This window comes from Sphaerisporangium flaviroseum, from assembly GCF_039537005.1.
GTDB classification, from domain to species: domain Bacteria; phylum Actinomycetota; class Actinomycetes; order Streptosporangiales; family Streptosporangiaceae; genus Sphaerisporangium; species Sphaerisporangium flaviroseum.
The window spans coordinates 1-56,468 of sequence record NZ_BAAAZR010000043.1; the positions used below are offsets into that span (position 1 = coordinate 1).

At 68.5% G+C, this 56,468-nt stretch carries 52 protein-coding genes and 1 pseudogene (1 of these 53 running past the window's edge); 24 read left to right on the forward strand and 29 right to left on the reverse strand.

The genetic code is table 11. The features are described 5' to 3' along the window. From ABD810_RS34855 to ABD810_RS34865, 3 genes and pseudogenes are all read right to left on the reverse strand, one after another. Positions 1–218 (reverse strand): annotated as a pseudogene (locus tag ABD810_RS34855) (trypsin-like serine peptidase); the annotation flags it as partial. A 552-nt stretch (positions 219–770) separates the two neighbouring features. After that, positions 771–1,988 carry a trypsin-like serine peptidase gene (locus ABD810_RS34860; protein ID WP_344950897.1) on the reverse strand — a complete coding sequence of 406 codons (1,218 nt, stop codon included), beginning with the start codon at positions 1,986–1,988 and terminating at the stop codon, positions 771–773. Positions 1,989–2,183: 195 nt separating this feature from the next. Then, positions 2,184–3,689, reverse strand: a complete 1,506-nt coding sequence (locus ABD810_RS34865) for a trypsin-like serine peptidase (protein WP_344950902.1) — start codon at positions 3,687–3,689, stop codon at positions 2,184–2,186. Between the two features lie 224 nt (positions 3,690–3,913). Here ABD810_RS34865 and ABD810_RS34870 point away from each other — a divergent pair, with 224 nt between their 5' ends. After that, a complete protein-coding gene (locus ABD810_RS34870) occupies positions 3,914–4,633 on the forward strand; it encodes an SSI family serine proteinase inhibitor (RefSeq protein WP_344950905.1) in 720 nt (239 codons plus the stop codon). 135 nt (positions 4,634–4,768) lie between these two features. On the opposite strand, the gene ABD810_RS34875 is transcribed toward ABD810_RS34870, so the two are convergent. Further along, complete coding sequence (locus ABD810_RS34875) at positions 4,769–4,969, reverse strand: hypothetical protein (RefSeq protein ID WP_344950909.1); 201 nt, start codon at positions 4,967–4,969, stop codon at positions 4,769–4,771. A gap of 227 nt (positions 4,970–5,196) precedes the next feature. Here ABD810_RS34875 and ABD810_RS34880 point away from each other — a divergent pair, with 227 nt between their 5' ends. Next, a complete protein-coding gene (locus tag ABD810_RS34880) occupies positions 5,197–5,445 on the forward strand; it encodes a hypothetical protein (RefSeq protein ID WP_344950912.1) in 249 nt (82 codons plus the stop codon). 157 nt (positions 5,446–5,602) lie between these two features. Here ABD810_RS34880 and nfi read toward each other — a convergent pair whose 3' ends face one another. The 3 genes from nfi to ABD810_RS34895 all read right to left on the reverse strand — a co-directional run bounded on the left by nfi (position 5,603) and on the right by ABD810_RS34895 (position 7,120). Then, positions 5,603–6,280 (reverse strand): deoxyribonuclease V, encoded by a 678-nt coding sequence (gene nfi, locus ABD810_RS34885; protein WP_344950915.1) that lies wholly within the window; start codon positions 6,278–6,280, stop codon positions 5,603–5,605. A gap of 60 nt (positions 6,281–6,340) precedes the next feature. After that, positions 6,341–6,559: a hypothetical protein gene (locus ABD810_RS34890; RefSeq protein WP_344950918.1), complete on the reverse strand. Its 219-nt coding sequence runs from the start codon at positions 6,557–6,559 to the stop codon at positions 6,341–6,343. 150 nt (positions 6,560–6,709) lie between these two features. Further along, a complete protein-coding gene (locus ABD810_RS34895) occupies positions 6,710–7,120 on the reverse strand; it encodes a DUF2000 family protein (protein ID WP_344950921.1) in 411 nt (136 codons plus the stop codon). Positions 7,121–7,259: 139 nt separating this feature from the next. On the opposite strand from ABD810_RS34895, the gene ABD810_RS34900 reads away from it, so the two are divergent. Beyond that, positions 7,260–8,129: an AraC family transcriptional regulator gene (locus ABD810_RS34900; RefSeq protein ID WP_344950924.1), complete on the forward strand. Its 870-nt coding sequence runs from the start codon at positions 7,260–7,262 to the stop codon at positions 8,127–8,129. Between the two features lie 164 nt (positions 8,130–8,293). Here the strand turns inward: ABD810_RS34900 and ABD810_RS34905 are convergent, their stop codons facing one another. Continuing rightward, the gene (locus tag ABD810_RS34905; protein ID WP_344950927.1) at positions 8,294–9,133 is read right to left on the reverse strand and encodes a L,D-transpeptidase; all 840 of its coding nucleotides are present in this window, start codon (positions 9,131–9,133) and stop codon (positions 8,294–8,296) included. A 408-nt stretch (positions 9,134–9,541) separates the two neighbouring features. Next, positions 9,542–10,450, reverse strand: a complete 909-nt coding sequence (locus tag ABD810_RS34910) for an Ig-like domain-containing protein (protein WP_344950930.1) — start codon at positions 10,448–10,450, stop codon at positions 9,542–9,544. 622 nt (positions 10,451–11,072) lie between these two features. On the opposite strand from ABD810_RS34910, the gene ABD810_RS34915 reads away from it, so the two are divergent. Continuing rightward, on the forward strand, positions 11,073–12,035 hold the full coding sequence (locus ABD810_RS34915; protein WP_344950933.1) for a zinc-binding dehydrogenase: 963 nt from the start codon (positions 11,073–11,075) through the stop codon (positions 12,033–12,035). Positions 12,036–12,196: 161 nt separating this feature from the next. Continuing rightward, positions 12,197–13,087, forward strand: coding sequence for an oxygenase MpaB family protein (locus ABD810_RS34920; protein ID WP_344950936.1), 891 nt, complete (start codon positions 12,197–12,199; stop codon positions 13,085–13,087). Positions 13,088–13,391: 304 nt separating this feature from the next. Here the strand turns inward: ABD810_RS34920 and ABD810_RS34925 are convergent, their stop codons facing one another. From ABD810_RS34925 to ABD810_RS34950, 6 genes are all read right to left on the reverse strand, one after another. Then, positions 13,392–14,147, reverse strand: a complete 756-nt coding sequence (locus tag ABD810_RS34925) for a PadR family transcriptional regulator (protein WP_344950939.1) — start codon at positions 14,145–14,147, stop codon at positions 13,392–13,394. Then, on the reverse strand, positions 14,144–14,938 hold the full coding sequence (locus ABD810_RS34930; protein WP_344950943.1) for a DUF4097 family beta strand repeat-containing protein: 795 nt from the start codon (positions 14,936–14,938) through the stop codon (positions 14,144–14,146). The genes ABD810_RS34925 and ABD810_RS34930 overlap by 4 nt, the downstream gene beginning before the upstream one ends. A 138-nt stretch (positions 14,939–15,076) precedes the next feature. Next, a complete protein-coding gene (locus ABD810_RS34935; protein ID WP_344950947.1) occupies positions 15,077–15,253 on the reverse strand; it encodes a DUF6104 family protein in 177 nt (58 codons plus the stop codon). A 101-nt stretch (positions 15,254–15,354) separates the two neighbouring features. Then, positions 15,355–19,056 carry a multifunctional oxoglutarate decarboxylase/oxoglutarate dehydrogenase thiamine pyrophosphate-binding subunit/dihydrolipoyllysine-residue succinyltransferase subunit gene (locus ABD810_RS34940; RefSeq protein ID WP_344950949.1) on the reverse strand — a complete coding sequence of 1,234 codons (3,702 nt, stop codon included), beginning with the start codon at positions 19,054–19,056 and terminating at the stop codon, positions 15,355–15,357. Positions 19,057–19,307: 251 nt separating this feature from the next. Then, entirely contained in the window at positions 19,308–19,976 is a 669-nt protein-coding gene (locus ABD810_RS34945) for a B3/B4 domain-containing protein (RefSeq protein WP_344950953.1), read from the reverse strand. 84 nt (positions 19,977–20,060) lie between these two features. Continuing rightward, positions 20,061–22,685 carry a glycoside hydrolase family 9 protein gene (locus ABD810_RS34950; protein ID WP_344950956.1) on the reverse strand — a complete coding sequence of 875 codons (2,625 nt, stop codon included), beginning with the start codon at positions 22,683–22,685 and terminating at the stop codon, positions 20,061–20,063. A gap of 262 nt (positions 22,686–22,947) precedes the next feature. On the opposite strand from ABD810_RS34950, the gene ABD810_RS34955 reads away from it, so the two are divergent. Continuing rightward, a complete protein-coding gene (locus tag ABD810_RS34955) occupies positions 22,948–23,526 on the forward strand; it encodes an ArsR/SmtB family transcription factor (RefSeq protein WP_344950959.1) in 579 nt (192 codons plus the stop codon). Between the two features lie 83 nt (positions 23,527–23,609). Here ABD810_RS34955 and ABD810_RS34960 read toward each other — a convergent pair whose 3' ends face one another. Continuing rightward, positions 23,610–23,897 (reverse strand): hypothetical protein, encoded by a 288-nt coding sequence (locus ABD810_RS34960; RefSeq protein ID WP_344951698.1) that lies wholly within the window; start codon positions 23,895–23,897, stop codon positions 23,610–23,612. Here ABD810_RS34960 and ABD810_RS34965 point away from each other — a divergent pair. The 5 genes from ABD810_RS34965 to ABD810_RS34985 all read left to right on the forward strand — a co-directional run bounded on the left by ABD810_RS34965 (position 23,865) and on the right by ABD810_RS34985 (position 28,331). Further along, positions 23,865–25,139, forward strand: coding sequence for an MFS transporter (locus tag ABD810_RS34965; RefSeq protein ID WP_344951655.1), 1,275 nt, complete (start codon positions 23,865–23,867; stop codon positions 25,137–25,139). The genes ABD810_RS34960 and ABD810_RS34965 overlap by 33 nt on opposite strands. 58 nt (positions 25,140–25,197) lie before the next feature. After that, on the forward strand, positions 25,198–26,340 hold the full coding sequence (locus tag ABD810_RS34970) for an MBL fold metallo-hydrolase (RefSeq protein ID WP_344950962.1): 1,143 nt from the start codon (positions 25,198–25,200) through the stop codon (positions 26,338–26,340). Positions 26,341–26,559: 219 nt separating this feature from the next. After that, complete coding sequence (locus tag ABD810_RS34975; protein WP_344950965.1) at positions 26,560–27,075, forward strand: NADPH-dependent FMN reductase; 516 nt, start codon at positions 26,560–26,562, stop codon at positions 27,073–27,075. Continuing rightward, entirely contained in the window at positions 27,072–27,578 is a 507-nt protein-coding gene (locus ABD810_RS34980) for a flavin reductase family protein (RefSeq protein WP_344950968.1), read from the forward strand. The genes ABD810_RS34975 and ABD810_RS34980 overlap by 4 nt, the downstream gene beginning before the upstream one ends. Positions 27,579–27,758: 180 nt before the next feature. After that, positions 27,759–28,331: a DUF305 domain-containing protein gene (locus tag ABD810_RS34985; protein ID WP_344950971.1), complete on the forward strand. Its 573-nt coding sequence runs from the start codon at positions 27,759–27,761 to the stop codon at positions 28,329–28,331. Positions 28,332–28,349: 18 nt separating this feature from the next. On the opposite strand, the gene ABD810_RS34990 is transcribed toward ABD810_RS34985, so the two are convergent. Continuing rightward, positions 28,350–29,408: an NAD(P)H-dependent amine dehydrogenase family protein gene (locus ABD810_RS34990; protein ID WP_344950974.1), complete on the reverse strand. Its 1,059-nt coding sequence runs from the start codon at positions 29,406–29,408 to the stop codon at positions 28,350–28,352. Positions 29,409–29,624: 216 nt separating this feature from the next. Between ABD810_RS34990 and ABD810_RS34995 the strand changes: the two genes are divergently transcribed. Beyond that, positions 29,625–30,521 carry an SDR family oxidoreductase gene (locus tag ABD810_RS34995; protein WP_344950977.1) on the forward strand — a complete coding sequence of 299 codons (897 nt, stop codon included), beginning with the start codon at positions 29,625–29,627 and terminating at the stop codon, positions 30,519–30,521. A 93-nt stretch (positions 30,522–30,614) separates the two neighbouring features. Here ABD810_RS34995 and ABD810_RS35000 read toward each other — a convergent pair whose 3' ends face one another. Then, a complete protein-coding gene (locus ABD810_RS35000; protein ID WP_344950980.1) occupies positions 30,615–31,814 on the reverse strand; it encodes an ROK family transcriptional regulator in 1,200 nt (399 codons plus the stop codon). Positions 31,815–32,138: 324 nt separating this feature from the next. On the opposite strand from ABD810_RS35000, the gene ABD810_RS35005 reads away from it, so the two are divergent. The 9 genes from ABD810_RS35005 (at position 32,139) to ABD810_RS35045 (ending at position 43,080) form a co-directional block, all read left to right on the forward strand. Continuing rightward, entirely contained in the window at positions 32,139–33,311 is a 1,173-nt protein-coding gene (locus tag ABD810_RS35005; RefSeq protein ID WP_344951658.1) for an ROK family protein, read from the forward strand. 165 nt (positions 33,312–33,476) lie between these two features. Beyond that, positions 33,477–34,985, forward strand: coding sequence for a sugar ABC transporter ATP-binding protein (locus tag ABD810_RS35010; RefSeq protein WP_344950984.1), 1,509 nt, complete (start codon positions 33,477–33,479; stop codon positions 34,983–34,985). Continuing rightward, complete coding sequence (locus ABD810_RS35015) at positions 34,982–36,043, forward strand: ABC transporter permease (RefSeq protein WP_344950987.1); 1,062 nt, start codon at positions 34,982–34,984, stop codon at positions 36,041–36,043. The genes ABD810_RS35010 and ABD810_RS35015 overlap by 4 nt, the downstream gene beginning before the upstream one ends. A gap of 161 nt (positions 36,044–36,204) precedes the next feature. Beyond that, complete coding sequence (locus tag ABD810_RS35020) at positions 36,205–37,263, forward strand: ABC transporter substrate-binding protein (protein WP_344950991.1); 1,059 nt, start codon at positions 36,205–36,207, stop codon at positions 37,261–37,263. A 15-nt stretch (positions 37,264–37,278) separates the two neighbouring features. After that, positions 37,279–38,463: a Gfo/Idh/MocA family protein gene (locus tag ABD810_RS35025; RefSeq protein ID WP_344950995.1), complete on the forward strand. Its 1,185-nt coding sequence runs from the start codon at positions 37,279–37,281 to the stop codon at positions 38,461–38,463. Between the two features lie 90 nt (positions 38,464–38,553). Further along, complete coding sequence (locus tag ABD810_RS35030) at positions 38,554–39,561, forward strand: sugar phosphate isomerase/epimerase family protein (protein WP_344950998.1); 1,008 nt, start codon at positions 38,554–38,556, stop codon at positions 39,559–39,561. A 593-nt stretch (positions 39,562–40,154) separates the two neighbouring features. Then, positions 40,155–40,460 carry a class I SAM-dependent methyltransferase gene (locus ABD810_RS35035; RefSeq protein WP_344951001.1) on the forward strand — a complete coding sequence of 102 codons (306 nt, stop codon included), beginning with the start codon at positions 40,155–40,157 and terminating at the stop codon, positions 40,458–40,460. Between the two features lie 681 nt (positions 40,461–41,141). Next, positions 41,142–41,735 (forward strand): PadR family transcriptional regulator, encoded by a 594-nt coding sequence (locus ABD810_RS35040; RefSeq protein ID WP_344951004.1) that lies wholly within the window; start codon positions 41,142–41,144, stop codon positions 41,733–41,735. Next, positions 41,716–43,080 (forward strand): FAD-dependent oxidoreductase, encoded by a 1,365-nt coding sequence (locus ABD810_RS35045; protein WP_344951006.1) that lies wholly within the window; start codon positions 41,716–41,718, stop codon positions 43,078–43,080. Before ABD810_RS35040 ends, ABD810_RS35045 begins: the two co-directional genes overlap by 20 nt. Positions 43,081–43,149: 69 nt before the next feature. Here the strand turns inward: ABD810_RS35045 and ABD810_RS35050 are convergent, their stop codons facing one another. Genes ABD810_RS35050 through ABD810_RS35060 form a run of 3 tightly spaced genes read right to left on the reverse strand, consistent with a single transcriptional unit; the run spans position 43,150 to position 44,942 of the window. Further along, complete coding sequence (locus ABD810_RS35050) at positions 43,150–44,235, reverse strand: Zn-dependent alcohol dehydrogenase (RefSeq protein ID WP_344951008.1); 1,086 nt, start codon at positions 44,233–44,235, stop codon at positions 43,150–43,152. 23 nt (positions 44,236–44,258) lie between these two features. Beyond that, positions 44,259–44,453, reverse strand: a complete 195-nt coding sequence (locus tag ABD810_RS35055) for a ferredoxin (protein WP_344951011.1) — start codon at positions 44,451–44,453, stop codon at positions 44,259–44,261. 36 nt (positions 44,454–44,489) lie between these two features. Next, on the reverse strand, positions 44,490–44,942 hold the full coding sequence (locus ABD810_RS35060; RefSeq protein ID WP_344951014.1) for a pyridoxamine 5'-phosphate oxidase family protein: 453 nt from the start codon (positions 44,940–44,942) through the stop codon (positions 44,490–44,492). 174 nt (positions 44,943–45,116) lie between these two features. On the opposite strand from ABD810_RS35060, the gene ABD810_RS35065 reads away from it, so the two are divergent. After that, entirely contained in the window at positions 45,117–45,764 is a 648-nt protein-coding gene (locus ABD810_RS35065) for a class I SAM-dependent methyltransferase (protein WP_344951017.1), read from the forward strand. A 136-nt stretch (positions 45,765–45,900) separates the two neighbouring features. Here ABD810_RS35065 and ABD810_RS35070 read toward each other — a convergent pair whose 3' ends face one another. From ABD810_RS35070 to ABD810_RS35085, 4 genes are all read right to left on the reverse strand, one after another. Continuing rightward, complete coding sequence (locus tag ABD810_RS35070) at positions 45,901–47,049, reverse strand: serine hydrolase domain-containing protein (RefSeq protein ID WP_344951020.1); 1,149 nt, start codon at positions 47,047–47,049, stop codon at positions 45,901–45,903. Positions 47,050–47,362: 313 nt separating this feature from the next. Continuing rightward, on the reverse strand, positions 47,363–48,454 hold the full coding sequence (locus ABD810_RS35075; RefSeq protein WP_344951022.1) for a prenyltransferase/squalene oxidase repeat-containing protein: 1,092 nt from the start codon (positions 48,452–48,454) through the stop codon (positions 47,363–47,365). Then, positions 48,451–49,164 (reverse strand): class I SAM-dependent methyltransferase, encoded by a 714-nt coding sequence (locus ABD810_RS35080; protein ID WP_344951025.1) that lies wholly within the window; start codon positions 49,162–49,164, stop codon positions 48,451–48,453. Before ABD810_RS35080 ends, ABD810_RS35075 begins: the two co-directional genes overlap by 4 nt. Next, a complete protein-coding gene (locus tag ABD810_RS35085) occupies positions 49,165–50,403 on the reverse strand; it encodes a glycosyltransferase family 4 protein (RefSeq protein ID WP_344951661.1) in 1,239 nt (412 codons plus the stop codon). A gap of 393 nt (positions 50,404–50,796) precedes the next feature. Here ABD810_RS35085 and ABD810_RS35090 point away from each other — a divergent pair, with 393 nt between their 5' ends. Continuing rightward, positions 50,797–51,825 (forward strand): GDP-mannose 4,6-dehydratase, encoded by a 1,029-nt coding sequence (locus ABD810_RS35090; RefSeq protein WP_344951029.1) that lies wholly within the window; start codon positions 50,797–50,799, stop codon positions 51,823–51,825. 33 nt (positions 51,826–51,858) lie between these two features. Here the strand turns inward: ABD810_RS35090 and ABD810_RS35095 are convergent, their stop codons facing one another. From ABD810_RS35095 to ABD810_RS35110, 4 genes are all read right to left on the reverse strand, one after another. After that, entirely contained in the window at positions 51,859–53,769 is a 1,911-nt protein-coding gene (locus ABD810_RS35095; RefSeq protein WP_344951031.1) for a multicopper oxidase family protein, read from the reverse strand. Next, positions 53,766–54,206: a DUF6220 domain-containing protein gene (locus tag ABD810_RS35100; protein ID WP_344951034.1), complete on the reverse strand. Its 441-nt coding sequence runs from the start codon at positions 54,204–54,206 to the stop codon at positions 53,766–53,768. The genes ABD810_RS35095 and ABD810_RS35100 overlap by 4 nt, the downstream gene beginning before the upstream one ends. A gap of 81 nt (positions 54,207–54,287) precedes the next feature. Beyond that, positions 54,288–54,518, reverse strand: a complete 231-nt coding sequence (locus ABD810_RS41180; protein WP_425567010.1) for an SAM-dependent methyltransferase — start codon at positions 54,516–54,518, stop codon at positions 54,288–54,290. Positions 54,519–54,525: 7 nt separating this feature from the next. After that, the gene (locus tag ABD810_RS35110) at positions 54,526–55,728 is read right to left on the reverse strand and encodes a cytochrome P450 (RefSeq protein ID WP_344951037.1); all 1,203 of its coding nucleotides are present in this window, start codon (positions 55,726–55,728) and stop codon (positions 54,526–54,528) included. Between the two features lie 280 nt (positions 55,729–56,008). Here ABD810_RS35110 and ABD810_RS35115 point away from each other — a divergent pair, with 280 nt between their 5' ends. Further along, a protein-coding gene (locus ABD810_RS35115; protein ID WP_344951040.1) for a fumarylacetoacetate hydrolase family protein crosses the window boundary here: on the forward strand, positions 56,009–56,468 show its 5' portion. It continues 407 nt past the right edge of the window; 460 of the gene's 867 nt are visible here — the first part of the coding sequence; it begins with the start codon at positions 56,009–56,011; the stop codon falls past the right edge of the window.

The following is a 56,468-nucleotide window of genomic DNA, read 5'->3' on the forward strand; positions in this document are numbered from 1 at the left end:
TCGCTGGTGGCCTGAGTGGCAGCCTTCAGCGCAGCGCCACCGTTGGCGGTCCAGAAGTTGCTGACCTTCTGCGCGCTGGACGCCGAGGAGAGGGAGACGACCTTCTTGGTGGGGGCGGTCGTCGCGCTGGCCGAGGTGACCAGGGTGGCGCCGATCATGCTCGTGGCGGCAATGGCGCCACCGATCGGGAGGGCGAGACGCTTAACTCGGGTGTTCAAGGAAACTCCTGGGCCTGTCGTGGAACGCATCTTGCGCCCCATGCGTCAGTAAAGGGATAACCAGGAAGATACAGACAAGATCTTGCTAGCGGTAACTCGTTCCAACGGGTTTTTCGCCGCCGAGAGTCACGTGATCTTCCTGTGATCACCCAGCCGGTGGACATCTGTCGTCAAGAGCCGCGAACCACGTGCCATCGCCGCAGATCAGGGCACCTGTGTGAATAATGGGACCGATGTGATGCCAGTCAACTCCACAAGCGCGAGGCTGGTGCCCATGTGACGCAGATCACATGGAACCGATGGAGCCGATCCGGGGTCTAGGTACGTCTAACGGCTCCGCAGGATCCTCGAACCAGACAAAACGCCCAAGGTGTTGGTGCGGTTCGACATGGAACGGGCCAGGTTTCGGAGAAGCCTTCGCGGGACCGAACCAAATCTGAAGGGTTGCCGTCGCGACACACCGCGACCAGCAGGCCCCACACCCTCACAACGCCAGAGGACCCGGCAGTTGCCGGGTCCTCTGGCGTTGTGAGGGTCTCGCTCGAAAGCCGGTCAGTCGGTCTTCTGTCGGGCGGCGTAGGAGTACACGAGGTAGGTCGCCGTGTCGAAGTACGGAGAGGACACACCGTCGTAGCGGCCGTCGCCGTTCAGGTCCCACGTCAGGCTGTTGACGCCGTTCAGGTACCCGATGCGCCGGGTGCTGCTGTACTTGATCACCCACGGGCCGCCGCTGGCTCCTGCGGTGAACCCGCATCCCCTGAACAGCACACCCTTGTCGAGCTCCCACTTCTGCGTGGAGATCTTCTTGGTGTTCTTCGTCAGGCACGACTCCATGGTCTGCCCGGTGAACGGCCGGCTCCCGTTGGGATGCGGACCGGCGGGATAGCCGAACGCGTACGCCGCGACGGTGAACCCCCTGTTCCAGGCGAAGCCCTGCCCGCCGACCTGGCTCTCGAGCCGTCCCATGTCGACTCTCTTGTACAGCGGCTGGCCCTTGGCGTCCTTCTTGACGTTGCCGTTCGCGTCGTTGTCCTGAACCCATTGGTAGCCGTGGTGGACGGTGACGAAGGCGTAGTCGTAGTCGAAGTCGCCGGTAGCCGCGTAGGTGTCGTTGAGATGCAGCGTGTGCCCTACGTAAATGCCGAACGGCGTCTCGCCGTTGCCGACGTAGGAGGGTATGAACACCCAGTTCTCGACGGGCTTGCCGCTCTTGACGTCGTAGGCGCAGTGGGCGGCGGTGGCGACGACGTTCCCGTACTTGGAGTGCACGGACGAGGCCGAGCACCAGTATTCGGTGGTGCCATTGCGGAAGAAGACCTTCCCCACCGTTGGGGGGAGCTTGGGGTTCCTCAGCTTCAAGGCCGTGGACGCCTTCGGCGGGGCCGAACCCGAAAGGGCGGTCGTATTGCTGGCGGGTGTGGAGGTCGTACGGCCCGCCGCGGCGGCGGCGGGGGTGACGGCGGCGGTCGTGGCGCTCGGGGTCGTGCCACTCGCACTACCGGTGCCGTTCGTGCCGTTCGTGCCGGAGTTGGAAGCCGCTGTCTTGGGTGCGTAGCTGCTGGCGTGCTTCAGCCGGTCTGGTGTCCACCAGTCGACCACCTTCCGCAGGTCCGCGTCGCTCTGAGCCAGTGGAACCGAGGTGATGCCGGCGGGAGCCGTCCGGCTCGACGCCAGCGCCTGTACTGGTGCCGGGCCCGCGGAGAGAATCACACTCGCGGTCGCGAGGGCGCCGCAGAATGTGAGCGCGATCCGCTTCGCTCGGGGTGGCATTTCGTACCTTCCACAGATCAGAAGAGTGCAGACAACGGTGAAGGGCGATTTTCCCAGATCATCCGGCAATAGGCACCGTAGTTGGCTGACCTGGGTTCACTTCGTTATCGGACGTGTGATCGGGGACGGGTGCGCAAGTAGGCCGGTAGGGGGGCCGGATACAGGGCCGGCCCCCCTACTTTGCCGTGACTCGCGTCAGCTCGTCGTAAGCTTCCCGGTCCACAGGTTGGCGGCGTACTTGTAGATGCCGTAGGTGTCGCTGTTGAAGTACGGCGTGGTGATGCGGTCGTAACGGCCGTTGCCGTCGGTGTCGAGAGTCAGGCTCACGACGCCGTTGACGTAGCCGGTCCGCTTGCTGCTCTTGTACTGCAGCAGCCATGGGCCGCCGGTGGCGCCGGGCGTGAACGCGCACTTGATGGCCAGCTGCTCTTCGGCCTTGTACTTGGCGACGGCCGGAGCGGCACCCGCCTGGCCGTAGCACCACTTCATCGTCTCGCCGGTGTAGACCTTGTCGCCGTCGAGGTGCGCGGAGGTCGGGTAGCCGAAGCTGAAGAACTTCGACTTCGTGCTCCGGTTCCAGGTGAAGCCCTGGCCGCCCACGTTGTCACCAAGCCGGCCCGCGTCCACGAACGTCTTGATGTGGAACACGGTCTTGTAGTACTTGACCGTGGTGGTCTTCTTCACCCAGTACTTCACGAAGTAGTGGGTGATGGTGTACGCCGAGTCGACGATCTTCTTGTAGCCGGGGCCGGTGTACTTGTTGTACGTGACCTCGTCGACGATCTCCGTGGCGGTCTTGCCGGGCGCCTTGGCGTAGTTCACCTTGGAGTTGGCCGCGGGAGCCTTGTCGTACTCGTCCTTGGTGACCTCCTTGACGACCCGCTGGCCGCCGGCGGTGCCCCACGGCAGGACGGTCTCGGTGCCAGTGGTCTTCGACCAGGCGTCGGCGGTCTCGCCGCCCTTCTCGTCGACCTTCTTCTGGTACTCGTCCTTGGTGATCTCTTCGTCCTTGGCCCACTTCGGACCCTTGTAGGCGTCGAAGGTGGCCTTGTCGACGATCTTCTCGCCGGTCTGCTTGACGCCGTTGAAGACGTTGACGAAGGCGTAGTCGTAGTCGTAGTCCTCGTAGACCTTGAAGTCGTCGTGGAGGTTGACCTTCGAGCCGACGTAGATACCCCACGGCGCCTTGCCCTGGTAGTAGCCGGGGATGAAGACGAAGTTGTCGACGTAGACGTTCTTGTCGGTGTCGTAGACGCAGTGGGCGGCCGTGGCGACCAGGTTGCGGTACTTCGACTGGATCGAGGTGCCGGAGCACCAGTAAGGCTTGCCCTCGACCTGGAAGAACACCTTGCCCACGTTGGTGGGGAGGTTGACGTTCTTGGAGGTGCCGGCGGTCTTGCCTCCGGCGCCGGTCGGGGCGACCGTTCCGGCCTTGCCGTCGGCGGAGGCCTTACTGGTGCTCGCCCGCAGCTTGCCGGAGAGCGAGGAGTCCTCGAGGTAGCTCTTCGCGGACTTCAGCTTGCTGGGCGTCCAGGACCCCGCGATGGCCTTCGCGTCGGTCCCGTTGGCCAGCGAGCCCGACTTCACAGGAGCCGGTTTGGCCTGCGCGCTGGCGGAGGTGCTGAGGGTCGCGCCCATCATGCTGGAGGCGACGATGGCGCCACCCAGAGGGAGGAGGAGGCGCTTTGCTCGGGTGTTCATTGAACTCCTTCTTTGTCATGGGATGCCCGGGAAGGTCCCATGCGTACGTAAAGAGACAACGAAGACCGTACTCCGGCGATCTTGACCAGTGGGCCACAAACCGGACAAATCTGGATGTCCGTTACCGGCTTGTTATGAAACCGGCGGAACCGGAGAGATAACTGGTGCGTCGAATCTCGCTCATCGATCAGGCCTCGGCGGGGTCTCGATCGAGGGTTCGGCGCATGATCGACGATCGCCACGCGGAAGGACGACGACCGCTCAACGTCATGCGACATCGGGGGATCCACATGCGACGTCTCACCAAGGGCCTCACCTACGCGACCCTGTTCCCGGCCACAGCGGCGGCCCTCCTGCTGACCACGGCGGCCACCTGGCCAACGGCACCCACGAACACGGCGGCCGCGACCTCGGCAGGCGCGTCCACGGGTACGACGGCGCCCTCGATCGGGGCGGTCACGGGTACGACGGCACCCTGGATCGGGGTGGTCACGGGTACGACGGCACCCTCGATCGGGGCGGGCGCGTACGGTGTGGCCGCCATCCCCCGTCCCCTTCCTGGAGGACCGGGCGCCCACTCCGTCTCCTGGACCCCGCAGGACCGCGCCGTCTCCTCGGCTCCGGCCAAGCCGGTGAGCCGTGTACTGCTGCTGACGGTCGCACGCGGCGAGTCGCCCACGCCGACGGACCGGGTCGCCTTCCTGGAGTGCCCCGCAACCGGAGGCACGCACCCGAAGGCGGCTGAGGCCTGCAAGCAGCTCGAACGCGTCTCGGCGAACCTCAACGACCTGAACGTGTCCCCGGACACCAGGTGCACCAAGGAGTACGACCCGGTGACGGTTTACGGTGCCGGCCTGTGGGACACCAGTCGCCTCTCGTACGAACGAACCTTCGGCAACCGCTGCGAACTCCGCGCCACCACCGGAGCCGTCTTCGACTTCTGACCACCACATCCGGCGGCCATTGCCCGCTGACGGGTTACACGGTCGGCCCCCGTCCGCACGTCTGCCTAAACGCTGGCACCCATGAGATTGGCGTAACGATCATCGGCCGCTAATGCAACGGTCCCATATGCAACTTCAGGCTACGCTGGGAAGGATCGTGAATGCGTCACCCCACAGCGGCTTCAGCGGCCTGAAGTGCCGCTGGTCCAGAGTCAGCACACGGGTGGTGCGGTACCTCGCGGCGAGGAGGGCGACGGACACGTCCGTCAAGCTCAGCGAAAGATCAAAGTACTGCTCCGTGACGGCGACGCAACGCTCCACGTCGTCATTGGTCATCGGCACCAACTCGTACGCTCCTGCGGCGACGTCACGCAGGAAGTCGCACTCCCGGTGGACCCCCAAACGGGTGAGAAGCAGGTAGTCGAGCTAGCGAGCACGAACGGCGACAGCAGGAAAGGGCCGGGATCCGCCTCGATGGCTCGCCTGGCCGGTTCATGCTGTCGTTGGTCTGCGTCTATGGCGGCCATAGGCCACTGGTGTCAAGGACGATCATCTGGGAGCCTGTGCGCCCCGAATCCCTCAGCAAGAACCTCGTCGAGGCGTTCGGCCAGAGTCGGATCACCGCTGTGGAAAAGTGGGAGCCGGGGGCGCTGCCGTTCGAGGAGCTGTGGAGCATCGTCCTGGAGCGATCTTTCGATGGCACTCCGCATGCACTCTTCGTCGGAAACGTGATGTCGCCGAGCGGCCTCTCTGACGCGCCGCTGGAGATGTTCGGTCAGGTGCAGGCTCACCTCGTCCCCCCTCCACGTTAACCAATGCCGGACCGTAGCTCGATGACCACTCAACGTAGAGTAGCGTTCACGGACTGCTCAGGGTGTCTGCATTTCAGGAAGGGCTCTGCCGACCGCCGCGTCAGCATCGAGTTGCGACGATCCTGGCTCGTCCAAGCTCGACGGCCAGCAGTCAGGGTCAGGTCACGGTCCCTGCTCTGAGGACGTGTCGTGAGGCTTGGTCTGCCAGGCGGATGGGTTGAGGGATGCGGTATTTCGGGGTGCTGTGTACGACGATGTCGCAGGCGGTGTCGAGGCTGATTTTGTGGCCGATGGACACGAAGACGGGCTTGACGTTGTCGGCCGTTCGTAGCGCGCGTCCGATGACCTTCCCGGCGTCCATCAGGGGTGACCAGCTTCCCTGCGGTCCGTCCGGCTCCTCGTAGTGGCCGATCATGGCCTGTTTCGCGACCCCGATGGTAGGGATGCCGGTGATGACCCCGATATGGCATGCGAGACCGAACCGGCGAGGATGGGCGATTCCGTGGCCATCGCAGAGGAGGACATCGGGTAGTGGGTCGACGTTCTCGAGTGCGGCGAGCAATGGAGGCGCTTCGCGGAAAGAGAACAAGCCAGGGACGTAGCCGAACTTGGGCGTGTCCTCGTATGTCGTCACCTGTTCGACGTTCAGCGTGCCCATGTCGAGGACGACCACGGCCGCGGAGAGCCTGGAACCGTCTTTGCTGTAGGAGACGTCAAGGCCTCCCAGGCGCCGGACATCTTCGATGCTCGGTCCGGTATGCGTGACCAGCGTGCGAAGTCTCTCTTGAAGGGCCAACGCTTCTTCTACGGAGGTAGGCCAAGGTTCTTGGAGCACGGGTCAGCCTGTCTCCTAGAGATAGGACATCAGAGGGGTTAATGAAGGCCCGGACCTTCCTCATCTGATCTCACGAACGAGAGTGACCTGAATTCTGCCAGGGAGCCGGCAGTCGTTTCGCACGAAGACCGCGCTTGCCAGCAGCGCGCCGAGCACGATGACACCCACGCCGGCGATGTCGATCGCCTTGCCCGCCGTTTCGACGATGGATACGAATGCCACGAGCGCCTCCTCCGTATCCGGCGCCTGGCCGCCGGGCTCGTCGGCGGGCCGCCGCACGTGGGCGCGCCGTTCTCGGCGCGGAGGAGAAGTCTTCCAGGCTGAGCGCCCGTGAAACCCCGGCTCCTGAAGGGCGGGCTGACCCGCGTTCGTAAGGCGGGCTTACCCGCGTTCGTACACGAGACGGTGGCTGTGGCGGGGCGGTGCTGTTCAGGGGTGTAGTGGGAGGCCCTTGAGGGTTTTGTCGATGGCGTTTCTGGGGCCGTACACGGCTAGACCGACCAGGGGCAGTTCGTCGGCGAGTACGGCTTGGACGGCGGCGCGGTTGTCGTCGTCGTGGCCGGTCTTGAACATCTCCTCGATGTAGACGGCTGTGGGGAGGCCTCGGCTCAGGGCTCGTGTGTGGGTACGGATGAGCCCTTCGGCGTCGGCGGAGTAGATGAGCACCGGCTGGCGGAACATGGCGAGGTAGGTGTTGCCGGATTTGTCGGCGTACGGCTGGCCGATGACCTCTTCGGCTTCTCCCGCTATGGCGCTCGCCAGGAACGCGGTCACGTTGAGCTTCTGCCAGACGGCCAGGTCCTCCCGGACGACGATGCCGATCTTCGTGTCGAAACGCATGTGTGCAGCTTGGCGAGGTGCGGTCTGGTGTGTCTTGTACGGCGGTGCGGGGGGAACGCCGGAGGCTGGAACTGGGGAGGGGGAGCGGACGCTGGAGTGCGGAAGCCGGGGAGGGAAGAGCGGGGAGAGAATGGCGGGTATGGCTGGGGACTGGTCGCGGTACTGGCGTTCGGCTGATCGGCCGTTGGAGGCGATGCACGCGCACTTCGAGCGGCACGTCTATCACCGGCACAGTCACGAGACGTACTCCTTCGGCTTCACGGAGGAAGGGGCACAGAGCTTCACCTGCCGGGGGGCGGCTTATACGAGCGCGGCGGGCATGGTGATGGTCTTCAATCCCGACGATCCCCATGACGGGCACGCGACGGACGAACAGGGTTTCACCTATCGCATGGTGCACATCGGTCCGGAGTTGGTGGCGGATGTGCTGGCGGAGGCGGCCGGGCGGAAGGTCGGGTTGCCGCTGTTCGCCGAGCCCGTGATCGCTGAGCCGAAGCTGGCCCGAGGGCTTCTTACCCTGCATGAGGCCCTGCTCGGAGGAGCGACCTCGCTGCGCCGGGACGAGTTGCTCGACAGTGTGGTGGTGGCCATGGCGCGGCGTGCGAGCGTACGGGTGCCTGAGCTGGGATGGTCGCCTGAGATGGTGGCGCGGGGACCTGCTTTCGACGCGAGTCCGGGACGCTCGAACGTCGAGACGGCGCGGGTCGTGCGAGAGATGTTGCACGACATCGATGATCGGGAGATCTCCGCGGGTGACCTCGCCAGTGCGGCAGGGCGTAGCCGGTTCGCTGTGTACCGTTCGTTCCAGGCGGTGTACGGCATGGCGCCGAGTGACTACCAGAGACAGCTGCGGTTGCGCTCTGCTCGGCGGTTGCTCCTCCAGGGCCACTCGCTCGCGGACATCGCCGCCATGACGGGCTTCACCGACCAGAGCCATCTCACCCGCTGGTTCACGCGCTACTTCGGCGTGACACCCGGCGAGTACCGCCGAGCCGTCACAGCGGGATGACACGCGATCCCCACTAATGATCGCCAGCCTGCCCGCCGTAAGGCAGCGCCGGCTTCGCCGTACCACTCCTCTCCGCGTCGGCGCTGGTATGGGACCCCTTGGTGGTGGAGAGGAGAGCGGCTTGGTGGTGAGGGGTGGGCTTGGTGGGCGGTGGTGCCTTGCGGTCAGTTGGTGATGATGATCATGGTGCCTAGGGGGAGGTGGGATACCGCGTCCAGGCCCTCTTTGGGGAGGCGGACGCAGCCATGGGAGACGGCCTTTCCGAAGACGCTCTTGTCAGGCCAGCCGTGCAGGCCGACCGTGCCGGGGCCTCCGTCGTAGGTCTCCAGCTTCTCCGAGTGCGTGCCGAGCGGCAGGATCACCGGGCTGTAGGTGACCTCGGGTGGGGACAGGGCGGCGAGCAGGAAGGTACGGCCAACCGGTGTGGGGGTCTCCTTGGTGCCGATTCCTACGGGCCACGATCCGGTCTCCTGGCCGCCCTTGAGCAGGGTCAGCCGCCGTGCCGTCAGGTTGATGCGCACCTGGTAAGGGCTGTAGGTCTGCTTCGTCTTGCCGTCACCGGTGTGGATCCAGCCCGTCGACCCGTTGGGCTTGCTCGGGAGGAGTACGCGCATCCACTCGGGGCGCGTCTCGATCACCGGGAGCCAGGTGGGGTTGTCGAGTTGGTGGGTGGGCACGACCGCGATCGGCGGGCCACCGGGCTGGGAGAACACCACCTTGGACACCTTCGGGTGCACTACGAGCCCGTCGTTGGCGGCGAAAGGCTGTGGGTCCCGTTCCGCTTTGTGGATCTTCGTCCACGTCGTCGACCGGGGAAGGCCGGCCAGTTCCTTGGCTGTGACCTTGACGGGCTCCACCGGTGGGGCCGGTGGGGCCGGCTTGGCCAGTTCTCGGTCGACCTTCCGGTTGGTGAAGATCACGATCAGCGCGAGGCCCGCGAGGGCCGCGGCGACCACCGCGACGATGGTGACAGTGGTACGTGTGGATCGACGGCGAACGTACATGGGACCCCCCGGGACTACTGGCTGTTGCTCGGTGCGGTTCGAGGGACGGTGCGTTTGAACGGTCGGTGCGGTGTGGCAGATCGCATCGAGATGGGAGGAGTGTCGCGGCCGGCGGACACGTCGCTGTGGTGGAAGCGCCGCGGTGGGGTTGGCCACTTTGGTCTGGAGGTTGAGCGCCGTGGTCGGGCGGGTCGAGTGCCGCTTCGTGCTGAGTGGCGCTTCAGGGTGAGTGCTGTGGTGGGGCCCGCTCGGTGCGGGCTGGTCGGGGGTGCGGGTTGGAACCGGTCCGGGTGAGCGGGATCGAAGGTCTGTCCTGTCGACGGCTTGTCGGGTGGGAGCGCGGTTCGGATGAGCCGGAGGGCCCGCCCAAACGGATCGGGCGGGCCCTCTGGGTGCCGGGCCGGTGGATCAACCGGTCACGGCGAAGTGCTTCACAACTACCTTGTGCTTCGGCTTGTGGTAGTGCTTCTTCTGGTGGTGCACCGGCTTCTCGTAGTGGTGCTCCTCCTTGTGTTCCGGAACCCACCGGTGGCGCCGGCTGTCCCAGTGCTCACGGTGGCCGCCCCCGTGGTCGTAGTGACCTTCGATGTGGCGGCGGATGCCCTTGTCAACGATGGTCTGCCAGTCGTTGTCGTGCTTGTGCCACCACTTCTCGCAACGCCGGCGGAGGTCCTCCCACGCCTTGCCGTGGTGTTGGCCGCTGCTCCCGTGGTGGTCGCCCTCGTCATCCTCGTGGTCCTTGAACTGACGGCAGCGGTGCTCAAGGTTGTCGTCGTCATGGTGATGGACGACGGTCTTGTCATTGTCGTCACCATGGTCGTCCTCGTGGGACTTGTCCTCCTCGTCCTTCTTCTTCTCCTCCTCCTTCTTCTTCTCTTCCTTCTTCTCTTCCTTGGGGTCGATCTTCTGGATTACCACCTGCGAGGTGCTGGGGTCGAAGGAGGTGTTGCCCTGGTAGAAGGCGGTGATGTTGCGCGTGCCCTCTTCCATGCCCGAGGTGCTGAAGGTCGCCTGGGCGACCCCTTCGAGTTGGGCCGTGCCGAGGTCCTTCGATCCGTCACGGAAGACCACGGTGCCCGTGGGCAGGATGTTGGTCCCCGTCGCCGTCACCGTGGCGGTGAAGGTGACCGAGTGCCCCTTCTTGGAGGGGTTCTGTGACGAGGTCAGTGTCGTGGTGGTCGCGATGGCCCTTCGTACGGTGACGATGAACCCGGTCTTCACGGGCGCGGCCGGAAGCAGGGATGCCGCCTTCGTGCCGAGGTTCTGCGGCGCCTGGTTCGCGCTCGCACTGCCTGATGTCGCGACGAGTGCGCCCATCGCGAGAGCGCCCGTGAGAGCTGCGGTCAGCCATGAACGACCGACATTACGTTGTAGAGACCGAGGGTGACCGACGTCTATCATAAAGCGGTCCTTTTCTTTTTTGCAGTTCAAAGTAAAGGAGCACCTCGATGCTGGCGCGCCTGCATTTCCGACCCTACTCATCGTCGACCTCAATACCGTTGTCCGACATGCGGGAGATTCGCGCTACCAGCGAGTTAATAGTAAAAAATCGAAGGTGGCTACTCACCATTTTTTCGTGATAAGTCGGGCAGCTCAACGACGCCACCGCAGGCCGGAAGCCCTGTCCTGCCGAGGAAACCGGGCCTCCATAAATGTGGAGTTGCGAGCTTCAGGGATTCAGTGCGTCGACCCACTTTTCTTTTTGTGCCGGTGTGTCGGCGAGGCGATATGTGGTGATGTGGTCGGTGTTGCAGTGACTCGCCGGTAATCGCCGTAGGCGCGGATGATCATGCGTTGTGAATGGCGATGAGGCCTACGGGCGCCATCCGCAAATTTGCGGCTGCTCGCGGGAGTTTCCCGGCTCGGCGCATCCCGTGAACGCGGCCGGTGGAGGGGTGGGCCTGGCGGGTGGATCGTGGCGCGGAGATAGGGTTCCGCCATGTTCGCCGTAACGTGCACACGTACCGACCCCGACAACCCTCTCGCCGGGCTCACGCTCGGTGAGCACCCCGAGCCGAAGCTCCCCGACGGGTGGACCACGGTGACCGTCAGGGCCACAGCGCTCAACCACCACGACCTCTGGACGCTCAAGGGCGTCGGCATCCGCCAGGATCGGCTGCCCATCGTCCTCGGCTGCGACGCCGCCGGAGTGGACGAGGACGGGAACGAGGTCATCGTCCACTCGGTGATCGGCACTCCGGTCCACGGGGACGAGACCCTGGACCCCAAGCGCTCCCTTCTCTCCGAGACCTACGACGGCACGTTCGCCGAGAAGGTCGCGGTGCCGCGCGGGAACCTCGTGCCCAAGCCCGGCGCGCTGTCGTTCGAGGAGGCCGCGTGCCTGCCGACGGCGTGGCTGACCGCCTACCGGATGCTGTTCGACAAGGCCGGCCTGGAGCCGGGCTCGACCGTGCTCGTCCAGGGGGCCGGCGGCGGCGTGGCCACCGCGCTGATCGCTCTCGGCCGGGCGGGCGGCTACCGCGTCTGGGTGACGAGCCGTTCGGAAGAGAAGCGCGCCAAGGCGCTGGAGCTCGGCGCGGACCAGGCGTTCGCCCCGGGGTCCCGGCTTCCGGAGCGGGTGGACGCCGTGATGGAGACCGTGGGTCAGGCCACCTGGGACCATTCGCTCAAGTCGTTGCGTCCCGGCGGCCGGATCGTCGTCTCGGGCGCCACCAGCGGCGCGGTGCCGCCGGCCGACCTCAACCGGGTCTTCTTCCTCCAGCTTTCCGTCGTGGGCTCGACGATGGGTACGCGCGCCCAGCTCGGGCGGCTGGCCACGTTCCTGGAGCAGACGGGCCTACGTCCGGTCGTGGACCAGGTCATGCCGCTGACGCGGGCCGATGAGGGCTTCACGGCGCTTCTTGGCGGCGAGATCTTCGGCAAGATCGTCTTCACCGCGTAGGGCCGCGGTGAGCCGGATCCGCCGGGGAGCCGCCGGGCGTGAGCCGGATCCGCTGGGGCCGGCGGTCTCTGGCGAGCGGCCAGGCCATAAGTAAGGGATTACTTTTACGGCCTCCGGGTGGTACATAGGGACAAGGACGACGTATCACCCGGAGGTCGGATATGACCGCGTCCACAGGCCTGGAGCCCTCCGCCGAGGCCGTTCCCCCGTTCGCGCCGGGCTCATTGCTGTGGGAGGGCATGGGCGACCAACGCCTGCTGTTCCTCCTCGGCGGCGCCCTGATCATGCAGGTCATGCACCCCGCGGTCGGCGCCGCTGTCGGGGAGCACTCCATCTACCGGACCGACCCGTGGGGCCGGCTGACACGCTCGCTCACCTCGCTGCAGAAGTGGGTGTACGGCGGGCCGGAAGCGATAGCCGAAGGCCACCGGCTCCGCGAGCTGCACAAGGACATCAAGGGCGTCGACGAACGGGGCCGGAAATATCATGCGCTGAGCGCCGAGCCGTACGCCTGGGTGCACCTGACGGCCTTCGAGCGGTCGGTCACGATGGCGCGCTACTTCGGCGAGCCGCTGTCGAAGGACGAGCAACGCCGGACCTACCAGGAAATCATCCATCTCGGCCGCATCCTGCGCGTGCCCGAGCGGATGTTCCCCCCGACCGTCGACGACTACTGGCGGTACTTCGACGACATGGTGGACAACACCCTGGAGAACCACCCCACCGCGCATGACGTGCTGAGGGTCACAAGGACGGCGGGAGCGCCGCCGATGGTGCCGAAGTCGTTCCACGCGTTCTGGAAACCCATCGGCATGACCTCCGGCAGGATGAACCACTTCGTGACGGTGGGCACCCTGCCTCCCGCGGTACGGGACAAGCTGAGGCTGAGCTGGACGAAGAGGGACGAGCGGCGGCTGCGGGCCTTCGGCCGTACGGTCGCCGCCGCGTTCCCCCGGCTGCCCGAACGCGTGAGGTACATGCCCATCGCGTACTACGCGCGGCGGGCGGCCCGGTCGCGCGAACGCCTGTCGCAGGCCCTGCGCCGGGAGTGAGCGCGGCCCACACCGACCGGGGATGCCGGAGGCCGTGGTGGCGGAACGGCCGCCGCCGGCGGAACCGCGGACCACGATCCCTCCAGCGGACCGGCCGGTGAAGAGCCGGGCGGCGTGACGTCGGCGTGTGGAGCGGGCGGCGGTGAGACGGGCCGCTGGAGGTCGACGTGGGGATCGGCCGGTGGTGGGTCGAGTCGTGTGAAGTCGGCGTGTAAGCCGGGCGGTGGCGGGCCGGGGGCTTGCAAGTCGAGCGGCCTCTGCGGGCCGATCCGCAGCAGCGGTGGCCGGAAGCCGTAGAAGCCCATCATCGCAGCGCGGAACGGATCCGGGTGGCGGCCTCGTAGAGCGCTTCCTGAGCGGTCGCCAGGGCCTCCTCGGACACCGAGGACGCCGCCGCCGCACCGCGGACCTCCTCGACGAACTCGGCCAGCATCTGCCCCAGCTCGGCGTCGTGGTCGCGGGAGCCCCGGCCCTGCCAGGTGTCCCCCCAGACGCCGCGGAGCCAGTCGTCCTTCCAGCGCTTGGTCTCCTCCTGCCACACCTTCTTCTGGCGCTGGAACTCCTGCTTCTGCTCCTGCCACGCCTGCTTCTGCTCGCGCCACGACTGGCGGTAGTCCTCCTTGGCGGCGCGCAGGTCGTCCTTGGCCTGACGCTGCTCGTCCTTGGAGCCCTGACGCACGTCACGGGCCATCTGCGTCAGCTCGTCGCGCAGGGACCGCACGGTGTCGCGTACGTCCTCCTTGACCTCGCGAGCGATGTCGCGGACCGACTGGGAGATCTCCTGCTCCAGCTCGGCGAGCTCGTCCATCCGGGACTCGAGCTCGGCCCGGCCCCTGTCGGTGATCGTGAAGACCTTCTTGCCGTCCACGACCTCGTGGGTGACCAGGCCCTCCTCCTCCAGGCGCGCCAGCCGCGGGTAGATCGTGCCGGGGGAGGGGGAATACACGCCGAGGAAGCGGTCCTGCAGGAGCCGGATCACCTCGTAGCCATGGCGCGGGCTCTCCTCGAGCAGCTTGAGCAGGTACAGCCGGAGCCGTCCATGGGCGAAAACGGGGCTCACTGGTCTCTCCTCAGAAGCGTCACGTCGGCGGACACCGTGCTGGCCGACAGGGATGCCATCCCTCCGCCGATCCGGCCGGACACCGATTTGGCCCCCGGGCGGCTGGAATTGTCAAGGCCGGAGAATGAGCTGTGCAGCCGGCCCGAGGTCGAGCGCAGGGTCACGTCGGTGTCGACGGATTGCGGCAGCCGAACGAGGATGGCGCCGGACACGCTGTGCAGGGTGACGTGGCCGGTGGGCGGCAGTTCCAGGTCGGCCGTGATGCGGCCGGACACCGTGTTGGCCCGCAGCCGGCGTGGGGTGCCTCCGGCGACGGTCAGCTCGCCGGCCACGCTGGTGAAGGAGAGGTCGCCGGCCAGGCCCCGGCTCTCGACCGCACCCGACACCGTCTCGGCCTCGATCTCGCCGCTGACCCCGTCGAGCACGATCTCTCCCGAGACGCTCTTGACGTTGATGCGCTTTTCGAAGCCGGCCACCACGGCCGAGGCGGAGATCACGCCCACCTGTATCGGGCAGTCCTGGGGGAGGGTCAGCGTCAGCGTCGTCTCCCGCCTGCCCGGCCGCAGCCAGCCGAGGATGCCGTCCCAGGTCAGATCCTTGTACGCCACCGTCAGGCGGCCGTTCTCGTCATGCTCGACAAGGAGTGGGGGCGTCTCGATGTCGCTCACTTCGAGGCTCGGTGGCCCGTCGCTCGCCAGCACGGCGAGGCGGCCGGCCACGATGCGGACGCTCAGCGAGCTCACTGCCTCGAACGTCAGCTTCTCGGGCTTCTCGATGATCCATTTGGGCATGGTCTCGCCCTTCGACGGCTCTGATCGGTAACGTTGCACTTCACACGATATATCTCGATTTCCCAAAGTCAAGATGTATCGCGTTTCAGGCGACAGGATCGACAGTACCTCACGCCGGTGCAGCCGGGAACGGGGTGGTCAGTCGTCCTCGTCGTCGAGGCGGGCGAGCCAGGTGGCCAGGCGTTCGACGGGAGTCTCGAACTCGGGGTTCAGGTCGACGAACTCACGCAGCCGCTCGGCCAGCCAGGCGATGCCGACCTCCTCCTCGCCACGCCGCTCGACGAGCTCTTCGATTCCCTTATCGGTGAAATACATCGCATCTCCATGAACAGGTATATGAGGAAGTCCCCCACAGAACCAGCCGTGGGGGACTTCCTGTACGCGAGACCGGCACGGTGCCGACCGGTCGGCGGTCGCTAGCCGAGGCTGTCGGCGATCATGTGCTCCAGCTCGGCGTCGTGGGCGGCGTGCGAGCCGACCGCCGGCGACGAGTTGGCCGCACGCGACACCCGGCGCAGCCCCCGGCCGCCCAGAAGCCCGGGGTCCTCGGTGAGCTTCAGGGTGAGGTAGGGCCACGGACCCATGTTGATCGGCTCGTCCTGCGTCCAGACCAGCTCGGCGTCGAGGCTGTAGCGGGAGAGCTCGGCCCGTAGCTCCTCGGCCGGGAACGGATAGAGCCGCTCCAGCCGCACGATCGCCACGTCGTTGCGCTCCTGCTTGTCACGAGCCGCCGCCAGGTCGTAGTAGACCCTGCCGGAGCAGAGCACCACGCGCCGGACGTCCGACGGGTTGACCGTGGCGTCGCCGATCACCGGGCGGAACGCTCCGGAGGTGAACTCGGCGGTCGCCGACGCCGCCGCCTTCAGCCGCAGCAGCGACTTGGGCGTGAAGACGATCAGCGGCCGGTGGCGGTTCGACAGCACCTGCCACCGGAGCAGGTGGAAGTAGTTCGCCGGAGTGGTCGGCTGGGCCACCGTCATGTTGTCCAGCGCGCACATCTGCAGGAACCGCTCGATGCGTGCGGAGGAGTGGTCGGGCCCCTGGCCTTCGTAGCCGTGCGGCAGCAGCAGCACGAGGGAAGAGCGCTGACCCCACTTCTGCTCACCCGACGAGATGAACTCGTCGATGATCGACTGGGCGCCGTTGGCGAAGTCGCCGAACTGCGCCTCCCAGGCGACCAGGGCGTCCGGGCGCACGACGCTGTAGCCGTACTCGAAGCCCATCGCCGCGAACTCCGACAGCAGGGAGTCGTAGACGTAGAACTTCGTGGTGCCCTCGTTGAACGCCTTCAGCGGGGTGTGGTCCTCACCGGTGACCCGGTCGACCAGGACGGCGTGCCGCTGGCCGAAGGTGCCACGGCGCGAGTCCTGTCCGACGAGCCGGACCGGATGGCCGTCGATCAGCAGGGAGCCGAAGGCCAGGGTCTCGCCCATGGCCCAGTCGATGGCGTCCTCGGTGATCATCTGGCCGCGGCGCTGCAGCAGCGGGGACAGACGCGGGTGGACCGTGAACCCCTCGGGCAGGTTGAGCTGGGTCTCGACGACCCGCTTAACCGTCTCCTCGGAGATGGCGGACGCGGTGTCGTTGTGCGACCACGGCACCACCTCGCCCGAGGCGGGCTTGACGACCGCACCCGGCTCCAGCGGCTTCTTGCCGGCCTCACGGGTCTCGGTGAACGCCCGCTCCAACTGCTCCTGGTAGTCGCGGAGCGCCTGCTCGGCCTCCTCGACCGTGATGTCCCCGCGTCCGATCAGCGCCTCGGTGTAGAGCTTGCGGATCGACCGCTTGGCGTCGATCAGGTCGTACATCAGGGGCTGGGTGAAGCTCGGGTTGTCGGTCTCGTTGTGGCCCCTGCGGCGGTAGCAGACCAGGTCGATGACGACGTCCTTGCGGAACGTCTGGCGGTACTCGTAGGCGAGCCGGCCCACGCGCACGACGGCCTCAGGGTCGTCACCGTTGACGTGGAAGATCGGCGCCTGGATCATGCGGGCGACGTCGGTGGCGTACACGCTGGACCGCGACGAGGCCGGCGAGGTGGTGAAGCCCACCTGGTTGTTGACCACGACGTGCACCGTGCCACCGGTGCGGTAACCGCGGAGCTGCGAAAGGTGCAGCGTCTCGGCCACCACGCCCTGGCCGGCGAAGGCCGCGTCGCCGTGCACCAGCACGGGGAACACGGTGAAGCCTTCCTCGCCACGCTCCAGCAGGTCCTGCTTCGCCCGGACGACGCCTTCGAGGACCGGGTCGACGGCCTCAAGGTGCGAGGGGTTGGCCACGACCGATGTCGCGATCTTCTTGCCGCCAGGGGCGGTGAAGTCGCCCGAGGCGCCGAGGTGGTACTTCACATCGCCGGAGCCGTGGGCGCTGCGCGGGTCGAGGTTGCCCTCGAACTCGCCGAACACCTGGGCGTAGGACTTGCCGACGATGTTGGCGAGGACGTTCAGGCGGCCGCGGTGGGCCATGCCGATGACGACCTCGTCGAGCTGCTCGTCGGCCGCGGCGCTGATCACCGAGTCGAGCAGCGGGATCAGCGACTCGCCGCCCTCCAGCGAGAAGCGCTTCTGCCCGACGTACTTGGTCTGCAGGAACGTCTCGAACGCCTCGGAGGTGTTGAGGCGGCGCAAGATGTGGAGCTGCTCCTCGCGGCTCGGCCGGGCGTGCGGCTTCTCGACCCGCGTCTGGATCCAGGCCCGCTCCTCGGGGTTCTGGATGTGCATGTACTCGATGCCGACCGTGCGGCAGTAGGAGTCGCGCAGCACGCCCAGGATGTCGCGGAGCTTCATCAGCGGCTTGCCGCCGAAGCCGCCCGTGGCGAACTCTCGCTCCAGATCCCACAAAGTCAGGCCGTGGGACTTGATGTCGAGGTCGGGGTGCTTGCGCTGGTTGTACTCCAGCGGGTCGGTGTCGGCCATGAGGTGGCCGCGCACGCGGTAGGCGTGGACCAGCTCGATGACGCGGGCGGACTTCGCCACGTCGTCGTCGTGGGTGGCCGAGATGTCCTTGACCCAGCGCACCGGCTCGTAGGGGATCCGGAGCGCCTGGAAGATCTCGTCGTAGAAGCCGTCCTCGCCCAGCAGGAGCTGGTGGATGCGGCGCAGGAAGTCGCCGGACTGGGCTCCCTGGATGATGCGGTGGTCATAGGTGCTCGTGAGCGTCATGACCTTGCTCACCGCGAGCCGGTTGAGCGTCTCGGGGGAGGCACCCTGGTACTCGGCGGGATACTCCATCGCGCCGACACCGATGATCGTGCCCTGGCCCTGCATCAGGCGGGGGACCGAGTGCACGGTGCCGATCGTGCCGGGGTTGGTGAGGCTGATCGTGGTGCCCGCGAAGTCGTCGACGCCGAGCTTGCCGGCGCGTGCCTTGCGGACCACCTCCTCGTAGGCCGTCCAGAACTGGCGGAAGTCCATCGACTCCGCGCCCTTGATCGACGGGACGAGGAGCTGGCGGCTGCCGTCGCTCTTCTGCACGTCGATCGCCAGGCCAAGACCGATGTGGTCGGGCTTGATCAGGGTCGGCTTGCCGTCGATCTCGGCGAAGGAGTAGTTCATGTCCGGCATCACGGCGAGCGCCTTGACGATCGCGTAGCCGATGAGGTGGGTGAACGACACCTTGCCGCCGCGCCCGCGCGACAGATGGTTGTTGATGACGATGCGGTTGTCGATCAGCAGCTTGGCCGGGACCACGCGGACGCTGGTGGCGGTGGGAACCGCCAGGCTAAGGTCCATGTTGGCCGCGGTGCGGGCCGCCGCGCCGCGCAGGCGGACCTCTTCGCCGCCCGACGGCTTGGCCGCCGCGGGCTTGGCCTGCTCGGTCTGCGGGCTCGGAGCCGTAGTCGTCGCCTGGGGTGGCTTGGGAGCGGCCTTCGCCGGTGCGCTCTGCTTGGCCGGTGGTGGGGTGGTGATCGCTGGAGCGGCGTCGGCCGTCGCGCCGTTGGCCCCCCCCGCCGCCGGCGCGCGGCTCGTACCGGATTCGGGGTTGTAGTCAGCGAAGAAGTTCCACCAGGCATGGTCGACAGACTCCGGGTCCTGGAGGTACTTCTGGTACAGCTCGTCGACAAGCCACTCGTTCTGGCCAAAGTTGGTCAGTGGGTTTGTCCGCGACGACTCAGACGACACGGCGGAAATCGCCCTCTTCCGCAGATCGGCGTTGTTGATTAGAGAACCTGTCCAAGGCTACTCGCCCAAATAAGTGGCGTGTGCGGTCTCGGGTGGGCTCACCGCCCGATCATCCCAGGACCGTTCAAACTGGTCACGCTCGGGTAGTCAGTCCGGGGGGTGAGGCCATGCTTACCTGGGCGAGCGCTTTCTGTCGCGGCACGGCCACGAACGTCCTACCCCTGGTCCCCGGCACCACCTGCGCGTACGGCTCAGGCGCCGGGGCCCACGAGCCTCGACTCGACCCGCACGCCGGGATCGATCTCCCGGAGCAATCCTGTGAGCTCGTCCCCGGCCGCCGCCAGCTCCTCCAGCGACATCGGCGCGAGCCGTTCGAGCAGGAAAAGGGCGTCCACGGTCTCTTCGGTGATCCGGGTGCGCACGCACTGGCGCCAGTTCCACCGGCGGCAGGTGACGCCCCGGTCGTCCCGCCAGACCACCTCGCCGATCTCCGGGTGGTCGATGACGGCCTCGCCCTTCTCGATCGCGTCGAACGGCTCGTCGCCGTTCGCGCGCACGAGCCTGGCCGTGCCCTCATAGTGCGCGAGGTCCTCCCCGCCGATGGGCAGCGCGTGCCGGATGCTGACCGCGTTGTACGCGTCGACGACCAGGTTGATCTCCGGAGGCGGCATCCGGCGCACGAGGGCGTCCACCGAGGGGCGGGTGCGCTGCGGCTTGGCGCCGAACGCGCGGTAGGCGTCCTGCCAGGCGACGATCTTCTCGTGATCGGTCCCCACGGCCTCCGCCGCCGCCCCGGCCAGCCAGCCGCGGGAGCGGTCGTCGGACGGCCCGTTCCGCAGGCCGTACGCGCCGATGACCAGCACCTTGAAGTCCGGCCGCAGCTCCGTGACCGCCTCGTCGATCCAGATGGCTTCGATCATGCCGAATACCCTAACCGGGCTCCGTGGCCGGTCAGGACCGCCACCTGGTGTGGTGGCGGCCCTGACCGGTGATCCACGCGGTCGTCAGGCGCAGGCGGCGCCGTTGAGCGTGAACAGGTCCGGCGTCGGGTTGGCGCCGGGGGCGGCCTTGCCGTTGAAGCCGAACGTCACCGACTGGCCCGGCTTGAGCTTGGCGTTCCAGCCGAGGTTCTTCGCGGTGACCGTGGCGCCGCTCTGGGAGAGGTTCGCGTTCCAGGACTGCCCGGCCTGCTGGCCGCCGAGGAACGCCCACTTCAGCGTCCACCCGTCGATCGTGGCCGAGCCGGTGTTCTTGACCGTGACCTGGGTGGTGAACCCCTCACGCCACTGCGCGTGCGTCGAGTACGTCACCCGGCACTTCCCCGGCGCCTTGACGGTGCCGTCACCCTGGTCGGCGACGAACGCCGAGATCCACGCCAGCGGGGAGTTCCAGTTGATCGTCAGCTCGTTGGTGGACCAGGAGTTGATGTCGTCGATGTAGCAGAACTGCGGCTTGCAGCCCTGGAGCTTCTCCTGCGCCGCCGGGTCCTGGATGCTGGAGTTCGGGCCGCCGGCCAGCGTCCCCTTGGGCGGGTTGGGCAGGCTCGGGTCGAGCTGGTGGGAGTACCACCGGCTGTGCTGGTTGTGCGAGGCGACCTCGCCGTAGCCGGTCACGTAGGAGTGGTTCAGGGCGTTGCGCCCGAGGATGTAGTCGATGCCCTGGAGCACTCCGTCCCGGTACTTGCGCGTGCCGGTGATGTCGTACGCCGCGGCCATGACGACCATGTTGTTGAGCACGAGGTTGTTCGATCCCCAGTCGTACGTCGGGGGGTTGTACGGCATCCCGTACGGATGCGCGGTCAGCGTCGCGAGGTACTTCTCCGCCCCCTCGACCACCGACTGGCGCACCTGGTCGCGGCCGGGAAGGGCGTTCGGCACGGTGGCGAGGTCGATCCGGCCGAGCTGGGCCACGTGGCCCCAGTCGAAGCCGCGCGGTCCCCAGATGTCGGAGGTGTGCATGGGCGAGGCCAGCACGTAGTCCTTGAACTCCTGCTCGCCGGTGGTGATGTAGAGCTCGGCGGCGGCCCAGTAGAACTCGTCCCGTACGTCCGCGTCGTCGTAGGCCCCGCCACCGGTGCCGTCCGCGGGGGAGGCCAGCTTGTCCGGGTTGGCCTTGGCGGCGGCCCACGCCTTGCGGGCGGCGGTCAGGTTCCGTGCGGCGAACGCCGCGTCGTACGGGGCGTACAGCCGGGCGGCCTGGGCGGCGGTGGCGGCCAGGTTCAGCGTGGCGGCCGTGGAGACCGGGTGCAGTTCCCGCTTCTGGGCGTCCAGGTGGGGCAGCAGCGGGAGGCCGGTCCAGTTCTGGTCGTGGATCTTGTGGTGGGCCATGCCCGCGAACGGCTTGCCGTCCGGGACCTGCATCTTCAGCAGGAATTCCTGCTCCCAGCGCGCCTCGTCGAGGATGTCGGGCACGCCGTTGCCGCTCTCGGGGACCTCCAGCGTGCCATCCGTGTGGGGCTTGGCGGTCGCGGCGTTCTTGGTGCGCTCGAACTCGCTCATGAGCTGGGCGACGGAGATGCCGCCGTTCACGACGTACTTGCCGTGGTCTCCCGCGTCGTACCAGCCGCCCGCCACGTCGAGGGTGTAGTCGCACACGCCGGGCTGGCAGGGCACGTTGGTGTCACCCTGGTTGGGCGGGACCCCCACATGGCCGGCGGGCCTGCCGTAGCCGGGCCGCAGGTTGTCGAGGATCGCGATGCCGCTGCGCTGGGGGTAGTAGAACTTCAGCGAGTCCGTGCGCAGCGCTGCGTACGCGCCGCCGCCGATGTCGAAGGGCCGGCTGGTCTCGCCGTCCGCCGTGAGCGTGTAGCCGGTGCCCGCCGTGGTGTAGGAGCCGAAGTCGATCGAGTGGACGTTCTGCCCCGAGCTCTCGTCCACACCGCGGGGCGTGGAGTTCCCGGAGGCGACGACGTCGCCTCCGGCGTTCTTGAGCTGCCAGGGCAGGGCGGTGGTGGCGTCGGTCACCACGGTGGCGTTCTTGGGCCCCTTCGGCAGGTAGGCGACCTGGTTGACGCGGACCCGGGGGCCGGTGTCGGGCTCGTACACCTCGGGATCGGCCCCGCCCTTGAGGGAGACGTCGTCCAGGCAGAACCGCCATGGGGTGGCGCTGCCGCCGAGCTGGAACACCACCTGGGCGTTGGGCAGGTCCACGGGCGAGGTGAACGTGTAGGCGTAGGTGGCCCCGTCCGGGCCGAGCTGCGGGTTGGCCGTCAGATAGGCCGTGTACGGGTCGACGGGGAGCTGGACCATCGCACGGCCGACCTTCGCCGGGTCGGAGGAGCCGTACATGCCGAAAGCGTAGGTCTCGTCCTTGACCAGCGGGATGTTGTCCTGGCCGATGATGACGTCCCAGGGGTTGACGGTGCCCCCGGGGATGTCGGCGCAGAGGCGGCCGCCGCTGATGTCGAACGCGATGTTGGCGGTGTGCCACCAGGGATCGCTGCCGGTGTCGAAGGTCCCGTTGACGATCTGCTCGGGGCCCTCCTCGGCGGCGATGGATCTTCCGGCGTCGGTGGACGTCGCGTCCGTACCGGACGCGCGTGCGGTGGGGGCGTACAGGGCGGACGCGGCCAGCGTGGCCGCCGCGGTGACGGCGAGGGAGCCCGTCCACCGCCGAGATGGTCTGATCACGCGATTTCCCCAGGAAGTCGTGGAATGGAGCGCTGTATGGGAGCGCTCCCAAACAACGGTTCCCGCATGGTTCCAACGGCTTTCGTGGCCGTCAATGGACCCTCGTCCTTTGGTGATCCCTGGGGGACTCCCGGGCACGGCTTGCGCCCGTCGCCGTGCCGGGGCGCGCACTTCGCGTTCGCTCGCTTTGTGAAAGTTTCATTGCCGGCAATATTGCAAAGGAAGCTTTGCAAACCTAGATTTGCAAAGTAAGCTTTGCAGTATGAGCGATTCTCCTGACGTCTACCGGGTGAGCGACCCCCAGACGCTGAAGGCCGTCGCCCACCCTCTGCGGGTGCGGCTGCTGGGCGCGCTCCGCATGGACGGGCCCGCGACGGCGACCGAGCTGGCGGTGCGGTTCGGCGAGAGCTCCGGCTCCACGAGCTACCACCTGCGGCAGCTCGCGCGGTACGGCTTCGTCGAGGAGGACCCCGAGCAGCGCGACGCGCGAGAACGCCGCTGGCGGTCCGTCCACCGCTACACGTCGTGGAGCAACCTGGAGCTGGGCGCCAGCCCGGAAGGCCGGGAGGCGTCGGCCTTCCTGCGCGACCGGCAGTTCGAGGTCATGCGCGGCAACCGCGAGCGGTTCGAGCGGGAGCGGGAGTCCTGGGGGCCGGCGTGGGTGGAGGCCGCAGGCATGTCCGATGACTACGCCAGGCTCGCCCCCGGCTCCATCACGCGCCTTTACGAGCGGCTCTCGGCCATGGTCCGCGAGATGGAGGCCGAGGACGAGGGAAGCCCCGACGTGCAGCGGGTCTCACTCCACTTCGCCGCCTACCCGAGCCGGGGGTACGACCGATGAACACCCCACCCCCCACCTCCGGGCCCTGCGGCCACATCGATCACGAGGCCAACGTCTGCGAACTGACCGGCGACCCGAACGCCTTACAGTCCCGGGCCGAGCCCGGTGGCGATCGCGAGCTTGCCGGTGACGCGGGCGTCTTCCAGGGTTCGGGTGAGCTCGGTGTCGATCACAAGGGCGATGTCCGGGAGCCTGCCGGTGACCCGAACGTCTTCCAGTCCCGGGGCGAGCCCGGTGGCGATCGCGAGCTTGCCGGTGACGCGGGCGTCTTCCAGGGTTCGGGTGAGGCCGGTCTGGCCGTGGGGTCGGGGGGCGAGGGTCCGCCGGTCGCCGTGGGGGTGCTTCGGGGGGATGCCTCTGGTGGTGCTCATGTCGTCTCGCCGCGGGCTGCTCTGCGGCGTTATGCGCTCATCGGGTTTCTGACGTGGTTGCCGCCGGGGCTGATGATGTCGGCGATGGTCTTGCTCATGACCTCGCGAGGGCTGGACATCGCGCAGGTGGGCGTGGTGGTGGCCGTCTACTCGGTGGTCGTCGTGGTCCTCGAGCTTCCCACCGGCGGGCTCGCGGACGTCGTGGGACGGCGCTTGGTGCTCGCCGCCTCGGCGCTGTTCAGCGTGGCGGCGCTCACCCTGATGGCGTTCGCCACGTCCATGTGGCCGTTCGTCATCGCCTCGGTGCTCAAGGGGTTCGCCCGTGCCCTGTCGAGCGGGCCCGCCCAGGCCTGGTACGTCGACATGCTGCACGCCACGCGGGGGCCTGAGGCCGATCTCAAGCCCGGCCTGGCGAGAGGGGAGGCCATGGGGTCGCTGGCGCTCTTCGTCGCCGTGCCCGCCGGTGGGTTCATGCCGTCGTTCCTGCCGGGAGGCCTGGTTACACCGATGATCGCCGCGGCGGTGGCGGCGGCCGTGCTCTTCCTCGTGGTCCTGGTGGCGATGCCCGAGCCGCCCCGCCCGCGCCCGTCGATCCGATCGGTCCTGCGAGACGTGCCGGTCACCATCGGCTCCGGGCTCCGCTTGGGGCTCACCGACCGGAGGCTGGGCCGGCTGCTGTGCGTCGTCTTCGCCATCGGGATCGGCCTCAACGCGATCGAGTTGCTGACCCCCGGCCGGCTCGCCTCGCTGACCGGCGGCGTGGAGTCCGGCACCTCGGCGTACGCCCTCGTCGCCGCGGCGGGGTTCGGCGCCAGCGCGCTCGGCTCCTGGTCGGCGCCGTGGGTGGCGCGGGTGCTGGGAGGGGCGACCAGGACGGCGATCGCGGGCACGGTGACCGGTGCCGGCGCGCTGGCCGTACTGGCGGCCTCGGTCGTGCTCTCCGGGCCGGCGGGCATCGTGGCGGCCGGTGGCGCGTACATCGTGTTGTTCGCGGCCGTCGGCATCGCCGAGATCCAGCGGGTGGAGATGATGCACCAGAGGGTCGGCTCCTCGCGTCGCGCCACGCTGATGTCGGTGGACTCGCTGCAACTGCAGTTCGGCGGGATGCTCGGCTCGCTCGCCCTCGGGTACCTGGCGTCCCGGGCCGGGCCCGCGCCCGCGTGGGGTGTGGCGGCCGGCGCGACGCTCCTCGCCGCCCTGCTGTACGTGCGGCGCCCGGCCGCTCGGACCCACCCCGAGTAGAACAACGTTCGGTGATCGGTGCAGAATCATGGCGTCGGAGGCCGAAGGGAGCGCGGGGATGAGCGATCAGGGGGCGGGACCGGCCATGGGCGAGGTGACGCCGGCCGCAAAGGCGGGCGCGAGTGCGGAGGGTCCGGAGCGGCGGAGGGTGACGCCGGCCAGTGAGGAGCAGCGTGAGGCGTGGGTGAGTGGCGCCATGCCCGCGGTGGAGCAGGTGCGTCCGGGGCTGTGGTCGATTCCCGTGCCCATCCCGATCAACCCGCTCAGGTACGTCCTGGTGTACGCGCTGGAGCTGCCTGACGGTGTCGCGATCATCGACGCCGGGTGGAACACCGACGAGGCGTACGCCGCCCTGGCCGGCGGCCTGACGGTGGCCGGATACGCGATGACCGACGTGCGCGCGGTGCTGGTGACCCACATCCACCCCGACCACTACGGCCTCGCGGGGCGGGTTCGCGAGGCCTCGGGCGCCTGGATCGGCCTGCATCCGGCGGACGCGGCACTGCTGCACGACCGCTACGACGAGTCGGCGATCGACTCGCTGATCGACCGCGAGCGGGCGATGCTGGTGCGCTCAGGCGTGCCGCCGCTCAGCGTCGACGAGCTCAGCGGCGCCTCGCGGATGATCCGGCACTACGTGACGATGGCCGGGCCCGACCGGCTGATCGAGGACGGCGCCGCCCTCGGCCTGTCCGGGTGGGACCTGCGGGCGATCTGGACGCCCGGTCACTCGCCGGGGCATCTGTGCTTCGTCTCGCCCTCGCGACGGGTGCTGTTCTCCGGGGACCACGTGCTGGCCCGCATCACGCCGATCGTGGCCGTCCACCCGCAGTCGGCGCCCGACCCGCTCGCCGACTACCTCGACGCCCTCGCGGCCGTCAGGGACCTGGAGGTGGACGAGGTGCTGCCGGCGCACGAGTACCGGTTCCTGGAGCTGGCCGAGCGCGTCGACTACGTGATGTCCCATCACGCGCAGCGGCTGGCGGAGGTCGAGGCGGCGGTGGCGAACGCCGACGGGGCCGCCTGCTGGGACATCACGACCCGGCTGACCTGGTCGCGGCCGTGGGACACGATCCCCGCGTTCATGCGGAGGGCCGCCACGAACGAGACCCTCGCGCACCTGGTCTACCTGGAGGCCCGTGGCCGCCTGCGCCGCGTGTCCGGTGAGCCCGAGCTTTGGTATGCAGTCAATTCCAGGTAATACAAGTAGGGAATATTGACAATACGGCTCGGTCTACGTAGGTTTCGAACATGAGCCGCATTCCCCTGACCAGGCGCGCACACGTGGACTTCGGCCACGTCACCAGCGCCGGTTGTCGCCGCATGAGCTGAGAACAAGGCGATCTCCGAGCACTTCTCGCATCGGCTCGACGCGGCCGGTGCCACCGCAGACCGGGAGAAGACGAGTGGTGGGCGACAAATGAGTTTCGTGACGTTGGTGGGCAATCCGCGCGAAGGGTCACGCACGCGGGCGGCGGCGGAGCACGCGGCCGATCTGGTGGCCGGGCGGCTCGGTTACATGGGAAGGCGAGAGGTCGTGGACCTGGCCGGGCTGGCCCCGGTCCTGCTGCACCCCCGGCCGCCGTCCGAGGTCGGGGAGGCGCTCGAGCTCGTCGCGGGCGCCCGGGTCCTGCTGGTGGCCGGCCCCACGTACAAGGGCACCTACACCGGACTGCTGAAGGTCTTCCTCGACCGGCTCCCGTCCCAGGCGCTGGCCGGGACCACCGCGCTCCCCATCCTGGTGATGGGGGATCCGCGCCACGCGCTGGCGGTCGAGACCCACCTGCGGCCGTTGCTGGTGGAGCTCGGCGCGACCGTGCCCACCCCCGGGCTGGCGCTGCTCGAATCCGAGATCGCCGTTCTAGACGAGGTGCTGGGACGATGGGCGGACCGGGTGGTTCCCCAGATCGTGCTGAGGGAAGGTGCGGCGGCATGACCAGGACCCTTTCTGACCGGGCCGTCGACAGCGAGGCCTTCCGCCGGGCGCTGGCCGTGCACGCCGCCGGGGTGGTCGTGGTGACGGCCCGGACCGAGGGAGTGCCCGTCGGCCTGACCGCGACCTCCTTCTCCTCCGTCAGCCTCGACCCGCCTCTCGTGTCGTTCTACGTCGACCAGTCGTCCACGACCTGGCCGTGGCTGCGCCAGGCAGACGGCTTCGCGGTGAACGTCCTCGCCGGTGACCAGGCCGAGCTCGCGGCGCGGTTCGCGCGCAAGGGGGCCGACCGCTTCGCCGAGCCGACCAGGTGGAGGCCAGGGCCCGAGGGGGTTCCCCTGCTGGAGGGGGTGTCGGCCCACCTGATCTGCGCACCGCACTCCACCGTCGAGATCGGTGATCACATCCTGGTGGTCGGCCTGGTAACCGGCACCAGGATCGACGTGGGGGGCCGCCCCCTCCTCTACCACCAGGGCCGGTTCGGGCGCTTCACCCCGCACCCCTGAGCCGGCTACGACCGCATCCCCGATCCGGCTCCATCCCCGCACGAACCCTGGAGCCGCTGCTTCACCTCCACGTCTGAACACTTCTGGCGAGATGCACGTATCTCGGTACGAACAGGGCACGGATCGCCTTCGTGCTCCCGGCATCTCGCGCCAGGTGCCGTCGTGGGGAAGGGGCAGCCGATGGGCAGGACGTTGGGCATTCCGGCCATGGCACTCGCCGCCGTGCTGGCGTCCGCGGGGCTGTCCGGTTGTGCCTCGGTCCCGAACCGCGCGGTCTCGGTGGCGGCCACCGCCAACGTCCCGTACAACCTGACGGACGTCCTGTTCTCGCGGGAGATGATCATGCACTACCGGCAGTCGATCACGATGGCGCGGCTCGTCCCCGGCCGTGGCCAGGACCAGTACGTGAAGAGCCTGGCGGACAAGATCATCAAAGAGGAGGCCGCCCAGATCGACGTGATGGTGGGCTCGCTCAAAGCGTGGGAGTTCGCGGTGCCGGACGCGAACAACCCCCCCAAGCACCAGATGCCGGGAATGCTGTCGCCGGCCCAGCTCCTCCTGCTCAAGGGCAGGTCGGGCCCGGCGTTCGACCGGCTCTGGCTGACGACGCTCGCCCGGCACACCGGCTACGGCGTCGAACTCGCCGAGAAGGCGCGCGACGAGGGCAAGGACCGCGGGACCGTTGAGCTCGCCCGGAAGATCGCCGCCACGCAGAAGGCCCGGGTCGCGGAGATCGTCCAGCACCTCTCCTGATCGCGAGTCTCGCGGCGGTCAGGCGAGGCGGATGGCGCCCCGGCCGGTGGCCAGGGGAAGGTCGAGCAGGGTGCGGATGCCCGACGGGGCCGCGCACACCGAGGCGATGGAGTTGACCGCGTGCGCGGCGGCGCCCGCCAGCCCGTGGGACACCTCGTCGATGGTGATCATCATCTGCGGGCGGCCCTCGATGTGGATGGCGAACCCCGGCTTGGGCCACCTTCGCACCTTGGCGGCGTCCGCCTTGTAGACGCACTCCACGGTCATGAACGGCCGCCCCTTGATGAGCCCGGAGAAGATCCACCGGGAGGCGCAGACCGTGCCGGGGCGGATGACGCCCGCGGTGATCTCGAACTCCTCGGTCGTCAGCTCGTACTCGTCGGTCTCCTCGACCTCGTCGAGCCTCACCTCGAGCGCGCTGGCGACGAGCTGGACGCTCTCGGAGAAGAGCGCCCGCTGGACGCTCCTGAAGGGGCGGATGGCCACGGCGTAGTCCTTCGGGGCGCGGCCGAACCCGATCAGATCCATGACGATCTGCCGCGACGGGTGGCCGAGGAAGTCGGACGACTCGCGGACATAGATCTGGTCGAGCCGGGTGGACAGCCCGGTCAGGGTGAGGGGCAGCAGGTCGCTCATGAACCCGGGGTTGATCCCGGTGCCGTAGACGGAGGTGCCGCCTTCGCGGCATGCCGCCTCCAGGCGCTCGACCACTCCGGGCCCGTACACCTGCGGGTAGATGAACCCCGTGGTGGTGATGACGTTCTTGCCCGAGGCCAGCAGCGCGCAGACCGTCTGGAGGTCGGCGGCGTAGTCGCCGCCGAAGTAGGCCGCGGGGAGCGGCATGTGCAGCACACAGTCGGCTTCGGTGGCGAGGATGCGGTCGACGTCGTCGACACAAGCGACACCGACCTCGGGCAGGCCCACCAGCGCTCCGGCGTCCAGCCCGACCTTGTCGGGGTCGTATACGAGCACGCCGGAGAGCTCGAACTCCGGACGGGTGATGACGCTGCGCAGGGCGTAGCTGCCGACGGCGCCCGTGGCCCACTGGATCACACGGAGAGGCGGCTGTGCGGGCATGCGAGGCCTCCAGCCCGAATATCGGGCGGGGCCGTACAGAAATAGGGGTCGACGCTGACCCACGCCCATGCGAGGCAGAAACTATAGCAGAATTTGACCCTTCTGATCACTATCCGCAACGTCACACGCCGTGCCCGCCATCGCCTCTGGGTGCGGCGGGCGGCGCAAGCTATTGTGTGATCACTAGAATCTTGTTCTCCTCGAAGGGTGGGCGGCATGTCTGAACTCAGGTTCGACGGGAAGGTCGCGGTCGTCACCGGCGCCGGGCACGGGCTCGGCCGGTCGCACGCGCTCCTGCTCGCCGAGCGCGGCGCGAAGGTGGTCGTCAACGACCTCGGCGGGGCGCTCGACGGCACCGGCGCGTCCACGGGGCCGGCGGCCGAGGTCGTCGAGCTGATCGCCAAGAACGGGGGCGAGGCGGTCGCCAACGCCGACAACGTCGCGACGCCCGAGGGCGCCGAGGCGATCATCCAGACCGCCCGTGACACGTTCGGCCGGGTCGACATCGTCATCAACAACGCGGGCATCCTGCGCGACAAGTCCTTCGGCAAGATGACCGTCGAGGAGTTCGACGCCGTGCTGGCCGTGCACGTGCGAGGGTCGTTCCTGGTCAGCCGGGCCGCGTTCCCGCACATGAAGGAGCAGCGGTACGGCCGCATCGTCAACACCTCCTCGCCCTCGGGCCTGTTCGGCAGCTTCGGGCAGGCCAACTACTCCACCGCGAAGATGGGGCTGGTGGGCCTGACCAAGACCCTCGGCATCGAGGGCGCCCGTGCGGGGATCAAGGCCAACGCCATCGCGCCGATCGCCTGGACGCGGATGACCGAGGCGCTGCTTCCCGCCGAGTTCGAGGACAAGTTCACCTCCGACCGGGTGAGCCCGCTGGTCGCCTTCCTCGCCCACGAGAGCTGCGAGACCAGCGGCGAGGTCTTCAGCGTCGGCGCCGGGCGCATCGCCCGCGTGTTCGTCGCCGAAGGCCCGGGCTGGCGGACCGACGACCTCAGCATGGAGTCGATCCGCGACAACTGGGACGCCATCCTCACCGAGCAGCCTTACTTGCAGCCGACCACTCTCGGCGAGCAGGCGAGCGCCTCCATGAAGGCGATGTTGTGACAGCGACACGGCCCGTCGTTCCGGCGTCCGCCTTCTGACGGCGATCGGCGGGCCTTCCGGCAGGGCGGACGTGCTTCGGTCCTCGCCCCCGTCTCACCCGGCCATGGTCTGGTCGACGGCGTCGGGGGCGAGCACGTGCTCGATGACCATCACCGCCGCGCCGATGACGCCCGCCCGGTCGCCGAGCTGGCTGGCCCGGATGCTCAGGTGCTGGGTGGCCAGGGGCAGCGAGCGGCTGTAGATCACCTCGCGCACCCCGGCCAGGACGTGCTCGCCCGCCTCGGCGATGTCCCCGCCGATGACGATCACCGACGGGTTGAAGAAGTTGACGATGGAGGCGAGCACGTAGCCGATCTCGCGACCGGCCTGCCTGATGAGCTGCACCGCCTTGATGTTGCCCGCGCGTACGAGCTTGATCACGTCACGGCTGCCGTGGGCCTCCATGCCCACCCCGCGCAGCTGGGCGGCCAGCGCGGAGCCGCTGGCGATCGCCTCCAGGCAGCCGATGTTGCCGCAGCGGCAGATCACGTCGGCGGCCGAGGCGACTCTGATGTGGCCGATGTCCCCCGCGGCGCCCTGGGCGCCCCGGTGGAGCCGGTCCTCGGAGATGATGCCGCAGCCGATGCCGGTGCCGATCTTGACGAAGATGAGGTGGCCGGCCGCGGGTTCCGCGGCCCAGTGCTCGCCGAGGGCCATGATGTTCACGTCGTTGTCGACGAGGACCGGCGCGCCCAGCCGTGAGCCCAGCCATTCGGGCACGGGGAAGCCGTCCCATCCCGGCATTATGGGCGGGTTGACCGGCCGTCCGGAGGAGTGCTCGACGGGCCCCGGAAGGCCGATGCCCACGCCACAGACCTGGTCGAGCTCCAGGCCGGTGTCGGTGAGCAGCCCCGTAAGTGTGTCGACCAGCCAGTTCAGCGTCGACTCCGGGCCCCGGTCTATCGGCAGGTCCGCCGTGCGCTCGGCCAGCACCGCCGTACCGAGGTCGGTGACGGCGACGCGGGCGTGGGTGGCGCCGAGGTCGGCGGCGAGCACGATGCGGGCCCCGCTGTTGAAGGTGAACGCGGTGGCCGGTCGCCCGCCTGAGGAGATGGCGTCGTCCGCGGGCACGATCAGCCGGTTGTGGAGCAGGGCGTCGAGCCGCTGCGACACCGTGGAGCGCGCGAGGCCGGTGAGCTGTACCAGCTCCGCGCGCGTGCGGGCCTGGCCGTCCCTGAGGATCGACAGCAGCGCGCCCGCGCCGACGACCGGCCCGCCCGGCTCGCTGGGTTCGCCCAGCACGTCGCGAGTCAACACGGCTCCCTTCGCCGGCGTCACAGCGAGTTGTATCGCTCGCCGCCGTCATTATGCCGCATGATGTCTTACTTTTGCTTGACCCTCGGCATAAGCCTCTTTAGCATCGCGATCACGGGACCCGCCCGCTTCTCGCTCGCTGACCTCGGTGCGGGGGGCATCCGGAGGGGGCCGCGACGACACCGTGATCCGTGACTCCGGTCAAGAGGCTTTCGTTTATAACGACAGAAGTTACGAAAAATGCCGTGAAAATGGCTTCACAGGCCGACCGTAAGTGGTTTACCTTCTGCTCAATCACTCCGCCACGGAGGACCTGTGAACCGAATGCCCGTCCGGCCTGAGAACGTCCACCAGGCGACCCTGCTTCGCCTGCTGCGGGACGGCAACCGGTCGCGCGCGGAACTCGGCGACGTGGTGGAGCTCTCCCGGTCCAAGCTCAACCTGGAGCTGGACCGTCTCATCGAGATGGACCTGGTCGAACAGGCCGGGCTCGCCGCCTCCCGCGGGGGCAGGCGGTCGGGGATGGTGCGGCTGTCGTCCCATCTCAGGTTCGCCGGCATCGACGTGGGCGCGACCTCTGTGGACGTCGCGGTCACCAACGGCGAGCTGGAGGTCCTCGGCCACCTGGCGGAGGCCTCGGATGTTCGCGAGGGGCCGGCGGCGGTACTGGACAGGGCGACCGGCCTTCTTGACAAGCTGCGCGACGAGGGGCTGTTCACCCAGCTTCACGGCGCCGGCGTCGGCGTTCCAGGGCCGGTCAGCTTCCGCGAGGGCGTCCCCGTGGCACCCCCGATCATGCCCGGCTGGGACCGCTACCCCGTCAGGGAGGCCATCAGCCAGAAGCTCGGCTGCCCGGCCATGGTCGACAACGACGTGAACCTCATGGCCCTGGGCGAGCTGCACGCCGGCCTGGCCAAGCAGGTCGACGACTTCCTGCTCGTCAAGATCGGCACCGGCATCGGCTGCGGCATCGTCGTCGACGGCCGGATCTACCGCGGGGTGTCGGGCAGCGCCGGGGACATCGGCCACATCCGGGTCGACGACCAGGGGCCGACGTGCACCTGCGGTAACACCGGATGCCTGGAGGCCTACTTCGGCGGAGCGGCCCTCGCCAGGGAGGCGGTCAGGATCGCACCTCGGTCGCCGCACCTCGCCGAGCGCCTGACCCTCGCCGGAGCGCTGACGGCCCAGGACGTCGCCGCCGCCGCGACCTTCGGTGACGCCGCGGCCCTGCACCTGATCCGGGACGGCGGCCGCCAGATGGGACAGGTGCTCGCCGGGCTGGTGAGCTTCTTCAACCCGGGTCTGGTGATCATCGCAGGAGGCGTGGCCAGCCTCGGCCACGTACTGCTGGCGGAGATCAGGAGTGTGGTCTACCGCCGATCGCTGCCGCTGGCGACCGGCAACCTGCCCATCGTGCTCTCCGAGCTGGGAGACACCGCCGGCGTCATCGGCGGCGCGCGTCTGATCAGCGACCACGTCTTCTCCGCCTCGTGAACCGCCTGTCCCGCCACCCGGCCCCGGTCCGCCTCCGCGAACCTGTCGTCCGAACCGCTCCCGTCCCTATCGCGGAAACGCTCCTCAGGAAACCGATGCCAGTGATCGAGCTTCTCCCTCTTGCAGAGCTTTCTCCCCTATATGGAACGACGTCTGGAGGCCCTCGTGAGTGACCTGCTGGTCATGCGTGGGATCGTCAAGCAGTTCCCCGGCGTACGGGCCCTGGACGGCGTCGACCTGGACGTCCGTGCCGGTGAGGTCCACTGCCTGCTCGGGCAGAACGGCGCGGGCAAGTCGACCCTCATCAAGATCCTCGCCGGCGCCCACCAGCCCGACGAGGGCACCGTGACCTTCGGCGGCGAGCCGGTGCGGTTCGCGAGCCCCATCGCGGCCATCAAGTCGGGCATCTCCACCATCTACCAGGAGCTCGACCTGGTCGACGGGCTGTCGGTCGCGGAGAACATCTTTCTCGGCCACGAGCAGGCGTCGTTCGGCTTCACCCGTCGCGGCGAGATGAACAAGGCGGCCTCGCAGCTGCTGAGCCGTCTCGGTCACGGCGAGATGCGTGCCGCGACCGAGGTGGGCCGGCTCTCCGCGGCCGGGAAGCAGATCGTCAGCATGGCGCGGGCGCTGTCCCACCAGACCCGCCTCATCGTCATGGACGAGCCGTCGGCCGCCCTCGCGCACGACGAGGTGGCGAACCTCTTCCGGGTCATCAGGGACCTGACGGCGCAGGGGGTCGCGGTCGTCTACATCTCGCACCGGCTGGAGGAGATCCGCGAGATCGGCGACCGGGTCACCGTGCTCAAGGACGGAAGGACGGCCGCAGTCGGGCTTCCCGCCCGCGAGACGCCGACCTCCACGGTCGTGTCGCTGATGACGGGCCGGGACGTGGAGTACGTCTTCCCGACTCGCCCCGAGCCCGGATCTCACGACGACCGCCCAGAGGTGCTGAAGGTCACCGGCCTCACGCTGCCCGGCCGCTTCGCGGACGTCTCGCTGACGGTCAGGGAGGGCGAGATCGTGGGGCTGGCCGGGCTGGTCGGCTCGGGACGGTCGGAGATCGTCGAGACGGTCTTCGGCGCACGCCGGGCCTCCTCCGGTCAAGTGGTGCTGGCAGGCAAGCCGGTGCCTCCCGGCAGCACGACCAAGGCCGTACAGCTCGGCATGGGACTCGCGCCCGAAGAGCGCAAGTCGCAGGCCCTGCTGATGAACGAATCGGTCGCGCGCAACATCACGATCGCCGGGCTCACCAAGTACTCCCGGTTCGGCTGGGTCGACCGCAGGGAGGAGAACGCCATGGCGGTACGCCTCGCCGAGACGCTCGACATCCGGCCGCCCGACCCCCGGCGCCCGGTGAGGACCCTCTCGGGCGGCAACCAGCAGAAGGCCGTGTTCGCCCGATGGCTGGTCGAGGACCGCAAGCTGCTGCTTCTCGACGAGCCGACCCGGGGTGTCGACGTCGGCGCCCGTGCCGAGCTTTACGCGGTCATCCGGCGGCTCGCGGACGAGGGCGTCGGCGTGCTGCTGGTGTCCAGCGAGGTCCCCGAGGTCCTCGGCCTCGCCGACCGGGTTCTCGTCCTGCGCGAAGGCAAGGTCATCCACGAGTCGGACGCACGCGACCTCGACGAATCACGCGTTCTAGACATGATCATGGAAGGGAGCGCGCTGTGACGGACGCACAGGCGTCGGAGGGCGGCACCGCCCATAGCACGCAGCCACCCGCCGACGAGCACACCCGTGTGGAGGACCAGGCGCAAGCCGCCCAGCCCGCCAGGCCGGGCATGCTCGGCAGGGTGGGTCAGGCGCGCCACCTCGGCCTCGTGGTGGCGCTGATCCTGCTGGCCGTGGTCGGACTGGTGACCACCCCGGAGAACTTCGCCACCTCGTCGAACATGGTGAGCATCCTCGCCCTGGCCGCGACGATCGGCGTCATCACCGTCGGCATGACCTTCGTCATCATCGGCGGGGGCATCGACCTCTCGGTGGGCGCCACCATGGCGCTGGCGTCGGTGTGGGCGACGACACTGGCCACCCAGGCGTACGGACCGGTCGTGATGGCCATCTGCGCCATCCTGGTCGGCACGGGCGCGGGGCTGGTCAGCGGCTTCCTGATCTCCTACGGGAGGATGGTGCCGTTCATCGCCACGCTGGCCATGCTGGTCGCGGCGCGTGGCCTCGCGCAGCGCATGTCCGACCGCAGGACCCAGCTCATCCAGCCGGACAACAGCGCCATCGTGGATCTGTCCACCACACGGCTGTTCGGCCTGCCGCTGCTCGTCTACATCTTCGCGCTGGTGGTCGCCGTCGGATGGCTCGTGCTCAACCGCACGACCTTCGGGCGGCGCACCTACGCGGTGGGCGGCAACCCGGAGGCCGCCCGGCTCGCCGGAATCAACGTGCGGCGTCACACGATGATGCTGTACGCGCTCTCCGGCCTGTGCTGCGGCATCGCCGCAGTGATCATCATGGCCCGTACCACCACGGGCTCCAGCACCCACGGCGATCTGTACGAACTCGACGCGATCGCCGCGGTCATCATCGGGGGAACCCTCCTCACCGGTGGCCGGGGGACCATCATCGGCTCGATCCTCGGGCTGCTGATCTTCACGGTCATCACCAACCTGTTCATCCTCAACGGCCTCAACACCAGTGACCAGCTGGTCGCCAAGGGCCTGATCATCGTCATCGCCGTCCTCCTGCAGCGGCGCAGCCTGGAATCGCGAACGTAGGGCCACGCCTGGGACCGCGTGCCCAGGGCTCGACGCACGCCCGCAGGGCCGCGGCTCCTCCGCGGTCCGGTCGGCCGTGCCGTGAGGCCCGTGGCCGCGGAATCCGGAAGGCCCCGCACAGAGGCTCGCCGTAACCCCCGTACTAAAAGGAGAAAGTCATCATGGAAAAGAACGTCGGCCGGCGAGGGTTCCTCGTCAGCGGAGCCGTCGTGGGCGCAGGGGCCCTCGTGAGCGCCTGCACCAGCAACGAGCCCGCGGCAGCCCCCAGCGCCGCCGCCCCGCAGCCCGCCACGGCCGCCTCGGGCAACGACCAGCCGGGTACCAAGGTCGTCATCGGCTTCTCCGCCCCCGCCGCCGACCACGGCTGGATCGCGGCCATCGCCAAGAACGCCGAGGCCCAGGCCAAGCAGTTCTCCGACGTCGAGTTCAAGCCGGTGGAGCCGACCAACGACATCAACCAGCAGATCTCCGCGGTCGAGTCGCTGATCGCCGCCAAGGTCAGCGCCCTGGTGATCCTCCCGAACGACGGCGAGCAGCTCAACCAGGTCGCCCGTAAGGCCATGGACGCGGGCATCCCGGTCATCAACCTCGACCGAGTCTTCCCCGACAAGCTGTCGTACCGGACCTGGATCGGTGGCGACAACTACGGTATGGGCGTGGCCGCGGGAACCTACATCGGCAAGACCTTGAAGGACAAGGGCGTCACCAACCCGGTGATCCTGGAGATCCAGGGCATCGCGACGCTGCCCCTCACCCAGGACCGCAGCAAGGGCTTCGCCGACGCCCTGAAGACCTACGGCTTCACCGTGACCGCCAAGCAGGACGCCAAGTTCACCGTCGAGTCGGGCACGCAGGTGGCCAGCAACCTGCTCCAGGCGCACAAGAAGATCGACGCCATCTGGAACCACGACGACGACCAGGGCATCGGTGTGCTCGCGGCGATCAAGGAGGCGAACCGCAACGAGTTCTTCATGGTCGGCGGCGCCGGATCGGCCAACGCCATGCGTGACATCCAGGCCGACAGCGGCGTGCTGAAGGCCACGGTGACCTACAGCCCCACCATGGCCTCGTCCGCGATCAAGCTCGCCCGGCTCATCGCCCAGGGCAAGGGTCTCAGCGACCTCGTCGAGAACCAGGTGCCGCAGTCGATCACGCTGGCGTCGGAGACCATCACCAAGGAGAACGCCCAGAAGTACCTGCCGCTGGGCTTCGAATCCTAAATCGGGGGTTATTTCGTGAGTGACAACAGGCCGGCGCTCGGGGTCGGCATGGTCGGGTACGCGTTCATGGGGCGCGTCCACTCCCAGGCGTGGCGCAGCGTCGGCGCGTTCTTCGACCTGCCGGTCGCGCCGGTCATGGCGGTGCTCTCGGGCAGATCCAAGGACCGTACGTCCGCCGCCGCCGCCGACCTCGGCTGGGCGGCGGTGGAGACCGACTGGAAGGACCTCATCAAGCGGGACGATGTGGACATCGTCGACATCTGCACGCCTGGTGACTCACACGCCGAGATCGCGATCGCCGCGCTGGACGCGGGCAAGCACGTGTTGTGCGAGAAGCCCCTGGCCAACACCGTCGCCGAAGCCGAGGCCATGGTGGCGGCGGCGGAGCGGGCGGCCGCGCGTGGCGTGCGGAGCATGGTGGCGTTCAACTACCGGCGGGTCCCGGCCATCGCGCTCGCACGGCAGATGGTGGCCGAAGGACGGCTGGGGGAACTGCGCCACGTCCGCGCGCAGTACCTCCAGGACTGGATCGCCGATCCGGACTTCCCCCTGGTCTGGCGGCTCCAGAAGGACAAGGCCGGGTCGGGCGCGCTCGGCGACATCGGCTCGCACATCGTGGACACCACCCAGTTCGTCACCGGTCAGACGCTGACCGGGGTGTCGGGCATCACCGAGACCTTCATCGGCGACCGGCCGCTGGCGGAGGAGTCCGCAGGGCTGGCCGCGGGCGCGGCGGGTGCGGGTTCCACGGGCACGGTCACCGTCGACGACGCGGCGCTGTTCGTCGGGCGGCTCTCCGGAGGGGCGGTGGCGTCGTTCGAGGCGACCCGCTTCGCCACCGGGCGCAAGAACGCCATGCGCATCGAGATCAACGGTTCGCGGGGCAGCCTGGCGTTCGACTTCGAGTCGATGAACGAGTTGTGGTTCCACGACCACACTCTTGCGGCCGAGGAGGCCGGGTTCCGGCGCATCCTCGTCACCGAGGCGGGGCATCCTTACGCCGGCGCCTGGTGGCCGCCCGGGCACGGGCTCGGGTACGAGCACACGTTCAGCCACGAGGTGAAGGACTTCCTGGAGGCGATCGGCACGGGCAGCGACCCGTCCCCTTCGTTCGCCGACGGGCTGCGGGTGCAGCGGGTGCTCGCGGCCGTCGAGGAGAGCGCGGCCAACGAGAGCCGCTGGACGCCGATCCCGCGGTGAGCATTTCCTGGAGCCGGGCCCCCGGCAGCCCGGGGTCCGGCTCCGCAAGCGATACCCGCAAGCACTTGAGAGCATCGAAGGAGAGCGGACATGACGCGACCGATCACCTTGTTCACCGGCCAGTGGGCCGACCTTCCGTTCGAGGAGGTGTGCCGCCTGGCCGGAGAGTGGGGGTACGACGGCCTGGAGATCGCCTGCTGGGGCGACCACTTCGAGGTCGACAAGGCGCTGTCGGACGAGTCCTACATCCCCCGCAAGCTGGAGATCCTGGACAAGCACGGGCTCAAGGTCTGGACGATCTCCAACCACCTCGTCGGGCAGGCCGTCTGCGACAGCCCGATCGACGAGCGTCACAAGGGGATCCTGCCGGCCCGCATCTGGGGGTCAGGTGACCCCGAGGAGGTGCGCCGCCGCGCCGCCGAGGAGATGAAGGACACCGCCCGTGCGGCGGCCGCGCTGGGCGTTCGGACGGTCGTCGGGTTCACCGGCTCGTCGATCTGGCACACCGTGGCGATGTTCCCGCCGGTGTCCCCTTCCATGATCGACGCGGGCTACCAGGACTTCGCCGACAGGTGGAACCCGATCCTGGACGTCTTCGATGAGGTCGGAGTGCGGTTCGCCCACGAGGTGCACCCGAGCGAGATCGCCTACGACTACCACACCACCGTGCGGACGCTCGAAGCCATCGGGCACCGGCCGGCCTTCGGGCTGAACTGGGACCCCTCGCACATGGTCTGGCAGGAGCTCGACCCGGTGGGGTTCATCCTGGACTTCGCCGACCGGGTCTACCACGTCGACTGCAAGGACGCGAAGGTGCGGTCGGGCGACGGGCGCCGGGGCCGGCTGTCCTCCCACCTGCCCTGGGCGGACATGCGCCGCGGCTGGGACTTCGTCTCCACCGGAAGGGGAGACGTGCCGTGGGAGGACTGCTTCCGCGCCCTGAACTCCATCGGGTACGACGGTCCCATCTCCATCGAGTGGGAGGACGCCGGCATGGACCGCCTCTCCGGCGCCCCCGAGGCCCTCACCTTCGTCAAGGCCCTCAACGCCATCACACCCCCCACCGCCTCCTTCGACGCGGCCTTCTCCTCGGAGTGACGATCCCTCCTGCGGAGTTTTAGCACCGGTTCTAGCGGGTCTGTCCCAGGAGTAGCGATTCCTCCTGCGGCTTCTCGCCGGGGCGACGGCGCCACCCGTCTTTGGTCGGGTGGCGCCGCGTGTTTCGGCGTCTTGGTCGGGTGGCGCCGCGGGTCGCCTGGGAAGAGGGCAGAGTCGCCTGGCAAAGACGGCAAGGGTCGCCTGGGCGGGACGGCAAGAATCGATTGGGAGAATGGTCGGCGAGCGTGGGCCCCGGCTCGCCCGCCCTCCCCAGGTTTCTCGCCGTACGGCGGCGCCGGGTTCACCGTGTGGCTTCCCACCGCATCGGCGCCGCCACACATGACTTCCGGCGCGAAGTGTTTTCCGGCGGGCATGAATGCCGTGGAGTGGTCGGCGAGAATGGGCCCCGACTCGCCCACCCTCCCCGGGTTTCCCGCCGTACGTTGGCGCCGGGTTCACAGTTGTGATCGGCCCAGGGCGTGTCTTCGATCAATCTTGAGTAGTGGATCATGGTCGGGTGATACGTCGCCATGAACCATCCGATGCGGAGTGGCGGTGGCCGCGCGGGCTCGGGGCCACCTACGTTCGCCTCCATGGTTGACGCGACTTTCGGGCATCCGCGCCTCGCCGCCATCTACGACGCGCTCGATCCGGACCGCAGCGATCTCGACGCGTATCTCGCGATGGCGGAGGAGTTCGGCGCGCGGTCCGTGCTGGACATCGGGTGCGGTACAGGCGTGTTCGCGCTGCTGCTCGCCGAGCGCGGGATCACGGTCACCGGGATCGATCCCGCGCGGGCGTCCGTCGACGTCGCGCGTGGCAAGCATCACCCAGGGCCGGCGCTGATCGCCGCTGTGACCTGCGCTGGCTTACTGATCGTTGCTTGGGCCGGGTGTTAGTCATTCGGCAGAGATGGAGAAGGTCACGTTGGCCTTACAGAGTGCGGCACCGCTGTCCGACGGGTTCGATGAACTTGGCGCCGATGCGGCGGGGTGGGGAAGTCCGCACTGCTGTTTGACGGTTCGATACTGCTGTCTGACGGTTCGATGAACTTGGCGCCGATGCGGCGGGGTGGCTGCGCGGTGAACTCGGCGCCGTGTGTGGTGAGCAACCCGGGGTGGGTGGGTGAGTCGGGGCCTGTTCTTGCCGATCTTTCTTCAGGTTCATGCTCGCTGATGGGCAGGTCTGGTCTCTGCCTGTCCGATCGTTCGTCCCGCCATACCGGCGCCGGTGCGGCGGGGAGGGGGGTGTCGGAACCGTGTGCGGCGGGATGGGGAAGTCCGCACTGCTGTTTGACGGTTCGATGAACTTGGCGCCGATGCGGCGGGGTGGCTGGGCGGTGAGCTCGGTGTCGTGTGCGGTGAGCAACCTGGGGTGGGTGGGTGAGTCGGGGCCTGTTCTGGCCGATCACTCTTCAGGTTCATGCTCGCTGAGGTCTGGTCGCTGCCCGTTCGGTCGTTCGTCCTGCCGTACCGGCGTCGGCACGGCGAGACCGGAGGACCGGCAGACTCTCCACTCGACTACTCCTATACGAGTACTCTCACTTGACTACACCACAGTACTCGTGTTTGAGTACTCGCATGAGTGGTACTCGATTGTTCATTCTCGGAGCGTTGGCCAGGCACGGGCCCATGCATGGGCATCAGATCCGGCACAACGCCCAGACCGACCGCACCGAGCTCTGGTCCGACGTCAAGGTCGGATCCCTTTATGGAGCACTGCGCCGCATGGCCGACGAGGGCCTGATCGAGGAGGTTCGTACGGAGCAGGAGGGGAACCTCCCTGCGCGCACGATCTACCAGATCACCGAAGACGGCCGCCTGGAGCTGGAGGCCCTCCGGGACGCCACCCTGCGGAACACCCGCCTCGCGCCCGACCCCGTCGACCTGGCCCTCCAGGTCGGCGAGGACATGCCCCCGCACCAGCTGCGCAGCGCCATCGAGGACCGGTTGCTGGCCCTGAGCGCCGAGCTCGAACGATGGCGCCGGCTGAGGGAGATGTCCGCTCCCTACCTGACCCCGGTGGAGTCCTTGGGGTTCGACCACACTTCCATGCGCCTGGAGACCGAGGTGGCCTGGCACGAAAGGCTCCTCAAGGAGCTGCCCACACCGCCGCGTGACGGCGCGGAGACCTCGGCGGACCAGGAGGACCGACATGTTCGCGAAGAGTCCTGAAGTCATCGTCGTAGGCGGCGGCATCGGCGGCATGTGCCTGGCGCAGGCGCTGCACCGTGACGGCGTCCCCGTCCAGGTCTACGAGCGCGGCGCCGACGCCGGCGCGTGGCTGCAGGGATACCGCATCCACGTCAACCAGATGGGCAGCCGGTCGCTGTCGCAGTGCCTTCCCCGCCCGTTGTGGCAGGCGTTCGTGGCCACGGCCGGCGACCCCGGGCCGGGGTTCCGCTTCCAGACCGAGCAGCTGGACAAGCTGGTATTCGTCGACGAGAGCCTCATGAACGGGGGAGCCACCGCTCCGGCCGACCGTCACTACGCGGCCGACCGCTTGGTGTTGCGCAAGCTGCTCCTGACCGGCATGGAGGAGGTCGTCCGGTTCGGCAAGGTCTTCGAACGCTACGAGACGCGGCCCGACGGGCGCGTCACGGCGTTCTTCTCCGACGGCACCTCGGCCACCGGCGACCTGCTGGTGGGCGCGGACGGCGCCAACTCCACCGTCCGGCGGCAGTACCTGCCCCACGCCAGGCGCGTCGAGACGGACGCGGTGGCGATCGGCGGGCGGTTGCCCCTCACCCCGGAGACCCGGAACCGGCTGCCAGGACATCTCACGAACGGCCTGAACCTGATCCTGCCGCAGAAGGGGTGCGCGATGTTCACCGCCTCCTTCACGGGCATGCAGCACGCGTCTGAGTCCCTGGAAGGCGGCGATCTGGCCGCGTCCGGCCTCGACCTTCGGTCCCTCGCCGACGAGTTGGAGGACTACGTCCTGTTCGCGTTCATCGCGCACCGGCGGGCCTATCCCGGGCACGCCGCGACCCTCGACGGCCAGGGCCTGAAAGGGCTGCTCGGCACCATGATCGAAGGATGGCATCCCAGCCTGCGCAGGATGGTGGCCGATTCGGACCCCGAGAGCCTCCTGCTCATGCCGTTCAAGACCGCGACGCCCGTCCCCTCGTGGCCCGCCTCGGCGGTCACGCTGATCGGAGACTCGATCCACAACATGACCCCGGCCATGGGGATGGGCGCGAACGTCGCGCTGCGCGACGCGGCGCTGCTGTCGAGCCACCTCACGGCGGTCCACCGGGGTGAGCGATCCCTGCTGGACGCGGTCGGCGCGTACGAGAAGCAGATGGCGGACTACGGCTTCCAGGCCGTACGGACGGCGCTCCGGTTAACCGATTTCATGATCTCGGACAATGCGGTGGCACGGCGGGCGGCCAAGGGCTGGTTCCGCCTGTGCGACGCCGCGGGGGTGCTGAAACGCCTGAGCTTCGGCGGCAGGTGGACGGATCCCACGCCGCAAGAGCCCGAAAGGCTGCTCGCGTCCAGCGCGTCGACCTCATGACCCACCTCGATCAATGAGACGTCCCCCGCCCATCAGGGTCGGGGGACGTCTCGGCAGCATCGACGGGGGTCAGTCGAACATGACGACCTGGCGCAGCACCTCGCCGCCCCGCAGGGCCGCGACGGCGTCGTTCAGGTCGCCGAGCTTGATACGAGAGCTGATCATGCTCTCCAGGTCGAGCTTGCCGGCCTTCCACAGGTTGGCGAAGAACGGGAAGTCGCGACGCACGTCGCTTCCGCCGTAGAGGGAGCTGAGCAGGTTCTTGCCCTCGAACAGCAGGCTGAACGCCGACAGGGGCACCATGTCGTCCATGGCGCCTGCGCCGACCACGATGACGTCCCCGCCGCGGCGGGTGGCCTGCCACGCCGACATGATGGACGCCGACTTGCCGACCACCTCGAAGCCGTAGTCGAACCCCTGGCCGCCCGTCAGCGAGCCGATGGCCTCCATGAGCTGGTCGGGCGTGCAGGCGTCCGTGGCGCCGACCTGCTTGGCCAGCGCGTGCTTGGACTCCAGCGGGTCGACCGCCAGGATGGTCGTGGCACCGGACACCCGGGCGCCCTGGATGACCGACAGGCCCACGCCACCACAGCCGATCACGGCCACGGTGGAGCCGGGCCTGACCTTCGCGGTGTTGATCGCCGCGCCGACGCCAGTGGTGATGCCGCAGCCGATCAGGGCCGCGATCTCGAACGGCACCTCGGGGTCCACCTTGATCGCGCCCTGCCAGGGGACCACGATCTCCTCGGCCCAGGTGCCGCAGCCGGCCATGCCGAACGCGGGGGTCTCGCCGCCGTACCTGAACCGCGCCAGCGTGAAGCTCTCCATGACGTAGGTCATGCACAGGAACGGCTGGCCGACGATGCAGTTGGGGCAGCTGCCGCAGGCCGGCGTCCAGTTGAGGATGACGTGGTCGCCCGGCTGGATCGTGGTGACGTGGTCACCGACCTCGACGACCTCGCCCGCGCCCTCGTGCCCGGGGATCACCGGCAGGGGCATGGGAAGCACCCCCGACAGCACCGACAGGTCCGAGTGGCATACACCCGTCGCCTTGATCTTCACACGGACGTCCGTCGGACCCACCGGGGTGAGGGTGAAGTCGTCGCGGATGTCGAGCTTGTCGTCGCCGACGGCGTGCAGGAGCGCGGCTCGCATTAGGGGACCTCCTTGAGGGGCGACTACTCTCCTTGGAGGGAGAGCGCGGCTTTGGGGCAGGAGCGGACCGCGTGGCGCACGCGGTCGAGCATCTCCGGGGGTGGCTCGGGAAGCAGGACGTTCAGGTTGTCGTCGTCGTCCACTTCGAAGACCTCGGGCGCCAGGCCCATGCAGACGGCGTTGGCCTCACATACGTCGTAATCGACCTTGATTCTCATCGGAGCCCTCCTCGCGTGTGTACGGCTAGAGCGAGACTAGGCCGAAGCGGGGGCCGAGAGCTTCCGGTGGTCCCAGGAGACCACTCGTGTCGGCTCCACGATGTAGGCGACGCGCTTGCGGCCGGTTTGCTCGACGTACCCGCGGAGCTCGTTCGTGGCCTCGGCCTCGGAGGTTCCCGTCATCCGCTTGGTGATGTTCATGCCGATGTCGAGGATCTCTTTCGGCTCGTCGACCAGGTGTGCGGTGCCGTACAGGAGGACACCGCGGAGCTCGAAGTAGTCGTCGCCGCCCTCGACCAGGCACGTCACCCGAGGATCGCGCTCCAGGTTCCGCGTCTTCTGCGCCTTACCGTACGTCCAGAAAGCGATCTGGCCGTCGATGAGGCCGTAGAACATCGTCACCATATGCGGTGTCCCATCGGGGTTGATCGTGCCCAATTGGAGCTTGCGAGACTCCTTCAGGAACGCCGTCACCTCGTCATCGGACATCACTATGCGAGCACGCTGGTTCACGCTGCAAAGTAGAACACGTTCCACCAGGTGCGGCAAGGGTGGGTTGGAATATTGTTCGGCTCAGTTCGATCAAGAAAGGGGGCATGCTTCACACGTTGGGCGCGTTGATGGGTAGGGTGCTCCAGCATTGCCGTACACAAGGGAAAAATCATGACTCATGTGTCTTTGCCGGCGGACCTACGTCACGCGGCCGAGCGCGCGAAGGGCTTCATGCCGTCGAACGAGGGGGCCGCCCTGTTCGACACCGCATATGTGTACGGCTCGCTCGGCCCCATCTGCGAGATCGGCACCTACTGCGGCAAGTCGGCGATCTACCTGGGAGCCGCCGCACGTGAGGTCGGGTCCGTGGTGTTCACCGTGGACCACCACCGGGGCTCCGAGGAGATCCAGCCAGGCTGGGCCCACCACGACCCCACTTTGATGGACCCGCGCTTCGGCAAGATGGACTCCCTGCCGTTCTTCCGCGCGGCCATCGCGTCGGCCGGGCTGGAGGAGGAGGTGATCGCGATCGTCGGACGGTCGGAGACGGTCGCCCGTTACTGGAAGACCCCTCTGGCGATGCTCTTCATCGACGGAGGTCACTCCGAGGAGCCCGTCACCAAGGACTACGACGGATGGGCCCCGCACGTCATGCCGGGCGGCGCCCTGGTCTTCCACGACATCTACGCCGACCCCTCCAAGGGCGGCCAGGCGCCTTTCCGCGTCTACCAGCGCGCCCTGGCCTCCGGAGACTTCAAGGAGATCAGCACCGAGGGCTCCCTCCGCATCCTCGAACGCGTCGACCCCGCCGCCGGATAGCCGGCCTCCGGCACCGCCCGGAGTGTGGGGGCCGCCGCGCGAGAACGTCGCCGCCGCGGGTCTCGACCTGCCTGCCGACGCGGTCGAGGAACTTGATCGCGTCGGGGGGTGACAGGCCGCTCCGGCCTCCAGGGCTTCAGGCTCCGGCCGCGTACTGCCAGAAGTCGCGCATCAGGGCGGGCGGGGTCGGCCCGGTCATCTCCACCTGGCTGAGCAGGATGGTCACCGTGCCGGTGGACGGGGTGATGTGCGCCGCCGTTCCGGTGCCGCCGACCCACCCGTAACGTCCCCGCACGTTCCAGGGATCGACGGGCTCGACGTCGACCGAGCCGCCGAAACCCCAGCCCTGGCCCTCCAGGAACAACCTTGAGGCATCACGCTGGGACGGGGTCAGATGGTCGGTGGTCGTCCGCCGCACCGACGCGGGCGACAGCAGCCGGCGGCCGTCGACGGTCCCCTCGGCGAGCAGCATCCGGGCGAAGGAGTGCCAGTCGTCGGCGGTCGACACCAGCCCGCCGGCGCCGGACGGGAACGCCGGTGTGCTGCTCCACTGCCCGTCAGGGGCGTCGGCCAGTTTCAGACCGCCCGCCGGATCGACCTGGTAGAGACTGGTGAGCCGGCCGAGCTTGCCGGCCGGCACCTCGAACCCGGTGTCGGCCATGCCGAGCGGCTCGAACAGCCGCTCGGCCAGGAACTCGGGCAACGGACGGCCCGAGACCCTGGCGATCAGAACGCCCTGGATGTCGGAGCAGGTGTTGTACAGCCAGACATCGCCCGGCTGGTGCAGCAGCGGGATGTTGGACAGCACCGCCATCCACTCGTCCGGCGCCGCGACGAGTTGCGGCCTCGGCGGTCCCTGCTTCAGCTCACTGAACAAGGGGCCGATCGCCGGCAGCGAGAAGTCGGACGGGAACCCGTACCCCGCGCGGAAGGTGAGCAGGTCGGTCACGGTGATCGGCCTGGCGGCCGGGACCACGTCGTCGACCGGACTGGCCGGCGTACGGACGACGCTGCGTGACGCCAACTCGGGCAGCCATCGCTCGACAGGGTCGTCCAGCGCGATCTGGCCGTCCTCGACCAGCATCATCACCGCCGCGGCGACGATGGGTTTGGTGATCGAAGCGATGCGGAAGATCGAATCCCTGGCCAGTGGGGAGGTGCCCTCGACGTCGGCGGAGCCGACGACCTGCACCTCGACCTGGTCGCCGCGAGCCACCAGGCCGACCGCTCCCGGCACCGATCCGTTGCTGACGTGCGTCTTCAGGGTGTCGTGCAGGGTGCTCATCGGTCCGTCCTTCTCACGTGTGCGGTTCCAAGGACGAGACTATGGGCGAGGTACGACATCACCGATCCGGTAAGTGGTCCTCGCCTTCGGCAATGCCGGTTGCGGCCGCCGTGCCAACGCATGACGAGTAAGTGAGCAGAAAATACGACGAGGATAGGCGCAAGCGTAGGGGGCCGTCAGGCCCTGGAGGTACAGCCCGGGCCGAAGGCGAGGACCGTTTCCAGGTGGAGGCGAAGGCCTCTCCCAGTACGGAGGCGAAGGCCTCTCCCAGTACGAAGGCGAGGAGGATTTCCAGGCGGAGGCAGGAGGGGGCTCAGGTTCGGCTGGAGGTTTGGGAGCAGCCGCAGGTGTCGGGGTCGGTGACGGGGATGGCGTAGCGACCGGCTTCGCGGAACAGGCCCGCCGCCGGGGTGGCGCCGGAGAGGGCGTCGGCCGCCAGGATGACGGCGGCGGCGGTGTAGGCCGACTGCTCGTTGGGAAACCACGCCTCGTTGACGAACTGCCAGCCGGTCCAGTACGAGCCGTCCTGGTGCCGCAGGTGCTGCATGTCGCGGTAGACGGTCAGCGCGCGTTCCGAGTCGCCGATCGCGTCCAAGGCCAGGGCCAGCTCGCAGGACTCCGCGCCCGTCACCCACGGCTGGTCGGAGACGCAGCGGATGCCGAGCCCGGGGACGACGAAGGTGTCCCACTCCTCTTCCAGCCGCTCCCGTGCCCCGGCCCCGCGCAGCGCGCCACCGAGGATCGGGTAGTACCAGTCCATCGAGAACCGGCTCTTGTCGGCGAACGCCTCGGGATGGGCGGAGAGCACGTGCCCGAGCCGGTCGGCGGCCAGTTCCCAGTCGGGCTGCCGCTCACCCAGGTGCTCGCCGAGCAGCACGCCGCAGCGAAGCCCCTGGTAGATCGAGGAGCAGCAGGTCAGCAGGGCGTACTCGGCGGGCAGACCCGAGGCCGAGCGCTCCCACACGATCTCCCCGCGAGCGGTCTGCAGGTCGACGACGAAGTCGAGCGCCTTCCTGACGACGGGCCACATCTTGTGGACGAAATCCTCGTCACCGGTGACCAGAAGCTCGTGCCACACGCCCACGGCGACGTACGCGGCGTGGTTGCTCTCGCCGTTCCGCTCGGTGGCCTCGCCGCGCACGACCTTCATCGGCCACGAGCCGTCGTCCCGCTGCTGCCGCGCGAGCCAGTCGTAGCCCTTGCGCGCCTCGGCGGTCAGCCCGGCGACGGACATGGCCATCAGGCACTCGACGTGGTTCCAGGCGTCGACGTGCCCCTCGGGCCACGGCACCCCGCCGTCGCTCTCCTGTACGGCGGCGATGCTCCGCGCCGTCTCGACGATCTGCTCCGCTGTGATCACCCCGGGTACGGCCGGGACGGCCGCCCGGCCGGCACGGGCGGTCAAGCGGGCTTCCGGACGTAGACGACCACGCTCTTTCCGATAAGAGGGTTCAGCACGGCCTCGGCGAGGCGGGTGGCCGCGGGCCGCTTCATGATGTCCCAGACGAGCAGCTCGTGGTAGGCCTTGGCCAGCGGGTGGTCGTCGTCGTTCACGCCGACCGCGCACTTGATCCACCAGTAGGGGGAGTGCAGGCCGTGGGCGTGGTGGTGCGGGCCGACCTCCAGGCCGGTCGCCTTGAGCTTGGCGGTCAGCTCCGCGAGCGTGTAGATCCGCACGTGCCCGCCGGGGGCGGTGTGGTACGCCTCGGACAGCGCCCAGCAGATGCGCTCGGGCAGGAAGCTCGGGACGGTGATCGCCGCGAGGCCGCCAGGCTTGAGCACCCGGTGGATCTCGCGCATCGCCGCCATGTCGTCGGGGATGTGCTCCAGCACCTCGGCGGCGATCACCCGGTCGAACGAGGCGTCAGGGAAGGGCATGGCGAGCGCGTCACCGGTCACGGTCTCGGCGGTCGCCTCAGGCGGCACCTCGCCTGCCTTGTCCATGGCGGCGAACATGCTCGCGACGCTCGAAAGCTCCGCCGCGTCCTGGTCGAACGCCACCACGTCGGCGCCGCGCCGCAGCACCTCGAAGGCGTGGCGGCCACCGCCACAGCCCAGATCGAGCACGCGGACACCGGGTCCGACCGGAAGCTTCCCGAAGTCGACGGTCAGCACTTACCGCTCCCCTTTCGCCTTACCGCGGGCCTCGATGGCCTCGCGGTACGCCTCGACGGTCCGCTTGGCGACGACGTGCCAGGTGTACCGCTCCATCGCCCGCTGGTATCCGGCCCTGCCGACGCGCTCCCGCTCCTCGGGGGAGTCGTGCAGCCGGCGCAGCACCGCGGCCAGCTCCTCGGGGTCGCCCGGCGCCACCTGGACGGCCGCGTCGCCGACGACCTCGGGCAGCGCGCCCGTACGACTGGCGACCAGCGGGGTCGCGCAGGCCATGTGCTCGACGGCGGGGAGCGAGAAGCCCTCGTACAGCGACGGTACGACGGAGATCTCGGACGTGGCGATGAGCTCGCCCAGCTCGTCGTCGGAGATGCCGTGGACGAACCTCACACGGTCTCCGAGGGCCAGTTCCTGGACGAGCTTCTCGGTGGGGCCGCCGGCGGTCGGCTTGCTCACCACGGTCAGGTTCACGTCGCGTTCGGTGGCGAGCTTGGCGACCGCGCGAAGCAGGGTGGCGACCCCCTTCATGGGGGAGTCGGCGCTGGCCACGGCGACGATCGAGCCCTTGCGCTTCGGAAGGTGCGGGCGCGGGTGGAAGTAGCGGGTGTCGACGCCCAGCGGGATGAGCCGCATGTTGTTCTGCGGCACGTTGAAGTCGCGGTGGATGTCGGCCAGGCTCGACTCGCTCACCGTCAGGATCGGCTTCAGCCGGGGCGCGACGTGGCTCTGCATGCGTACGAAGCCGTACCAGCGTCGCATGGAGAGCTGCTTGCGCAGCGGCGCCGCCTTCAGCTCGATGCGCCGGTCCACGCTGATCGGGTGGTGGATGGTGCCGACGACCGGAAAGAGCTTCTGGATGCCGAGCAGGCCGTAGCCCAGGGTCTGGTTGTCCTGCACGACGTCGAAGTCGCCCTGACGCTTCTTCAGCTCGCGCAGCGCCCTCAGGCTGAAGGTCAGTGGCTCGGGGAACCCGGCCGTCCACATCGTGGCGACCTCGAGGACGTCGATCCAGTCGCGGTACTCGCCGAGGCCCGGGGTGCGGAAGGGGTCCTCGTCGCGGTAGAGGTCGAGGCTCGGCACCTTGGTCAGCACGACGCCCTCGTCGAGCTCCGGATACGGCGGGCCGGAGAGGACCTCGACGTAGTGCCCGAGTGCGACGAGCTCGCGGCTGAGGTGGCGCAGGTAGACGCCCTGGCCGCCGCAGGTGGGCTTGCTCCGGTACGACAGGAGGGCGACCCGCAGCCGGCCTTCGCCGGGCCGGTCGGCCGGCGCTGCCTGCCCGTGCTCTCGCGCGTCGTCTGGAACCTCCACGGACACCCCTTTCGAGAGCGGTGCTCGGTAGCCGCCCACGAGGGGCATGTACCGCGAAAGCTGATCTCAGACGCGAACCCTACCATCCGGCAGCGGGGCTATCTCTAATATGGAATTGTGCCTCATGTCACGCTCACGCCCCGCGAACTGCGAAGTTAGCTCGACCGAGCGCGACTCGGTAGAACGTGTTCTATGCCTACTCGGCGGAGGATCCTGGGCGTCCCATAGCGCTCGACGGCGGTCATGGCGGTACATTCGCGTCTTACAGCTCAAAGTTCGGGTGATGCGTGCGAACCGCCTAGCCCGAAGAACAAGGAGGACCCGTTGGCCAGGCGTGCGCTGATCACTGGCATCACCGGGCAGGACGGCTCCTACCTCGCCGAGCACCTGCTGGCCCAGGGATACGACGTCTGGGGACTGGTGCGGGGTCAGGCCAATCCGCGTGTCTCCAGGGTCCGCAGGCTTCTCCAGGACGTCCAGCTCGTCCGGGGCGACCTGCTCGACCAGGGATCGCTGATCTCCGCCGTCGAACGCGTCCAGCCGGACGAGGTCTACAACCTGGGCGCCATCTCGTTCGTGCCGATGTCCTGGGAACAGGCCGAGCTGACGGCCGAGGTGACCGGCATGGGCGTGCTGCGCATGCTGGAGGCGATCAGGGTCTGCTCGGGCATCACCTCCTCGCGGGCCACCGGGACCTCCGGTCAGATCCGCTTCTACCAGGCGTCGTCCTCCGAGATGTTCGGGCAGGTACGCGAGACCCCCCAGAACGAGCGCACGCCTTTCCACCCGCGCTCCCCGTACGGCGTGGCCAAGGCGTACGGGCACTTCCTCACGCAGAACTACCGCGAGTCCTACGGGATGTTCGCGGTCTCGGGCATCCTGTTCAACCACGAGTCGCCCCGGCGCGGCGCGGAGTTCGTCACCCGCAAGGTGACACTGGGCGCCGCGAGGATCAAGCTGGGCATCGCCTCCGAGCTGCGCCTGGGCAACCTCGAGGCGCGCCGTGACTGGGGCTACGCCGGCGACTACGTCAAGGCCATGCGGCTCATGCTCCAGGCCGAGGCTCCCGAGGACTACGTCATCGGGACCGGCCACACCCAGTCCGTACGCGAGCTGGTCGTCGCGGCCTTCGAGGCGGCCGGGCTCGACTGGGAGCAGTACGTCGTCGCCGACGAGGCCCTGCACCGCCCGGCCGAGGTGGACCTGCTGTGCGCCGACCCGAAGAAGGCCCGTGTCCAGCTCGGCTGGGAGCCGTCGGTGGCGTTCGAGGAGCTCGTCGCGATGATGGTCGAGGCCGACCTGCGCCTGCTCTCCGACGGCGGTGACCCCGAGCAGGACTCCTCCTGGCCGTGACCGGACCCGCGGCCGCCACTCCCGAGACGGTGGTCAGCCGCCGTGGGCCCCGTGGAACGCGGTGGTGACGCCCTCGTAGGCCAGGTGCAGCGCCATGCCCTGGTCGGCGTGGGCGAGGTTGTGGCAGTGGTTCATCCACACACCCCGGTTGCCGGCGCGGAAGGCGACCTGCCACACCTCGCCCGGTTGCACGTCGAAGGTGTCCAGCCACAGCGGGCTGCCGGTCGTCGCGCGACCGTCACGGGCGAGTACCAGCACCGTGTGGCCGTGCAGGTGCCACGGATGGGTCTCGCGCCCCCGGTTGACGACGGTGACGTGGACCAGATCCCCCTCACGCACGATCTGCGTGGGGATGGAGGGGAAGGCGTGGCCGTTGACCGTGTGGGCGTACAGCGGCCGGCCGGCACTCAGGGCCAGGCCCTGGTCGAGCACGAGCGTGAAGCGCCGGTCGAAGCGGCTGCGCGCGTCGAACGGCGTGGCGGCGGGAGTGCCGTACGTCGTCGGATCGAACTCCGGCCAGGTGGAGGTGTCCTCGGTGGGCGCCGGGCCGCTGGAACCGTCCGGGCTGAGGCGCAGGCTCCCCGCGCGGTCGTCCACGCGCAGCACCGCCCCCGCCGCGGGCATGGCGAACACCAGGTCGTAGCGGCTTCCAGCGGGTAGGCGCAGGCTGGTCCGGCCCAGCTCCCCTGGACCGTTCAGATCCCTGCCGTCGATCGCGGCCAGCCGGTACGGTGTGCCGCCGAGCGTGAACCGGTGCGGGGTGTTGTCGGTGTTGACCAGGCGCAGCCGTACGGGCGTGCCCGGCGCCACCTGCTGCTGGAACGGCTGGTCGTGATCGCCGATCACCGCCGTGCCGGCGAACGTGTGCACGGGAAGGGTGAGGTCGGCTCCCTCCTTGACGGCCCCTCGTGGAGTGACCACCAGCATGCCGTAGAGGCCCATCTTGACCCCGCGGTCGGAGACCTCGTGTGTGTGGTACCAGTACGTCCCGGCCTGGTCCGCGCGGAACCGGTAGAGGAACTCCCCGCCGGGCCTGACCGCCTCCTGGGTCAGTCCGGGAACGCCGTCCTCACCCGAGGCCACGTCGTAGCCGTGCCAGTGCAGGGTCACGCCGGGCGTGATGTCGGCGTTGCGCAGCCGTACCTCGATCAGGTCGCCCTGGTTCGCGGTGATCGGCGGCCCGGGGACGCGGCCGTCGAAGGTCCACGCCGCGACTCGGCGCCCTGAGGACAGCGTGATGGTCGCGGTGCGCGCGGTCAGCGTGAACCGGCGGACCGTCCCTTCCGCCGCCGGGGTGGACGGCCCGCGCAGCGCGGTCACCGGCTGGGCGTGGTGGACGTGCCCGCCGGCCTGGGCGCCCTCCGAGGGGCCGCCGCCGGTGTCGGTGGAGCCGTCCGGGACGAACGCCGGTCCCGCTCCGAGCAGGCCCACGGCGAGGGTCGCCGCCGAGACCGCCCGCAGGCCCGGTACGGGCGCGCTCACGATCCGCCAGGTGACCAGCACGGCCACCGCGACCAGGGCCACCGTCACCAGGGCGGTGCTCCACGTCGCCGGGTAGCCGAAGAGCATCGTGACCACCACCCCCGCGCCCGCCGCGTACCCCGCGCCGAGCAGCGGGACCACGATCGCCGGGCCGGAGGACGAGCCGGCCCGGCCGCGGACCACCCTGACCAGGCGTGGCCCGGCCAGCACGCCGGCGGCGAGGCCGGCGAGGACCAGCAGGGGCAGTGTGAGCGTCACCTTCTCCTGGACGAACCACCACCCGGCGGGGATGAGCGCGAGCGCCACCCCCACCCGGATGAGCGACGACACCACGGCCAGGCCGAAGAGCGCCAGGGCCGGGCCCGCGCGCCGGGCGGCGGCCGACGCGCCCGCGCCCAGCCATGCCATCGTGGCCACGACCCCGGTGAGCAGGTCGAGCACGATGAGCGTTTGAACGGTCACGACAGACGCGCGGCGGGGCTCGGAGCCGTGGCCGGCGAGGTGGCGAGCATCCTGGCGCCGCGGAACGCCATCCCGGCCACGGCCATGATGGCCAGACCGTTGATCGCGTGCAGGCCGAGGATGGCCAGGCTCACGGGGGTGGTGTTGCCGGTGCTGTCGGCGAGCAGGCCGCCCACCGCGATGATCAGTGTCTGGACGATGACCAGGCCCAGGGGCAGGATGGTCATTCCGATCAACCGGCCGGGGGCGCGCGCCACCGCGGCGGCGATGGTGGCCAGCAGCGAGAGCAGCGGGACGGCGATCATCCCGACCATGCTGTGCAGCGCGAACGACCCGTCCTCCTGCGGCTTGTCGAACGCGCCGACCGCCGCGAAGTAGAACTGCGCCACTACGGACAAGAGCATGAGGCCGGCAAGGACGGCATAGACCCTGCGCATGGATTCCTCCAACGGATAGGCGGTACCGCGATCGTTTCCGATCCGGCCGCCTGGGTCGTCCGTCGTTCAGCGACATGTCGTCTACACCCTGGGGAGTACGCCCGCCGGGGCCCTACAGCCAGGGGCGCAGTCCCGGGCGCGCTCGCGCCGGGAGGGGGCCGCCGAGGCCGGCGCTTGCGTCCGGCGCGACCTCCCGGACGACTGGGTCGGCAGGCCTGACCCGATGTCGAGCAACCGGCGGATGCCCGCCTCGGCGGCGAGGTAGCGCACCGCGCGTCCCAGGAGAAGGCGGCTGAGCCGGAACCGGCTCACCCGCCAGTCAGACCTCCACGGGCAGGGTCTTGATGCCGTTGATGAAGTTCGAACGCAGGCGCTTGGCCTCCCCGGTCTGGCGCAGGTTGGGCAGGCGCTGGGCGACCACCTCGAACAGCACGCGGAGCTCCAGCTTGGCCAGGTGGTTGCCGAGGCAGAAGTGGGCGCCGCCGCCCCCGAAGCCGATATGGGGGTTGGGGTCACGTGCGACGTCGAAGCGCGAAGGGCTGGCGAACACGGCCTCGTCGCGGTTGGCCGAGGAGTAGAACACCACGACCTTGTCGCCTTCCTTGATCTCCTTGCCGCGGATCGTGGTGTCACGCGTCGCCGTGCGGCGGAACAGGTTGACGGGGGACACCCATCGGACGATCTCGTCGGAGGCCGTGCGCGCCAGCGATGGGTCGCGCACCAGCCGCTCCCACTGTGCCTGGTTCTCGAACAGGGCGAGCATGCCGCCGGAGGCCGCGTTGCGCGTGGTCTCGTTGCCTGCCACGACGAGAAGGAGAATGAACAGGTCGAACTCGTCCTCGCTGAGCGATTCGCCGTTCTCGCTGGGTTGGAGCAGCTTGGTGACGATGTCGTCGCGCGGCTGCTCGCGGCGCTGGGCGGCGAGCCGGTTGGCGTACGAGTAGACCTCCATGGCGGCCGCCTGCCCCTCCTCGGGCGTGCCGGCGTAGTCGGGGTCCTCGCTGCCGATCATCCGGTTCGACCACTCGAAGATCTCGTTCCGATCCTCGACGGGCGCGCCGAGGAGCTCGCAGATCACGTAGAGCGGAAGAGGAGCCGCCACGTCGGTGACGAAGTCGACCGAGCCCTTGGCCGTGGCCTCGTCGACCAGGCCGTGGCAGATCTCCCGGATGTGCTCCTCCAGCATGCTGATCTGGCGCGGGGTGAAACCCCGATTGACCAGGGAGCGCCTCCGGGTGTGCTCCGGGGGATCCTGGTTGAGCATCATCATGCGCTGGAGCTCGCGCTGCTCCTCCGGCATCTCGTTGAACAGCGCCAGTTTCTTGCTGGAGGAGAAGAGGTCGGAGTGCCGGGAGACGTGGACGACGTCCTCGTGCTTGGTGATCGCCCAGAATCCCGGCCAGCCGCGGTCAGGGTCCCCCTCGTGCCAGAAGACGGGATCGTTGCCCCGCAGCCACTTGAGTTGCTCGTGCGGAACGCCGTGCCTCGCATAGTGATCCTGGTCGACGAGGTTGATTTCCATATGACCACCTGAGGGTTTGATCAAGCGCTTGTTCGAACCGGTTTCTGAAACGTGTTCTATTACGGTGGTGCGCGCACGTCAAGACGCGTCCCGGGTCTCAATACCCCTCCTACCGGGAACATCGAGCCGTATCGGTTCCGTCACTGGTCAACGGTAAAGGCCCATCGTTGATGTACATAACCATCGGATGAATAGGACCAGGCGAACGGCACGGGCTTGACGCTGGCCGATCCCCGCGTAGTCTTCTCTCTCAAGACATCGGATGTATCGAAGGAGACGCGTGAAGCTACTGCGAGTAGGACCACCTGGAGAGGAGCGTCCCGCGGTCCTGGACGACGCCGGACGTCTACGTGACCTGCGCAGCCTGATCGGCCAGGAGGCCGACCTCGACGGGGCCTTCTTCGCTTCGGGGCAGGTGGTACGCGTCGCGAACGCGCTGCTGAGGGACGAGTTGCCGCTCTTCACCGGGGTCGGGCCGCACGACCGCGTAGGGCCGCCGATCGTGCGGCCGGGGAAGATCGTCTGCATCGGCCTGAACTACCGCGACCACGCGGAGGAGACCGGGGCGGACCTCCCCGCCGAGCCGATCATCTTCATGAAGGCGCCCAACACCGTCGTCGGACCGGACGACGAGGTGCTGATCCCCAGAGGCAGCGTCAAGACCGACTGGGAGGTCGAGCTGGCGGTCGTCATCGGCGCGACCGCGCGGTATCTCGACTCCCACGAGGCCGCGCTCGAAT

What these genes read in the sequence shown, in the direction of transcription:
- ABD810_RS34910 (WP_344950930.1), bottom strand. Translation starts at nt 10,450, where the DNA reads ATGGGCGCACTCGTCGCGACATCAGGCAGTGCGAGCGCGAACCAGGCG.
- ABD810_RS35035 (WP_344951001.1), top strand. Translation starts at nt 40,155, where the DNA reads ATGGTTGACGCGACTTTCGGGCATCCGCGCCTCGCCGCCATCTACGAC.
- ABD810_RS34935 (WP_344950947.1), bottom strand. Translation starts at nt 15,253, where the DNA reads ATGTATTTCACCGATAAGGGAATCGAAGAGCTCGTCGAGCGGCGTGGC.
- ABD810_RS34970 (WP_344950962.1), top strand. Translation starts at nt 25,198, where the DNA reads ATGAGCGATCAGGGGGCGGGACCGGCCATGGGCGAGGTGACGCCGGCC.
- ABD810_RS34870 (WP_344950905.1), top strand. Translation starts at nt 3,914, where the DNA reads ATGATCGACGATCGCCACGCGGAAGGACGACGACCGCTCAACGTCATG.
- ABD810_RS34955 (WP_344950959.1), top strand. Translation starts at nt 22,948, where the DNA reads ATGAGCGATTCTCCTGACGTCTACCGGGTGAGCGACCCCCAGACGCTG.
- ABD810_RS35020 (WP_344950991.1), top strand. Translation starts at nt 36,205, where the DNA reads ATGGAAAAGAACGTCGGCCGGCGAGGGTTCCTCGTCAGCGGAGCCGTC.
- ABD810_RS34865 (WP_344950902.1), bottom strand. Translation starts at nt 3,689, where the DNA reads ATGAACACCCGAGCAAAGCGCCTCCTCCTCCCTCTGGGTGGCGCCATC.
- ABD810_RS35060 (WP_344951014.1), bottom strand. Translation starts at nt 44,942, where the DNA reads ATGTCCGATGACGAGGTGACGGCGTTCCTGAAGGAGTCTCGCAAGCTC.
- ABD810_RS34985 (WP_344950971.1), top strand. Translation starts at nt 27,759, where the DNA reads ATGGGCAGGACGTTGGGCATTCCGGCCATGGCACTCGCCGCCGTGCTG.
- ABD810_RS35055 (WP_344951011.1), bottom strand. Translation starts at nt 44,453, where the DNA reads ATGAGAATCAAGGTCGATTACGACGTATGTGAGGCCAACGCCGTCTGC.
- ABD810_RS35110 (WP_344951037.1), bottom strand. Translation starts at nt 55,728, where the DNA reads ATGGAAATCAACCTCGTCGACCAGGATCACTATGCGAGGCACGGCGTT.
- ABD810_RS35005 (WP_344951658.1), top strand. Translation starts at nt 32,139, where the DNA reads ATGCCCGTCCGGCCTGAGAACGTCCACCAGGCGACCCTGCTTCGCCTG.
- ABD810_RS34930 (WP_344950943.1), bottom strand. Translation starts at nt 14,938, where the DNA reads ATGCCCAAATGGATCATCGAGAAGCCCGAGAAGCTGACGTTCGAGGCA.
- ABD810_RS35030 (WP_344950998.1), top strand. Translation starts at nt 38,554, where the DNA reads ATGACGCGACCGATCACCTTGTTCACCGGCCAGTGGGCCGACCTTCCG.
- ABD810_RS34975 (WP_344950965.1), top strand. Translation starts at nt 26,560, where the DNA reads ATGAGTTTCGTGACGTTGGTGGGCAATCCGCGCGAAGGGTCACGCACG.
- ABD810_RS34960 (WP_344951698.1), bottom strand. Translation starts at nt 23,897, where the DNA reads ATGAGCACCACCAGAGGCATCCCCCCGAAGCACCCCCACGGCGACCGG.
- ABD810_RS35050 (WP_344951008.1), bottom strand. Translation starts at nt 44,235, where the DNA reads ATGCGAGCCGCGCTCCTGCACGCCGTCGGCGACGACAAGCTCGACATC.
- ABD810_RS34945 (WP_344950953.1), bottom strand. Translation starts at nt 19,976, where the DNA reads ATGATCGAAGCCATCTGGATCGACGAGGCGGTCACGGAGCTGCGGCCG.
- ABD810_RS34920 (WP_344950936.1), top strand. Translation starts at nt 12,197, where the DNA reads ATGACCGCGTCCACAGGCCTGGAGCCCTCCGCCGAGGCCGTTCCCCCG.
- ABD810_RS34995 (WP_344950977.1), top strand. Translation starts at nt 29,625, where the DNA reads ATGTCTGAACTCAGGTTCGACGGGAAGGTCGCGGTCGTCACCGGCGCC.
- ABD810_RS35040 (WP_344951004.1), top strand. Translation starts at nt 41,142, where the DNA reads ATGAGTGGTACTCGATTGTTCATTCTCGGAGCGTTGGCCAGGCACGGG.
- ABD810_RS34900 (WP_344950924.1), top strand. Translation starts at nt 7,260, where the DNA reads ATGGCTGGGGACTGGTCGCGGTACTGGCGTTCGGCTGATCGGCCGTTG.
- ABD810_RS35100 (WP_344951034.1), bottom strand. Translation starts at nt 54,206, where the DNA reads ATGCGCAGGGTCTATGCCGTCCTTGCCGGCCTCATGCTCTTGTCCGTA.
- ABD810_RS34915 (WP_344950933.1), top strand. Translation starts at nt 11,073, where the DNA reads ATGTTCGCCGTAACGTGCACACGTACCGACCCCGACAACCCTCTCGCC.
- ABD810_RS35045 (WP_344951006.1), top strand. Translation starts at nt 41,716, where the DNA reads ATGTTCGCGAAGAGTCCTGAAGTCATCGTCGTAGGCGGCGGCATCGGC.
- ABD810_RS34905 (WP_344950927.1), bottom strand. Translation starts at nt 9,133, where the DNA reads ATGTACGTTCGCCGTCGATCCACACGTACCACTGTCACCATCGTCGCG.
- ABD810_RS34875 (WP_344950909.1), bottom strand. Translation starts at nt 4,969, where the DNA reads ATGACCAATGACGACGTGGAGCGTTGCGTCGCCGTCACGGAGCAGTAC.
- ABD810_RS34990 (WP_344950974.1), bottom strand. Translation starts at nt 29,408, where the DNA reads ATGCCCGCACAGCCGCCTCTCCGTGTGATCCAGTGGGCCACGGGCGCC.
- ABD810_RS34860 (WP_344950897.1), bottom strand. Translation starts at nt 1,988, where the DNA reads ATGCCACCCCGAGCGAAGCGGATCGCGCTCACATTCTGCGGCGCCCTC.
- ABD810_RS35070 (WP_344951020.1), bottom strand. Translation starts at nt 47,049, where the DNA reads ATGAGCACCCTGCACGACACCCTGAAGACGCACGTCAGCAACGGATCG.
- ABD810_RS34895 (WP_344950921.1), bottom strand. Translation starts at nt 7,120, where the DNA reads ATGCGTTTCGACACGAAGATCGGCATCGTCGTCCGGGAGGACCTGGCC.
- ABD810_RS35065 (WP_344951017.1), top strand. Translation starts at nt 45,117, where the DNA reads ATGACTCATGTGTCTTTGCCGGCGGACCTACGTCACGCGGCCGAGCGC.
- ABD810_RS34980 (WP_344950968.1), top strand. Translation starts at nt 27,072, where the DNA reads ATGACCAGGACCCTTTCTGACCGGGCCGTCGACAGCGAGGCCTTCCGC.